We start from the raw sequence: 57,671 nt of genomic DNA, 5'->3' as shown, positions 1-57,671 counted from the left end.
GGGTTCGGGTGTCGGCGAACCGGTTTCGGCGCGCTGGGAGATCGCCGCGGACGCGGAGTTCACCTCGATCGCGGCGGCGGGCACGCAAACAACCGACTCGGCGTCGGACCACACTGTCAAGATCGACGTCTCGGGACTCGTTCCCGCCACCGACTACTTCTATCGCTTCAGCGCGCTCGGCCAGACCTCCGCGACCGGCCGCACCCGGACCGCGCCCGCCGCCGGCGACTCCCCCGGCAGTCTCCGCTTCGGCGTGGTGTCCTGCTCCAACTGGGAGTCCGGATACTTCGGCGCGTACCGGCATCTCGCGGCGCGCGACGACCTCGACGCGATCGTGCACCTGGGCGACTACCTGTACGAATACGCGCGCGGCAAGCACGCCGGGCTGATGCCCAAGATCGACCGGCAGCACGAGCCGGCGCACGAGATCGTCTCGCTCGCCGACTACCGAATTCGGCACGGGCAGTACAAGACCGACGCCGACCTGGCCGCCCTGCACGCCCGCGTCCCGTTCATCTGCACCTGGGACGATCACGAGTCCGCCAACGACGCGTGGTCCGGCGGCGCGGAGAATCATCAACCCGGCGAGGGCGATTGGCCTGCCCGCCGCGCGGCCGCGCTCCAGGCGTACCTGGAGTGGATGCCGGTGCGCGCCTACGGTCCCGGCGCCCGGCTCTACCGCCGCCTGCGCTTCGGCGACCTGGCCGAACTCTCCATGCTGGATCTGCGCACCTATCGCGATCAGCAGTTGCCCGCCGTGGCGGGCTGGCGGCAGGTCGACGACCCGGCCCGCTCCCTCACCGGCCGGGCGCAAATGGATTGGCTCACCGGCGGTCTCGTCTCGGCGCCGGTGCGCTGGAAGCTGGTCGGCAACCCGGTCATGATCGCCCCGCTGCTGTTGCCGCCCATGGACGCGGCCACCGCGGCGGCCCTGAACGGCGTGATCGGCGTCCCGCAGGACGGCATCCCGGTCAACGCGGATCAGTGGGACGGCTACGCGGCCGATCGCCGCGCGCTCTTCGACGCCATCGTGGACCGGAACTGCTCGGACGTGGTCTTCCTGACCGGCGACATCCACACCTCGTGGGCGTCCGATCTCCCGACGAACGTCACCGCGTATCCGGCGAGCCCGCGCGCGGGCACCGAATTCGTGGTCCCCTCGGTGACCACCGGCAGCGTCGGGGAGATCCTGCAGATGCCCGCGCGCACGGTGAGCGTGCCCCTGGAAACCGCCATCGCCCGCATCAATCCGCACATGCGCTACGTGGAACTGGATTCCCACGGCTACGGCGTGCTCTCGGTGACCGCCGAGCAGGCGCAGATGGACTGGTTCTATCTGCTGGACGTCCGTGATCCGAATACGGGCGTGCGCCACGGCGTTTCCTACGCGGTGCGCAGCGGCGGGGGCAACCTCGAGCAGCGCCCGGGACCCGTCGCGCACTGAGCCGCGACCGGGCGAGGCACGCGCCGCCGCGGTGGTGTGAACGGGCCGCCCCGGTTTCAGCGGCCCGTGCTCACTCCTCCCAGCGCTCCTCGAGCGTCGCCGAGACGTGTTCGGCGAAATCGCCCAGGGCGTCGTCGCCGGTGCAGCGGGCGTCCTCGGCGAGGGCGGCCCAGCGATTGATCAGCGCGGCCGAGCGCGGGATCGAGAGGCCGTGCTCGCGGGCGGCGGCGATGCGGGTGTGATCGGCGGGCAGGAACCAGTAGGTGGAGAGCCAGACCCAGATCAGGCGGGCTTCCAGGATCCGTTCGGCGAGCACGTCGTCGTCGGCGAGCGCGGGCCAGACCGCGACCACTTCCGAGCGCCAGGCTTCCACCATCTGCCGGGCGCGCTCGCGCGAGAGCTCGAAATCGCAGAGGCAGCCGGGGAAGGAAACCAGCGCGTAGGCGATGTCGAGGGTGGCATCGCGGAAGCCACCCCATTCGTAGTCCAGGAACCGCGCGCCCTCTTCGTTGAGGATCACGTTGTCCGGGCACAGGTCGGACGGGCTGAACGCGCGGTGGCGGCCGGCGGAGAAGAGCCGGTTGCCGCGCACGATGCGCTCGGCGATCTCGCCGGGCACCTCGATGCCGAGTTCGCGCTGGAGCATGTCGGGCACTTCGGTGACGGAGGTCTCGGCCTGCTGGGCGATGCCGTCCACCCGGTGCACCACGTCCACGCGGCGCAGCAGGGCGACGAAATCGGCTTCACGGCCGACGGTGGCGGCGTGCATGCGGCCCAGTGCCTGCGCGAAGGCCATGAGGGCATTGCGGCCGGCCGGTTCGATGTTGGTCTGCAGTACCTGCGTCAGCGAGGTGTTCTCACCCAGGTCGCTGAGGATGAGCAGGCGATCGGGCAGGCTGTAGCCCAGGAGGTAGGCCCCGGGTCTGTGCTCCTTGCCCAGTGCGGTCGTGAACTGATAGGACACGGCTTCGCGCAGGAACGCGGAGTCGATACTGGCGACGCCGGGGGCCATGCCGCCGGTGCGTCGCTGCGAGGCTGTGCCCCGCACCTGCTTCACAATGAGGGTGCGCGGAAGTGAAAACGCGTTCTCCGCCACACGGACGCGGAGAACCGTTGTTCTACCACTGCCGCTGAGCTCCATTGGATCACTCAGCTTTACCGCAGCACCCATTCGCTTTGTGAGCAACTGTTGTGCCGCGTACACGACTTCAGCGGCGCGTTCGGCCAATAGTGCGGTCATCGGAACCCAAAGTACTCGCTCCAGGTCACTTTCAGCGAGCGGTTACGCAACCTTTCGCGCGTCGTCCGGCGTGTCTCTGTGAAGGGTTTGCCCACGCGGCGCTGGTTGCTTGACACAACCTGGACCGTCTAGTTGTCTCATGTTCAACTCTTGTGCGCCACACCGTAAACCGGGAAATGTGAAAGGCTCGCGACCATGACCGGCACGCCGCCCTCCGCACCGAACCAACCCTACGGCGACAATCCCGCCCAGCAGGGCCGGGGGCAGTACGCAGCCGACCCGGGTCGCCATCAAAACCCCCAGCCCGCACCGTATTCCGCGCCGCAGGAACCGCCGGGCGGGCACGGCAGGCACGAGATGCCCGGACTCGCCGGCTACCCGCAGTTCGACGGCCCGGGCGCGGCGCAGTACGGCAGCGAGCCCGTGGAACCCCCGCCGAACCTGCACCCGCAGTCGGGCGCGCCGCAGGGCTACGGTCCCGGAGCGCCGCAGCAGTACCCGCCGGCCGGCGGCCCGCAACCGGGAAATCCGCCCCCGCCGGGCGGTTTCGCACCCCAGGGCGGTTTCGCGCCGCCGCCGGGTGGTCCCGGTGGCGCACCGCAGCAGCCCGCCACCTCGCAATTCCCGTCCGCGCCGCACGGCGCCGTGCCGGTCTACGATCGCGAGCGCCTGAACGTCGGCCACGCCATCGCCTACGGCTGGGACAGGTTCCGCCGGAATCCGGTGCCGTGGGCGGGCATGGTGCTGATCGGGATGATCGCCTGGCTCGTGGTCATCCTCATGGTGAATATTCTTGATGTGCAATCGCTTTCGGGCGTGCTACTACTATCCGCGGTCGCCGCCCTGGTGGTGTGGTTGCTGCAGGCCGCCATGGTGCGCGGCGGCCTCTACGAAACCGACGGAACCCCACCGGATTTCCCGGCCTTCTTCGGCTTCGTCAACGCCGGAAATGTGCTGATCACGGCATTGATCGTCTTCGTCGCGTGCCTCATCGCGTCGATGGCCTGGGTTTTCCCCGCCATCATCGTCGGCGTCGTGTGCATGTTCGCCCTGCACTTCGTCATCGACCAGGACCAGGACCCGCTCACCGCCATCAAGTCCAGCGCGCAGCTGGTGGTCGCCAACGCGTTGCAGGTGATCTTGCTGGCGATAGCCGTCATGATCATCACCTTTATCGGCGCCATGCTCTGCGGCCTCGGCCTGCTGGTGGCCGGCCCGGTCTGCGCCATTGCGATCACCTACGCCTATCGCGACCTCACCGGCGGGTTCATCGCACCGCTGTGAGCGAACCATGACCGACGACAGCGGCCCGGTATCGGTGGATACCGGGCCGCTGTTCTATCGGTCGAGAGGGCTTACTTCTCCTTGATCGGATTGCCCTCGGCGTCGAGCTTGACGTCCAGACCCGCATCCCGGCGCTGCACCGGGGTGATCGGCGTCGGGGCATCGGTCAGCGGATCCACGCCGCCGCCGGACTTCGGGAAGGCGATGACCTCGCGAATGGAATCCACACCCGCGAGCAGCGCGGTGATGCGATCCCAGCCGAAGGCGATGCCACCCATGGGCGGAGCGCCGAAGGAGAAGGCGTCGAGCAGGAAGCCGAACTTGTCCTGCGCCTCCTCGTCGTTGATGCCCATCACCTTGAAGACCCGCTCCTGCACGTCCTTGCGGTGAATACGAATCGAGCCGCCGCCGATCTCGTTGCCATTGCAGACGATGTCGTAGGCGTAGGCCAGCGCGGAACCCGGATCGGTATCGAAGGTGTCCAGGTGCTCGGGCTTGGGCGAGGTGAACGCGTGATGCACCGCGGTCCAGGCCGAATGGCCCAGGGCCACATCACCGCTGGCGGTGGCATCGGCCGCGGGCTCGAACATCGGGGCGTCCACGATCCAGACGAAGGCCCATTCGTTCTCGTCGATGAGACCGCACTTGCGCGCGATCTCACCGCGCGCGGCGCCGAGCAGGGCACGCTGCGGCTTGGCCTCACCGGCGGCGAAGAACACGCAGTCGCCGGGATTCGCGCCGACGTACTTGGCCAGGCCCTCACGCTCGGCATCGCTCAGGTTCTTGGCGACCGGACCGCCGAGGGTGCCGTCCTCCTGGATCAGGATGTAGGCCAGACCCTTGGCGCCGCGCTGCTTGGCCCATTCCTGCCAGGCATCGAGCTGACGCCGGGGCTGCGAGGCGCCACCGGGCATGACGACCGCGCCGACGTAGGGCGCCTGGAACACCCGGAAGGTGGTGTCCTTGAAGTACTCCGCCATCTCTGTGATCTCGACGCCGAAGCGCAGATCGGGCTTGTCCGAGCCGTAGCGGCGCATGGCCTCGTGGTAGGTCATGTGCGGAATCGGCGTGGTGATCTCGTGGCCGATGAGCTTCCACAGCGCGACCAGGATGTCCTCGGCCAGCAGGATGACGTCTTCCTGCTCGACGAAGCTCATCTCGATGTCGAGCTGGGTGAACTCGGGCTGGCGATCCGCGCGGAAGTCCTCATCGCGATAGCAGCGCGCGATCTGGTAGTAGCGCTCGATGCCCGCGACCATGAGCAGCTGCTTGAACAGCTGCGGCGACTGCGGCAGCGCGTAGAACTTGCCCGGCTGCAGACGCGCCGGCACCAGGAAATCGCGAGCGCCCTCGGGCGTGGACCGCGTCATGGTCGGGGTCTCGACCTCGACGAAGGCATGCTTGCCCAGCACCTCGCGAGCGGCGGCGCTGACCTGCGAGCGCAGGCGAATGGCCTTGGCCGGGCCCTCGCGGCGCAGATCCAGATACCGGTACTTGAGCCGCGCCTCTTCGCCGGGCTCGTCGTCCAGCTGGAACGGCAGCGGAGCGGACTCGTTGAGCACCTCGAGCTCGGTCACATTGACCTCGATGGCGCCGGTCGGCAGATTCGGGTTCTCACTGCCCGCCGGACGGTTCTCGACCACGCCGGTGACCTTCACGCAGAACTCGTTGCGCAGCTTGTGGGCCTGTTCGGCGGGCACGCCCTCACGGAAGACGGCCTGCGACACGCCCGAAGCATCACGCAGATCGATGAAGATCACGCCACCGTGGTCTCGACGCCGCGCCACCCATCCGGTGAGGGTGACGGACTGACCGGCGTGCTCGCTTCGCAGCGAACCAGCCAAGTGGGTGCGCAGCACGGGATTCCTTTCGACGGACTTCGAAACGCCCGCGGGGTGGCCGGGCGCGTTCCCATCGTAGTGAGACACGTATTCCGAGTGGAAACCGATATCCGCGCGGACCTGTCAAGCTGTACGCCAAGGCTCGATATCGGCCCGCGCGAGCCGCCCATGACCCCAGGTCGGCCGACCTGCGGGGCGAGGACATGCTTGCGAAGGAGAGCGGCGACCATGACGTTCAACGAAGGCATGCAGATCGACCCGGATCGAGTGCGCAGCGGTGGCGGGCCGGGCATGGGCGGCGGCATGGTGCTCGGCGGCGGCGCACTCGGCATCATCGCTCTCATCGCCACGCTGCTGCTGGGCGGCGATCCGGGCAGCGTACTCGGGCAATTCACCGGCGCGGGCGGCACCGAACAGGGCACCGGGGGCGCTCCCGAGCACTGCAAGACCGGTGCGGACGCGAACAAGTACGTCGACTGCCGCGTCATCCTGACGGTGCAGAGCCTGGACTCGGTGTGGGCCACCGAACTGCCCAAGCAGACCAACAAGCGCTACGTCGACCCGCAGGTCTCGCTGTTCTCCGGGGTGATCGACACCGGCTGCGGCCGGGCATCCTCCGCGGTCGGCCCGTTCTACTGCCCCGCGGATCAGACGGCGTACTTCGATACCAGCTTCTTCCAGGAGCTCACCGACAAATTCGGCGCGAGCGGCGGCCCCCTGGCCCAGGAGTATGTGGTCGCTCACGAATTCGGCCACCACATCCAGAACCTGCTCGGCGACATCAATCGAGCCCAGCGCGATCCCCGCGGTCCCGAATCCGGCGCGGTCCGCACCGAACTGCAGGCCGACTGCTACGCGGGCGTCTGGGCGTACTACGCGGACAAGCTCCCCGCCCCCGGCGGCACCGAGCCCTTCCTGAAGCCCTTGACCGAGAACGACATTCGCGATGGTCTGTCCGCGGCAGCCGCTGTCGGCGACGATCGCATCCAGAAGGCCGCCACCGGCCGGGTGAATCCCGAGGGCTGGACGCACGGTTCGTCGGAGCAACGCCAGAAGTGGTTCCTCACCGGCTACCGCACCGGCCAGGTGCAGGCGTGTGACACCTACAACGCCCGCGACCTGAACAATCCGCCCGCCCTGCGCTGACCCGCCGGCTCCCGTGCCCGCATCGAATTCGATGCGGGCACTGTCGTATCAACCTGGCAAGCTCGCCCCGTGGTTCTGGATACATCAGGCGAATACGCGCGCGGCGACGACCTCGCGGATCTGACCGAGTACGTGCGCGTTTTCGAAGCCGGGGGCTATCAAGTCGATCGAATCGTCGAATCGGTGTGCGCGGGCTGCGACGGACGCGAATTCGGGGTGGACGCGGACGACGATGAGGGTCTTGCCCGGCGTACCTGCCTGTCCTGCGGCGCCACCGCCTTTCTCGGTGACAGTGCTGACCACTGGGACGAGGATGGGGACTGGGCGGAGTGCACGTGCCCGTGTGGTGGTGAGCGCTTCGCGGTGGCCGTGGGCTTCTCCGTTCGCGAGGATGGCGATATCCGCTGGGTGAGCGTCGGACTGCGCTGCCTGGCCGATGGTGTGCTCGGCGTCTATGTCGACTGGAAGATCGACTACTCGCCTGCTCTGGATCTTCCTGCCTAGGTTGGCCGGGGCGTCGCTGGTTCAGTTTCTTGGCGGCGGTTGGGTGCCCTGCCGCGGGAAACAACCAGAACACGGAGTACCAGCGGGGTGGGTCGGGAGCCTCGGCTGCGGTTGAGCGACCTACCGCCGAAAGGGCGCCTGGACACCGGAGTACCGGCGGAGTGCGTCAGGTGCCTCGATCGCGGTTGGGGACCCTACCGCAGGAAAGAAGACAGGACAACGGAGTACCAGCAGGGGGACGTCGGGAGACTCGGCTGCGGTTGGGTGCCCTACCGGGGGAAGGACGCCTGGATAACGGAATACGAGCGGGGGCAGGTTGGGTGCCTCGGCGGCGGTTCCGGCCCTTCCGGGCCGATAGGCGGGATCGAAGCCTTCGGATGCGTGGCCGAGTTTCCAACCCCGGGCCGGGCACGGCAATCACCGCCTGAGACATCACCCTGTTGTGCTGAGGACGAGTCTTTGTCTGTAGGTCTCGAGAAGGTTCCCACGGCCAGTCGACCCGGCTGGAAGGGTGAATCCGCTCCCAACTGGGGAGCCGAAGGTCGGGTACGGCAGGCGAGGTAACCAGCATTGCCGCATCTGTTTTGCCTGCTCTCCCGAACCCCGCTGGAAGCTGGACCTTGGGTGTGGGGTTGGGCTACGTCGGCCACGGGCGTGAACACTGATGCGTGTGGACGCACCATCCGCACGGGTGAGAAGAGCGGGGCCATATGCGTGGGCGCGCGAGGAGCCCCTTCGGCATGGGAAAGCCGAAGAGGCAGAGTGGAAACGGCGGTGAGACTCGATACCAGGGGCCGGGTGGCTAACAGCGCCATCGCGCGGGGATACCCGGGAACTGGGGATGGTGGCGGAAGTTCACACGCGGCCTACGAGCTCGGTCGATGTGTGGTGGAGGAATCCACCCCGTTTTGCCCGGATTCTCCGAATCATCGCCCATCACAACGGTTTCCCAGCCGTTCGGGCCGGTGTTGATCTGGGCGTGGCAGGCATCGCAGGCGAAAGTCAGGTTCTCGATGTTCGTTTCGCCGCCATCGGCCCATTCGTGGATGTGGTGCACAGCGGAGCGGCTCGCTGGCGCGTCGCATCCCGGGCGCGTGCACCCGCGTTCGGTGGCGGTGAGCGCCAACCGCTGGGCAGGGTTGGCGAGACGCTGACCGCGAGAAAGGTGCAGGGGGCGGCCGTTGCGATCGAGCACCACCAGGTACGGAGTCGAATTCCTGGCGACCTGAAGGGCTTGGGTGATCGACATCGTGCCGCCTGTGGCGGTGGTGGCGACCCCTGCGCGGTTCTCGAGGTCGTCGATGCTCATGGTGATGATCGTCGAGACCGGAAGTCCGCGATGCGATCCCAGTCGCGTGGGTCCCATGTCCGGGCGGAAGAACACCAGCAGCGCATCGTGATTGCGCTGCTCAGCGGTACGGTGATCGCGCTTAGCGGCGGCACGCAGCTTCGCGCGCAGAGCTGCGCGGGCACGCTGGTCCGGGGTCAGCGAGGGGTCGTTTGCGTCATCATCACCGGTGTCGTCGCCGTCGTCGAGTTCGGTATCGAGACCGAGTTCAGCGGTGGTCCACGGGCTTTCGGGATCATCGGGATTGCACATGCCGGGGCGCCCGAATTTCTCGAACATCGGGATCATCACCGCCCCCAACTGCGGGGTCAGGTATCCCGAGATCGGGTACATGCCGTCGATGCCCTGATGCCCGATCTTGATGCTCCGGACTCGCTGGCGGTCCCGGTCCTCGGTCAACCGGCCATCGGGGTCGACGTGGGCCAGGATGTGCACGCCGAGCTTGGTCACACCCTTCGGGTCACCCTCGCGGGCGTAAGAGGTCAGATGCTCCTCGGCCTGGTCTTTGACTTCCGGACCGGCGGCGTCGGGGATCCGCGTCAGCGCATCGTGGATGGCCTTCACATGATCGGCGGAGATCTCCCCGGCCCGTTGCGCTGCGGCGACGAGCGGCAATTTCGGCGGCCGGGTACTCGAACCCGTCGACACCGTCGACAGCAGATCAGCGTTACGGACGCGGGCAGCGGCCTCGGCGTACGAGAGCCGCAGTGTTTGTTGCAGGAACAGAATCAAGCTCTTCACACCCGCTGCGGAGGACAAGCCTCGCGCTCCACACTCGAGAGCGAAGCGCTGCTTGACCGCTTCGAGTTTGCGGAAGCTGGTCTCGAGCCCCTGCATGACGCCGACGACCTCGCCATCGGCCATTGAGTACATCGGTAATTCGAGCAGGTTTTCCACCGCGGCGGCGAGTGCTTTGACACTCGTCGCGATGGTGGGTACCTCTCTCGAATCCATGCCTCTATTCTACGCCTTCATAGCGGATATGAATAGCTCAATTCTGTTGGGATACAACACTATTCAGACAATTCGACCCCTCAATTCAACGACACCGAAACCCATCCACCGCAGCCTCATAAACTGACCCAAATGATCGAGGTACGCGTACTGGAACCCGACGACTGGCAACTCTGGCGCCAGCTCCGGCTCGCCGCTCTCGCCGACGCGCCCTGGGCCTTCGGCTCGACCCTCGCCGAGTGGACAGGCCCCGGCGACACCGAGGCCCGCTGGCGCTCCCGCTTCGACAACGTCCCCTTCAACGCCGTCGTCTCCTGGCACGGCACCCCCGCCGGCATGGTCGGCGCGTACCCCTCGGACACCGAAACCGGGACGGTAGAACTCATTTCGATGTGGGTCGCGCCCTTCGCGCGCGGCAAGGGCGTATCGGACGCCGCGATAGACGCGGTAGTGAAATGGGCAGGGCCCCGGCCGGTGATCCTGTCGGTCAAGACAGACAACGCCGTCGCGATCCGCCTGTACGAGCGTCACGGATTCGCCGACGCGGGCCCCTCCCCCGACGACTCCGACGAACGCCTCATGCGCCGGTCCTAGCCGAACTCGTGCGCCGGTCCCTCGCGCACACCAGCCATTCCACGCATGAGCTCCCCCCGAAACCCGCAGAGACAGAAGATGCCCGGCTCACAAAGGAGCCGGGCATCAGAAACAGCACCAAATACTCCGAAACCCTATGTCACAGTCCAGGTCTCCCGACCGGTCAGCAACGTCTGCAGGGTCCCCTCCGCCACCGGCTTCTGTTCGCGAGCCGCACTCAGCTGCGCACGAACGCCGTCGTCGTAGGTGGGCCGGGTAGCGGCCCGGAACACCCCGGTCACCACCCGGGTCATGTCCTGATCGGACAGCCGGGACAGCGCGTACGCGTACTCGGGATTGTCGGTGTACGCGTCGTGCACCACGATCTCGGACTCCGGGACCGACGTCGCGGGCACCACCTTCAGCCCGAATCCGCTTCGCACGACGGCCAGTTCGTTGTCCGCGCCGAACCGAATCGGCTGACCGTGCCGCAGCCGGATGAGGTGGGACTCCGCGTTCTCCTTGCGCAGGATGTCGAACGACCCGTCGTTGAAGATCGGGCAGTCCTGCAGGATCTCCACGAACGCGGTGCCGCGATGTTCGGCGGCCGCGCGCAGAACCTCGGTGAGTCCGGCGCGGTCGGAGTCCAGAGCCCGTGCGGCGAACGTGGCTTCGGCCCCGAGCGCCACCGACAGCGTGTTGAACGGATGGTCGATCGAGCCCATCGGCGTGGACTTGGTGACCTTGCCGGTCTCCGACGTCGGCGAGTACTGGCCCTTGGTGAGCCCGTAGATCCGGTTGTTGAACAGCAGGATCGTCATGTTCACGTTGCGCCGCAGCGCGTGCACGAGGTGGTTGCCGCCGATCGAGAGAGCGTCGCCGTCACCGGTCACGACCCAGACCGACAGGTCCGGCCGGGTGACCGCGAGCCCGGTGGCGATGGCGGGCGCGCGCCCGTGAATCGAGTGAATCCCGTACGCCTCCAGGTAATACGGGAAGCGGCTCGAGCACCCGATGCCGGAGACGAACATCAGATTCTCGCGCTTGAGCCCCAGTTCGGCCAGGAACCCGCGCACGGTGGCGAGGATGACGTAGTCACCGCAGCCGGGGCACCAGCGCACCTCCTGATCGGTGGTGTAATCCTTGGGTTTCTGCGGACCGTCGGCGTGCGGCACCCCGGTCAATCCGGTTAGCCCCAGATCCGTTCCGACGAGCGGGTTTTCGAGGATGGTCATCAGTTACCCCCTGGAGTGCGGTAGGTGGCCCGCGCTCGTGCCGCGAAGGCCTTGCTCTGCTCCATCTCGGCGATGGAGCCGTCCAGTGCCGCGTCGATCACCCCGACCAGTTCCTGCGCGGAGAACGCCGTCCCGGCGACCTTGGTCCACGGCTGCACGTCCACCAGGTAGCGGGCGCGCAGCAGCATGGCGAGCTGACCGCCGTTCATCTCGGGCGCGACCACCGTGCGGTACCGGCCCAGCACGGCGCCGAGGTTGGCGGGGAAGGGATTCAGATGCCGCAGGTGCGCCTGGGCGACCGGTACGCCCCGCCGCCGCGCCCGCCGGCACGCCTCGCCGATGGGCCCGTAGGAGCTGCCCCAGCCGATGAGCAGCAGTTCCGCCCGGCCGCTGGGATCCTCGACCTCGAGGTCGGGCACGGTGATGCCGTCGATCTTGGCCTGGCGCAGCCGCACCATCAGTTCGTGATTGGCGGGCTCGTAGGAGATGTTGCCGCTGCCGTCGGCCTTCTCGAGACCGCCGATGCGATGCGCGCGCCCCTTCGTCCCGGGCACCGCCAGCGGCCGGGCCAGGGTCTCGGGATCGCGCGCGTACGGCAGGAAACCGTCGTCGTCCGCGCCCTCGGGCTCGAATCCCGGATCGATGGGCGCGAGATCGCCGACCTGCGGAATCGCCCAGGGCTCGGACCCGTTGGCGATGGACCCGTCCGAGAGCAGCAGCACCGGCGTGCGATAGGTGATGGCGATGCGCGCGGCCTCGACCGCGGCGTCGAAGCAGTCCGCGGGCGAGCGCGGGGCCAGCACCGCCACCGGCGACTCGCCGTTGCGCCCGTACAGCGCCTGCAGCAGATCGGCCTGCTCGGTCTTGGTGGGCAGACCCGTCGACGGACCGCCGCGCTGCACGTCGATGATGAGCAGCGGCATCTCGGTCATGACGGCGAGTCCGATGGCCTCGCTCTTGAGGGCGAGCCCGGGCCCGGAGGTGCTGGTGACGCCCAGCGCGCCGCCGATCGAAGCGCCCAGGGCCGCACCGATTCCTGCGATCTCGTCCTCGGCCTGGAAGGTGGTGACGCCGAAGTTCTTGTGCCTGCTCAACTCGTGCAGGATGTCCGAGGCCGGGGTGATCGGGTAGGTGCCCAGGAACACCGGCAGCCCGGACAGCTGACCGGCCGTCACCAACCCGTAGGCGAGCGCGGTGTTGCCGGTGATCTGCCGGTAGGTGCCGGCGGGCAGCGTCGCGCGGGCGACCTCGTAGGTCGTCGCGAACGCCTCGGTGGTTTCGCCATAATTCCACCCGGCCCGGAATGCGAGAATATTCGCTTCGGCCACTTCGGGTTTGGACCCGAATTTCTCCCGGAGGAACTGTTCCGTACCACCGAGTGGCCGGCCGTACATCCAGGAGAGCAATCCCAGCGCGAACATATTCTTCGCGCGCTGCCCATCCTTTTTACCCACACCGGTCGGTTCGGTTGCCGCCAGCGTCAGCGATGTCATGGGCACTTGATGCACCACGAAATCGGACAGTGTCCCGTCGGCGAGCGGATCCCCCGCGTAACCGACCTTCGAAAGATTACGTTTGGTGAATTCGTCCGTGTTCACGATGAGCGTGGCCCCGCGGGCCAGCTCCTCCAGATTCGCCTTGAGCGCCGCCGGATTCATCGCCACCAGCACATCGGGCTGATCACCGGCGGTGAGGATGTCGTAGTCCGCGATCTGGATCTGGAACGACGAGACACCCGGCAGCGTGCCCTGGGGCGCACGGATCTCGGCCGGGAAGTTCGGCTGTGTTGCAAGATCATTTCCGAAAGCGGCTGCCTCATGGGTGAATCGATCACCGGTGAGCTGCATACCATCACCGGAGTCGCCGGCGAAGCGAATTACAACCTTTTCCAATTTCTCAGCGGCAGCGCCGTTTCGGGCCGCTGTCACCGATTCGTCATGCTGGGAACCCATGCGCCTGCATCACTTCCTCGTCCGTGAGAGGTACCAACGCCAAACTACTCCGCTATATTCGCGACACACCCGCGAAAACAGCGGTGAAACGTCGAGATTTCGCGGCCGGCGTCAGGCGAACAGTGCCAGCTGCGGGTCGGGCGTATGCGATTCGGCGGCACGCACTTGCGGCTCGGCCTGCCGTTCGCGGTTCAAACCATGCTTGTCCAGCAACGGATCGATCCGGCCGCGCAACCACGCGGAGTACTCCGGTGTCACTGAAGTCCCGCGACCATACAGCTGCCGATAGCGCCGGATGAGCGCCGGGTGCTGTTCGGCGAGCCAGGTGAGGAACCAGCCGCGGGTGCTACCGCGCAGATGCATGGGAAAGGCGACCGCGCTCGCGGCCCCGGCCTCGGCGATGGCGGCGAAGAGATCGTCCAGCTGTGACCGGCCGTCGGTGAGGCACGGAATGATCGGCGCCACCATGACATTCACCGCGAACCCGGCGTCGGCGAGGGCGCGCACGAGCTCGAGCCGCGCGCGCGGCGAGGGTGTTCCCGGTTCGAGCGCGGTGCTCAGTTCGGGATCGAGCATCGCGATGGAGACGGCCAGATGCACCGGAACCTGGCGCGCCGCCTGGGTGAGCAGCGGCAGATCCCGGCGCAGCAGTGTGCCTTTGGTGAGAATGGAGAACCCGGTGCCGGATTCGGTGAGCGCGCCGATGATGCCCGGCATGAGCCGATAGCGCCCCTCGGCGCGCTGATACGGATCCGTATTGGTCCCCAGCGCAACGACTTCCCGCCGCCAGGAGCGCTTGTGCACCTCCCGGCGCAGGATGGCCGCGATGTTGGTCTTGACGACGATCTGGTTGTCGAAGTCCTCGCCCGCGTCCAGATCCAGGTACTCGTGGGTGGGGCGGGCGAAGCAGTAGCGGCAGGCGTGCGTACAACCCCGCATGGGGTTGACGGTCCAGTTGAACGGCAGACTGCCGCCCTCGGGCATCTTGTTCAGCGCGCTCTTGCAGAGCACTTCGTGAAAAGTGATGCCTTCGAACTCCGGGGTTTGTACGCTGCGTACGAACCCCGCGCGTTCGAGCCCGGGCAGCGCGCCGTCATCGGCCTCGAGGGTCTGGCTCTGCCACCGCACCACACAAGTCGAACATTTGTTCTACCTGGTGTCAAGCGATCTTCTGGGTGACCGTCTTGAAGTTCTGCCCATTGTAGAAGGCCACGAGGTCGCGAATCGTCTCGTCCGCCGGGCGTGGCCGGTAGCCGAGGTCGGTGCTCGCCTTGTCGTGTTCCACGACCGGCGCCGACAGCAGCGCGCCCATGGCCGCCTTGGAGATGCGGTCGCTGCCCACGGCCTTGGCGGCGGGCTCGAGCACCGGCATCAGCGCGTTGATGAACTTGGCCGGAATGGCGAAGGCGGGCTTGAGCTTCCCGTTGACCTCGGCGGCCAGGCGGGTGGCGTCGAACATGTTGGTGAAGTGACCACCGAGCAGGTAGTTCTCACCGGTCTTGCCGCGCTCGCCGGCCAGGATGAGGCCGTTGGCCACGTCGCGCACGTCGACCAGGTCGAAGCCGCCGCTGATCATGACGGGCACGCGGCCGCGCGCGGCGTCCCACAGCGTCTTGTTGATGCGCGAGTCGGTGTTGTCGACCGGTCCGTACACACCGGTCGGGTTGCAGACGACCGCGTCCAGACCCTGATCGATGACCTTGCGCAGCTCGACCTCGCCCTGGAACTTCGAGCGGTCGTACACCGGCAGGTCGGGATCGATGGACCGCGGCGAGCGCTCGTTGATGGTGCCGCCGCAGGTGTACTGGTTAAACGCGTGAATGGAGCTGGTGTGCACCATGCGGCGCGCGCCGACCTCGAGCGCGGCCTCGGCGACCACGCGCACGCCCTCGGTGTTGACCCGCCAGGCGAGGTCGTTCTTGTGCGCGAGGGTGATGAGCGCGACGAGATGGTAGACGACCTCCGCACCCTCCAGCGTCTGGCGCATGGAGGCGGGATCGAGGACGTCGCCGCTGACCCAGGTGACACCCGGGACGGCCGGTCCGGCGGGCTTGACACGGTCGATGGCGGTGACCTCGTGACCGCGATCGGTAAGCAGGCGAAGCAAATTGGTGCCAAGGAACCCGGCGGCGCCGGTGACTGCGACCTTCATGTGATGAAGAATATAGAACTTGTTCTAATTTGCAAGAACGGCCGGGACCCGATCCGGAGACGCTCGCGTACCCGACTCGGCATGCGCCCGCATACCAAGCAGGCGGCCCGGTCGCACGTGCGCGAGGTTAATCCGCCACGCCGAGCTGGACGATCGATGCGTTATATTCGCACCCGCATGTCCACGACGATTGGGGGGCACCAATGGCCGAGCTCTCGGTCGACACCGCGGCGGTTCGCACTTTCGCCGCGACGCAGGACGGCGTCGCCGCGAACATCGCCGCGGCCGGCGGCCTGGACACCGTAACCCACGTGGCCGCCATGACCCCGGTCTTCGGCGTGATCGGCGCCGACTTCCTGGCCAGTTTCGCCGTCGCCGAACTGCTGCACGACCGGGACATCAACTCCCTGTCGAGCCGGTTCGCCCACCTCGGTCAGGCCGCTTTCGGCTCGGCCGCCACCTACGACGGCACCGATGCCGCGTTCGCCGCCGGCCTCGGCTCGATCGAGGGCGCGATCGGCGAGCAGGCATGAGCCCGGTCGAGAACGGCGTGATCGGCGGGGTCGCTCCCATCGGCGAGCTCGGCGCTCCCGGCCCGTCGGGTCTTGCACACGGACCCGTGGGGGCGTCCGGCCCTGGGGTCCTCGACGCATCTGACGGCACGGCACTCGATGCGGACGGGGGCGGTTCGTTCGGGGCGGCCGGCGGCGAGCACCCGGGACTGCCGGACCTGCCGCTGGGTCAGCTGCCGGACGACGTCGCGCCCTTCACGCCGCCCGATTTCGTCTTGTCCCGCAAGGAGATCGAGCCCGCGGGGTCACTCTCCGGCGGCCTGCCGCACGGCCTCGGCGGGGCGACGGGCGCGGAAACTTCCGCCTCGTCCGTCCTGGCCGGCGCGCTGACCCCCGGCATCGACGCGGCGAACGGGGTGCTCTCGGGCGCGCAGCACACCCTCGCGGACGCGCAGGGCGCGCTCTCGGGCACGCAGGCCGCCCTGAACGGCATTCCCGCCGCCCTCGACGCGGCACAGGCCGCGCTGAGCGACGCGGCCGCGACTCTGCCGGTGTTGCCGCCGCTGCCCGCGGACCCGGTCGGTGATCTCATGAAGGGCCTGGCGCTGCCCGCCATCCCCGGGATCGACGCGCTGTTCAAGCCGTTCCTGGATCTGATCAACGCCTTCGGCACCGGCGTTCTGGGGCAACTGAATCCGGCCACCCTGCTCAGCCAGGGCTCGCAGCTCATCGAGACGGCGCTGCAGGTCGGCAAGGGCGCGGTCGAGACCGTCGAATCGGCCTGGCAGGGCAGGGCGTCCGGCGGCGCGCAGGACGCGAGTCAGCAGGCGCAGGCGCACGGCCGCGAGACCACCCAGCGCGGCTTCGATCTGTCGGCGGTGACCGAGCAGGCCGCCGCGGTGGTGCAGCGCGGCAACGTTCAGCTCACCGCCATCGCGCAGTCCTTCGCCGCTCAGGCGACGGCGCTGGCCCCCGTGATCCTGGCCCCGCCCGCGCAGACCGCGCTGATCGCCTCGGCCACCGAACATCTCGCCTCGGCAGTGACGGTCGTGAACGTGACCCGCGGCGAGCTCGCGGGGTACACCGCGCAGGTCAACGCCGTGGTCGGCCAATTGCTGGGGCAGAACGCCGGCCCCAACCCCGCCGAGGTGGCGAAGTCGTTGGCGCAGAACGTCGGTCAGCCGATTCTCGAACAGGCCAAGCAGCTGATCGAGGGCGGGTTGAACGCGGCGAACGCCGTTGCGGCCGCACCCGGTCCGGGCTCACCCACCGATGCGGACACCAAGGCGGCGGGTCTGGGCGGAGGCGCGGCGGGTGGCGGCGGTGGTGGCCTCGGCGGAGGCGGCGGTCTGGGCGGAGGCGGCGGAATACCCTCCGCACCGGGCGGTCCCGGCTCGTCCATCCCCGGCGGTCGCCTCGCCCCGGCCGCGCCCGGCCCCTTCGGCCCGGGCGGCCCCGGCATGACGGGCCCCTTGACCCCCGGCTTCATGGGCTCCCCCGCCGCGGCGGCCGCGGGCCGCGCCGCCGACCAGGATCACGCCCGCGCGGTCCAGCCGTACCAAAGCCCCACGGGCGACAGCGAACTCACCGCCGACCTCGGCCCCGCCACCCCCCGCGTCATCGGCGAGCCGGACAACCCTGCCGAAGAAGACCAGCCCACCCAAGCCTGATCCGTCTCGCACGAGTCGCCGTAGCGGGCACAGGCCGGCGCGACGCCGACCACGAACACGTGCGTCGGTGCAGACGTACCTGAGGACCCCAACTCCACCGGCAGACCGCTCACCGCCCGGTCGAGCGATCCGGCGACCGGACACCGTGCCGCTCACTCGAATTAGGGTGCGGCGTCGCCAGGCCGCGTCGATTCGGCTGCCGCGCCGCGAACTCCGCCGACGCGTCCAGGAAAAGGTGATGCCGCGGCCGTCGGAGTAGCTGCTCCGGGACCGCGGCATCGTGGAGGCGGAACGCGATTTGTACACCTCGCGGGCTCCGACACCGTATGGGGCCGGTGCGTGTGACCGGCGGATGGATCAGACCGCTGTGGGGCGTACCTGGGCGTCGATCCCGCCGTCGATGACGAACTGAGCGCCGTGGATGAAACCGGCCTGCGGGCCGAGCAGGTATGCGATCAGGGACGCTATCTCATCGGGAGTTCCGTTGCGGCCGATCGGCGGAACGAAGTTGCGGATGGCGTCGCCGTAGCGCGGGTCGTCCATGCCGGCGCGCAGCAGCGGGGTGTCCACGCCGCCGGGGGCCACGGTGTTCAGGCGCACGCCCGCCGCACCCCATTCGGGAGCGCGTTCGCGGACGGCCACGGTGACCGCGTTCTTCGACGAGGCGTAGGCGTACTGGCCCGCGAAATCGCCCGCCTCGGCGAAGGCTTCGGCCTCGGTGCCCTTGTTGATCGGGTTGTCCGCCCACGCGATATGGGTGGAGGCCACCGACGAAACCACCACCGCCGCAGGGGATTCGCCCTTCTGCAGGGCGGGGAAGAGTGCGTCCAGAAACGCGACGGTGGCCCGGTAGTTGATCTCGACCACGAAGTTGGGGTTGGGGACGTGCGGGCCGACGCCCGCGCAGAGCACGAGTCCGGTCAGCGCGCCGCCCGAGCGCTCGAGCACCGCGTCGACGGCGGCGGCACGGGCGGCCGGATCGGTCAGATCCGCGGTGATGTCGGCATTGCGCAGGTCGATGCCGATGACGTCGTGGCCCGCCGCGGTGAGCGCGGCGGCGGTGGCCGCCCCGATGCCCGACCCGGATCCGGTGATGGCGATGGTCATGTCTGCGATTAGAACAAGGTTCAGATTGCCGCCGCAACCCACACCCTCGGCGATCTCAGCCATCGGGACCACCGGCCCCGGTCACCAGCCGGATGCGCTACAAAGGATCAGGCAATTCAGGACGATCCGCGGCAATACCCCCGGATCTCGCCGACTTCTGGCCAGTGCGCTCGAACCCCCGCTAGCATCACCTCTACTAACTAGAATCTGTTCTAGTTTTCGTACTTGCTCACCGTCGAGAGGACGATCCCGATGCGCTTCACCTACGCGGAGGCGATGACCAACCCGGATTACTACATCCCCCTGGCGCGGGCCGCCGAGGAGGCCGGGTTCCACAGCATCACCGTCGCGGACAGCATCGCCTACCCGGCGGAGTCCGACTCCAAGTACCCCTACAACGCGGACGGCAACCGCGAGTTCCTCGAGGACAAGCCGTTCATCGAGACCTTCGTGCTCTCGGCGGCCATCGCCGCGGCCACCACGACGCTGCGCCTGACCCCGTTCGTCCTCAAGCTGCCGATCCGCCCGCCGGTGCTGGTGGCCAAGCAGGCGAGTTCGCTTGCGCGCCTGAGCAACAACCGCTTCGCCCTGGGCGTGGGCATCAGCCCGTGGCCGGAGGACTTCGACATCATGGGCGTGCCGTTCGAGAAGCGCGGCAAGCGCCTGGACGAGTGCATCGAGATCCTCAAGGGCCTGTCCACCGGCGAGTACTTCGAGTACCACGGCGAGTTCTACGACATCCAGAAGATCAAGATGACCCCCGCGCCGACCGAGCCGCTGCCGATCCTGGTCGGCGGGCACAGCGACGCGGCGCTGCGGCGCGCGGTGCGCCTGACCGACGGCTGGATGCACGCCGGCGGCAAGCCCGAGGATCTGGACCGCTACCTGGCGCGCATCAACGAATTGCGCAGCGAGCGTGACAATCCCGGTGAGTTCGAGATCCACGCCGCCTCGATGGACGCCTACTCGGTCGACGGGGTCAAGCGGATGGAGGACAAGGGCATCACCGACGCCATCGTCGGCTTCCGCAACTCCTACGCCAAGGAGCACGACACGGAGACCCTCGAGGAGAAGATCGTCAAGATCAAGTGGTACGGCGAGAAGATCATCGGCAAGCTGAACAGCTGAGTCCCGCCGCGCTCGAGCCGCTGTCGCGTGCGCTCCCGATGCCGGGGGCGCACGCGTCGCGCGTCGCGGCGCTCGATCAGTACGATCCGGCGAGCGCCGGCCACCGGCGAGCTCAGGAGTGCTTGGCGAAGCCCAGCTCGATGACCGCGTCGCGCTCGGCCGCCAGCTCCGCCACGCTCAGATCGATTCTGGCGCGCGAGAATTCGTCGATCTCGAGCCCCTGCACGATGCTGTACGCACCGTCGGCGCAGGTGACCGGGAACGAGCTGATCAGCCCGCGCGGCACGCCGTACGACCCGTCCGAGGGCACGGCCATCGACACCCATTCGCCCGGCGCGGTGCCCAGCACCCAGTCGTGCACGTGGTCGATGGCGGCGCTGGCCGCGCTCGCCGCCGAGGACGCCCCGCGCGCCTTGATGATGGCGGTGCCGCGCTGCTGGACGGTGGGGATGAAGTCGTTCTCCACCCAGTCGCGGTCGCCGATGAGTTCGAGGGCGGGCTTGCCGCCCACCGTGGCGTAGCTCAGGTCCGGGTACTGCGTGGCGGAGTGGTTGCCCCAGATGGCGATTCGCTCGATGTCGGCGGCCGCCGCGCCGGTGCGCGCGGCGACCTGCGCGATGGCCCGGTTGTGATCGAGCCGGGTGAGGGCAGTGAAGCGCTCGGCGGGCACGTCGGGGGCGTTGCTCATGGCGATGTAGGCGTTGGTGTTGGCCGGGTTGCCGACGACGAGCACCTTCACGTCGGCGGCGGCGTTGGCGTTGATGGCCGCGCCCTGATCGGTGAAGATCGGGCCGTTGGCGGCCAGCAGGTCCGCGCGTTCCATGCCCGCGGTGCGCGGGCGCGAGCCGACCAGGATGGCGATGTTGGCCCCGTCGAAGCCGACCCACGGATCGTCGGTGATGTCGATGCCCGCGAGGAGCGGGAACGCGCCGTCCTCGAGCTCCATGGCCACGCCCTCGAGGGAGGACACGGCGGCCGGTATCTCAAGCAGTCGCAGTCGCACCGGTGTCCGCTCACCCAGCAGCGCGCCGGAGGCGATGCGGAACAGCAGCCCGTAGGCGATCTGCCCGGCGGCGCCGGTGACGGTGACGGTAACGGGTTCCGGACGGCCTTGCTCGCTCACCACGAACTCCTCGCGTAGTCGAGATATCCGTTTTCACCCTATCCCCGCTCACACCCCGTTCCCCCACCCCGTGAGCCCGGAAGTGACCAACGAGACACCGGCCCCAGCAGCCCCATATCCACCGCTGAGCTGCTGATTCTCTGCGCAGTCAGCCCGTTCCAACCGTTTTCCCCGTCGGCCGTTAAGCGACTTCCGAGATCATTTCCCCGACCGCGCGGCAGGGGCCGCGGTCGAGGCGAGACCGGGGAGGGGGTTCCGATGGGCGTGTTGTGCGTGTTGTTCATGATGGGCTTCGTGGGGTTGCTGATCGTGGCGGTGGTGAGTTCGGCGCGCTCGGAGCGGGAACGCGTCGACCGCGTCCATCAGTGGGCTGCCGCGCACGGCTGGCGGGTGAACCGGCCTCCGCACGCGCCCTGGACTCCGCGCCTGCCGGGCCGTAACTCGCGCGGCGTCGGTGCGAGTGTCACCGGGTACCTCGGCGGCCGCTGGGTGACGGTCGCGGAGTACTCGTACCAGACCTCCGACGGCGGCGATTCCGGCGGCACGACGACCCACCGATTCGTGGTGACCGTGGTGCACCTCGAACGGCCGTTCCCCCCGCTGTCGGTGCGCCCCCAGGGCTCGTGGGCACTGCTGGGCCGGGCACTGTTCGGTGACAGGCCGACCGCGACCGGAAACCCGTTGTTCGACTACGCCTTCCGCGTCGACGCGGGCGACCCGGCGTATGCCAAGGCCATGGTCGGGCCGCATCTGATCGCCGCGCACGTGGCCGGCGCGGTCCCGCGGTGGAGCCTGGACGGGACCGACCTGCTCACCTACGTACCGAACGTCCGGTTGACCGATCCGCGCGCGATCCCCGGCTACGCGGCCCCGCTGCTGCGCGTCGCGGATCTCCTGGGCCACCGGGAATTCGGGTCGATGGGGAACTTCGACCGGCCGGCCTGAGCGGGAGTTCCGCCGAAATACACTGCGCGCCGGGCTGTCCCGGCGTATCAGCGCGCAGGGCTCACGAACGGCCCGCCCTACCCGGTCGACAGGCTCGGGGCACGCGAGTGACCGCGCTATCGGGTCAGCTCGGAGATGTCGGCGTCGGACAGCACAACCATCGAGACCGCGTCGCGGTCGCGGACCTGGCGCATCGCGCGGTACAGCGGGCGTTCCTCGGCGTTGGCGTCGCGGGCCTCGGCGCGCAGCTGCTGGACGAGCAGGTCGGAGACCGCGAGGGCGGCGGCGAGCGGGCAGGCGGCCAGGGCGTCGGCGAGCTTGCGCAGGCCGAGGATGTGGAGTTCGCGGCCGCTGCCGGAATCGGTGTAGATGGCCAGCGGCACCACGCGGGTGTCGCCGTTCGCGGTCACGCGCAGCAGCACCCGGCTGACCTTGCCCGGGTACACCACGATCTCGGTACCGGTCGCGGCGGCGAGGTCCACGCTGTGCTCGCCGCGCCAGGTGCGGGCTCGAATCACGGTGCCGGACAGCGATATCCGCTTGCGCTGGACCGCGGTGGCATACAGGGCCGTGGGTGCGCCGAGCACCAGCCCGATGGCGACGGCCACCGGCCAGCTGACCCAGAGCGCGGTCAGCAGTCCCATCCCGATGCCGACGCCGAGGGCGGCGAGGGTGAGCCGGCGCAGTGCGGGAGCGAGCAGCTCCGGCGCGATGAGATCGAGCCCGACCTCGGCGGCGGCGCCGGATTTCGATTTGTCAGTCACAGTTGCGCATTCGTCCAAGTGCATCAGGCGCGCCGCGGCTGCCACGCACCGCGGGGACGCTACCAGGACTCTCCCCCGGCGTGCCCCACTTCCGAATCCATTGTCCGGCAGCGCACCGGGCGGTGCGGAAGAACCTCCAGACGGCGCCCGCACGGCGGCTACCCGCGCACGACACCGCGCCCCGGACCGTGGTCCGGGGCGCGGTTGTCCACGAGCTTCGGCCTACTCCCCCGCGAGGGCGGCGGCGATCTGGGCGACGGCGTCGTCCAGGGCGATCTGGCGCTGTTCGCCGTTGCTCAGATCCTTGAGCCCTAGCTCGCCCTCGGCGACCTCGCGCTCGCCCAGGACCAGCGCGAAACGCGCCCCGGACTTGTCCGCAGCCTTCATCGCGCCCTTGACCCCGCGACCGCCGTAGGCGATATCGGTCCGGATGCCCGCGGCGCGGAGTTCACCGGCCAGCACCACCAGGCGCTGTTTGGCCACCTCGCCCAGCGGCACGCCGAACACGTCGATGCGGGTGCCGTCGGTGGCGGACTTGCCCTCGGCCTCGAGCGCGAGCACGGTGCGGTCCACGCCGATGCCGAAGCCGATGCCCGAGAGCGGCTGCCCGCCGAGTTCGGCCATGAGCCCGTCGTAGCGCCCGCCGCCGCCGATGCCGGACTGCGCGCCCAGCCCGTCGTGCACGAATTCGAAGGTGGTCTTGGTGTAGTAGTCCAGGCCGCGCACCATGCGCGGGTTGACCACGTACGGCACGCCGAGCGCGTCCAGGTGGCCGAGCACCTGGTCGAAGTGCGCCTTCGCGGACTCGGACAGGTGATCGATCATGAGCGGCGCGCCCGCGGTCATCTCCTTGACCTCGGGCCGCTTGTCGTCGAGCACGCGCAGCGGGTTGATCTCGGCCCGGCGGCGGGTCTCCTCGTCGAGTGGGAGCTTGAACAGGAACTCCTGCAACAGCTCCCGGTACTGCGGACGGCAGCTGTCGTCGCCGAGCGAGGTGAGTTCGAGCCGGAACCCGTCGAGTCCGAGCGAGCGGAAGCCGCGATCGGCGATGGCGATCACCTCGGCGTCCAGGGCCGGATCGTCGACGCCGATGGCCTCGAGGCCAACCTGCTGCAACTGCCGGTAGCGGCCCTTCTGCGGGCGTTCGTAGCGGAAGAACGGCCCGGCGTAGGCCAGTTTGACGGGCAGCTGGCCCCGGTCGAGGCCGTGCTGGATGACCGCGCGCATGACGCCCGCGGTGCCTTCGGGGCGCAGCGTGTAGCTCTCGCCCTTGCGGTCGGAGAAGGTCCACATCTCCTTGGAGACCACATCGGTGGACTCGCCGACACCCCGGGCGAAGAGCGCGGTCTCCTCGAAGATCGGCAGCTCAATGTGCCCGTATCCGGCCAGTCGCGCCGCATGAATGAGTGCGTCGCGCACGGCGACGAACTCCGCGGAGGTAGGCGGCAGATAGTCGGGGACCCCCTTCGGGGCACGGAAGCTGCTGGTCTCGGTCACGCCGTCCAGTTTTCCCCATGGTGCTTATCCAAGTCCAACCGGTTAGTGTGCACCGGTTATAAGGGAGCGTCTCAGGAAGTGATGGCACACTCTTATGCCGGAAGCAACCGATACGGAGGGACTAGCTAGTGCCGAGCAATGAACAGCGACGCGCTGCGGCGAAACGGAAGCTGGAGCGCCAGCTGGCGAACCGCGCCTCGCGGGCACGCAAGCAGAAGCAGATGACGATCGCCGCGTCGGCCCTGGGCGTCGTGGTCGTGATCGCAGCGGGTGTCGGTCTGTACCTCTGGAACCGTGGTGACGACAACACGAGCACCACCGCGACCTCCGAGACCCCGGACGCCTCCCTGTCCTCGGCCGCGCCGCTCCCGGTCGCCAAGGCCAAGCCCGCCACGGTCACCTGTGACTACCGCAATGCCCAGAGCCCGGCGTCCAAGCCGGTCGAGCGGCCGGGCACGGCGGACATCTCCACCACGACCAACGCCAAGGCGACCCTCGAGACCAATCAGGGCGCGATCGGCGTGACCCTGAACGCGGCCGAATCGCCCTGCACGGTCAACAGCTTCGTGAGCCTGGCCAAGCAGAACTTCTTCTCCGACACACAGTGTCACCGCATGACCACCGGCGAGGGCCTGCAGGTGCTGCAGTGCGGTGACCCGTCGGCCACCGGCATGGGCGGCCCGGGTTACCAGTACGACAACGAGTACCCGAGCGATCAGTACGACGCCGCCGATCCCGCGGCGCAGATGCCGGTCGGCTACAAGCGCGGCGTGCTGGCCATGGCCAACGCCGGGCCGGATCAGACGACCGGCGGCGGCACCAACGGCAGCCAGTTCTTCCTCGTGTACGGCGATTCGCAGTTGCCGCCGCAGTACACGATTTTCGGCACCATCGACGAGGGCGGTCTGGCCACGCTGGACAAGATCGCCAAGGCGGGTGTCGCCGGCGGCGCGCCGGATGGCAAGCCCGCCGAGGACGTCACGATCCAGTCGGTCCGAATCGACTGACCAGCACGGTTTTTCGGCCCCGGCGCTCGTAGAGCACCGGGGCCGTTCGTTTTTCGTGAAAAGCAACCGCATACCTCCTCCGAACCTTCGGTGTAAGGCTTCCCTAACCAAAGAAAATCCTGAGTTTTCGCTGAGATGCCGGAATTGTGCGATATATGCTGTATCGCGACGCGCGCGTACGGCGGTATCCGAGTTTTCGCTGGTAACCTCGTAGAACGGAGTACGAAGCGGCGTAGTAAGGCCCACCGGGCAACCCCCAACGGACCGAGCCCCCCACGCCTCCCAGCACTCCCGGTGTCGCGTTCGCAGGCGGGACATGGCTGACCGAATCACCGTTCGTATGGCGATGTTCGAGACGAAGCACCACAATCATCCATAGTGATCACTGCAGCATCGGGGAGCAGGCAATGGCCGAGGAACTCGACGACATCGGCGCCCAGACGGCGGCGATGATGAGGCAAATGTTGCAGCTCGCGACACTTGTCGCGCTGCGCACCCGGGAACGTGGCCAGAAAGAAGCGGAAGCGCGCGTCAAAGTCACCGAGTCCCGGCAGAAAGAGGCCCGTGAGCTCCAGCTCCGGGAAGCCGCGGATTCCAAGGCGAAGGATCCGCGCAACCTCGAACTGGCGCGCATGATCGAAAAGCCGCCGCTGGACAAGGGCGTATCCCTCGAGAAGGACAGGTTCACCGCGCAGGCCGAGGCCACGCGCATGGCCGCCACGCAGGCCGCCATGAACAAGAATCTGGTCCGCTACGACTCGGTGGAGCGCCGAACCGCTCTGGCCCAACACCTTTCCCGCATGGGTATCGCGCCGGAACTGGCCGCGGTACGCATGCTGCTCGAGGTAGGGCAGGCGCAGTCGGCAGCCGAAGCGGTCAAGGCCCGGGAACAGGAAGCCGCCGTCGCACAGCGCCGGGCGCGGGAGCTGGAAGCGCGCGGCCTCCAGCGCACACGCACCTAGGCACACTTACCCGCGGGAAATCAGAGCGACACAGCTGAACTCGGCTGTGTCGCTCGATCATCAGGGCGTGTCGCTCGATCATCAGGGCGTGCGGGTCACGCAAGCGTGTCGCATGGATACACCGGGCGAGTGGCCTGATCGAACAGGCGATCTGCGGTACCGCCGTGTCCCCGATCGCTCGGCTCGCAGCCGACGGTGTCCGGCCGACCGGCGGTCCGGCTGATTCACCGGCCCGCACGGTCACACGGATCCGAACCCGATATCTCGCTTCGACACGCCCGGGCTCGACTGGCGTTCACAACGATTCGATGTCGCGCGGTTCAGCCGATTCGTGAGTTCGCGGACCACCGGCGAACCGGGCAAACAACCCGAACGCCCCGTATCTCCGCCGAGCACGCCGTGGCGGATCCTCGAACCCGATCCGCCACAACGTCATCGACGTGTCCGCGACAGCCGGCTCAGAGCCGGAAGTCCCCCATCGTGGGATCGCTGAACAGCCCCTGCTGCGGCGACTTCAACGGCAGCGGCGTGAGCATGTCCTTGTGCCCGTTGCGCACGCTGCAGTACTTGAACGGCCCCTTGGGGTCGAACAGTTTGCCCATGTGCGGATCCGCGTGATCCAGGAACCACACGCTCAGACCGGTTTTGCCGTCCTGACGGTAGTGCTCCCAGGCGCGCCACATCGCGTCCAGGCGCGCGACCGCCTCGGCGTGCTTCCACCATTCGGGGCACCACACCGTGTCGCTGATATCGGTCACCTGACGGCGGTACACCAGGCTCAGGTAGTTCTCGACGAACTCCACCACGCTCTGGTAGACCATCGGTTGTTGCTGCTGTTCGGTCACAGCGGCCGGACCTCCTCGATTTTCCCGGCGTCCTTCGCCGGTTCCTGCTTGACCAGTGACGGCGTGCCGATCAGATCCGCGATCTCGGTTTTCTTGCGCGGGGACGGGTCGTGCTGGGTGATCGAATCCTTTACCGCGGCAGCGTATTCACCCTCCCACCACGGCACCGTGCGCACGAGCACCGCCGGCGTGCCGGAGGAGAACACGATCGCCCGCCCGCGCGGCAGCGTGGCCAGGCCGTGCACGTCGAAGGTCTTGGACGAGCCCAGCGACCGCGAATAGCTCTTGCCGCCACTGGATTCGGAGACCGAGGACGAGATGCTGTCGTACGCGCCGATGGCCTCGGAGCGCTCCTGCAGGAACTTGGTGTCGTCCACGCCGCTGCCGAGCACCTTGATGTTGGCCGCGGCCCACAGCGCTTCCATGCCGTCCAGACCCCAGCAGCGCGCGCCCTGCGCCCACGACTGCAGCACCGTCATGACCACGATGCCGCGCGAGCCGAAGTGGCTGTACTGCTTGGGCAGATCCTTCCAGCGCACCACGTTCGCGGCTTCGTCCAGCACCGCGAGCAGCGGGATCTCGAGGCGGCCGCCGTGCGAGCGCGAGGCCTCGCGCATGGCGATGTCGATGACCGCCTCGGTGAGCGCGCTGACCAGCGGAGCCGCCGAACCGCGGCCTTCGAGCGAGAGGCAGTAGAGCGTGCCGTTGTCGCGGATGAAGGCGAGTTCGTCGAACTGCGAACGACCCGATTCCGGGGTGATCCAACGGTGCACGTTGGAGAGCTTGAGGCAGCGGATCATCTTCTTGGCGGTACCGAAAACGCCACTGCGCGTGCGCTCGTCGACGTTGTACTGCTGGGCCAGGCCCGAGGCCATGAAGTGGAACCGGCCGGTGCGGCGCAGCAACTCGATGGGCTCGGTGTCCTGCGGGTTGGTGACCCATTCCCAGCACTGGGTGATGGGCCGGTCGTCGACCGCGGCGGCCAGGAACAGGCCCGCGAGCAGATCCTCGGCCTCCTGGTCGAAGAAGCTGTCGGTGGAGGTGGCCATGCCGCCGCCGGCGCCCTCGTCCGCGTCGGCGAAGTGCCCGGCCAGGCGGGCGGCGCGCATCTCGCAGCCGTCGCTGCGGGCGTCGATCCAGGCCAGCGGGTCCCAGAACCAATTGCGGGCCCGGTCATCGTGATTCATCGGATCGCCCGCGATGTCCTGCGGGTCGAAGATGAAGATCGGGCTGCCCTTGTTCTCGCGCACGTCGCGGGTGGCGTCGACGACGTCGCGCTTGTTCGAGGTGACCAGGGCCGGGCCGATGGCGGCCAGGATCGCCGGGATGACGCGCGAGGTGGTCTTGCCCTGGCGCGGACCCCAGATGTCGATGTGCAGGTCCTCGTAGGAGCCGTAGAGCATGCAGCCGTCGGCCACCGACATGCCGATCGGGACGCCGGGCATGTCGTTGTTGCCCAGTCGCATGCCGAGCTGGGTCGCCTTCTCGCGCACACCGGCGTCGGTGAGCGATTTGATGGCGCCGCCCGAACCCATGTGGTCGGCCTTGTCGTCGACCGCGAGCCGGCCGATCGCCTTGCGCGCCTTGACCCTTCGCTTGTTCAGCTGGTAGCCGATCGCGCTCAGCACGACCAGCAGCACGACGACCGTCGCCCAGCCGGGCCAGTACAGCTTGCCCTTGGCCAGGTCGACGGCTATGGCGATCGGATTGATCGGCAGGTCCTGTTTGGGCGAGGACAGGGCATTGCCCACCTGGATGGACACCCACAGTGTTCCCAGCACGGCGAACGCCGTGTAGATCATGAACAGCGTGGTGTCCGGACCCGGTGCGGCGGGATCCTTCACCGGTTGCTTCGCCATCTCCAGCCTCCTCAGATGACCTGTAAGTCGATGCGGCTCAACGGAATTCGTCCAGCGCCCAGCCGCCGGGGACGCGCACGACGGTGGCGACGACGGTACTGGGCGACAAGGGTTCGCGGCGGCCGTCGGGATAGACGACCGTCTGTTCGATGCCGATCTTGTATCGCTGACGGTCGGGATCCGCGCCGGGCGGAGCCTTCTCACCGGACGCGAACGCGAACGCTTCGACGTGAGCCCCGGATTTGCTCCAATCGGCCCACTGCAACGTCGCCTTCGGCGTCGCGGCACCGGCGGGTGGTGCATCCAGTGTACGGATCAGCGTGGGTCCCAGCCATTTCCGAGCGCGAGCCAGGGCGGGGGCGCCCTGCACCTCGGTGGCGGGATACCAGGTGTAGATCTCGCGCAGGGCCGCGACCGCCACGCCCTCACCGCTCGCGGGATCGGGGGCCGGGGCGCTGAGCAGCAACCGCGTGGTGGAGGTGGGCGGTTGCAGGGTAACGGGACCCGAGCCACCATCGGATCCGCTGCCGCACGCGGCGGTCAGCATCGCGATGACAGGCACCAGCATCACCACCAGTTTCGCGCCTTTGGCCGCCGGGACCACATCGCCGGGTCCGTGCCGGCGACGCAGCATCGGACCTGTGTTCCAGGCTAGTCCTCCGGGCCGAGCGCTGGGCGATACCAGCGGTTCTCCCGAATCGGCGTGTCCGAATCGCCGGGTTGCGGTCATGACCCCCGCTTGGCGTGATTGAGCGTTTCCACCAGGCTGCGGTTCATTTCCGCGGCCGCGGCCAGCTGCTGCTGCAGGAGCGCGACCTTGCGGCGCAGGGTGGTCGCGTCCATCTGCTCGAGCCCGGGGCTCTCGGCCGCGCGCACCCAGTTGCGGACCGAATTGGTGTGCACGCCTATTTGTTCGGCGACCACGCGGCACGCCTCCGATTCCGAGCGCATCTTCGCGCTCAGCGCCACCACCTGCTCGACGGCGGCCTGCCGCACCTCCGGCGAGACTCTTCGGTAGGACCGGTGCGGCATCATTCGGGGCTCCCGTCGTCGTCGTTGCCGCGCCGGGCGGTGGTTTCGCTGAATTCGCTGAAACGCTGGTTGGTGTCGTGGATTCCGCTCTCCTTCTCCGAGGGCGAGAACTCCATGTGGAACGGGATGCCGGGGCGGCGGTCCTCACCGATCTTGATGAGGAACTTGCCGGTGCCGGGGGCGGACGGGCGCTGCTGGCCGGGCTTGAGCGCCTCGCCGGTGAGGGCCTGCGGGGCGGACCAGCTCGTGACCATGTCCTCCTCGGCGGAGGTGAAGGGGACGATCGAGTCCAGCCGGCCGATCTCCTCCGCGGGTAGCGCGCCGAAGATCTTGGCGCGGGCGCGTTCCAGGAAGCCGAGCGCCTTGGAGATGGCCGCTTCCGAGCCCAGGGACTGCAGGTCCTTGATGGTGTGGCTGATCATGATCAGCGCGGTGGCGATGCTGCGCTGCAGACGGGTGAGCTCGTCGACGCGGTCGACCATGAAGTCGCCCAGGCCCAGGACCTGCCACAGCTCGTCCATCACGACCTGGAAGTAGCGTTGCGGGCCCAGGCCCGCGTCGGCCAGGACGTGCGCGGCTTCCACCGAGGCGAAACCGTCGGCCCAGCAGGCCAGCATGACCGCGGCCTTGAGCTTCTTGTCGCCGTTGGGGATGTGCGAGACGTCGATGCAGACCGCGGTCGAGGCGGTGTCGATGGGAGTTGTGGTGTGGCCGTTGAAGATCGCGCCGAACGGGCCCTGGGTCAGCGCGCGCAGCGAGCGGCGCAGGCCCTTGATGGCGTTCTGGTATTCGTCGGGGTTGTCGGCGCCCGCGTCGAGCATGAGTTCGTCGCCGCCGTTGACGATGACGGTGAGCAGATCCTCGATGATGGGCGGCTGGTCCGGGGTGAACTCGCTGCCCTCGCGGTACAGGATCCGCAGGGCGGTGGAGATGAGGGTTTCCTCGTAGTCGCGCACGCGCGCGCCGCGCACCAGTTCCACCAGGCCCGCGACCAGGGTGACCTGGCGGGCGCGCATCTCCTGCATGACCTGGGTCTGCAGTTCGGGCAGGTCGTCCAGGCGGGGCACGATCGAGCCCAGGACGCCGGCGGCGAGCGGATTGAGTTTGCCGTGGCCGTAACCCAGGTCGATGACCTGACCGCCGACCAGCTCCACGAGCTTGCGGTAGTCGGGCTTGACGTCGGCCAGGATCAGCGGGGTGATGCCCTGCGCGACGCCGCCCAGCACGATGCGGCGGACCAGCGAGGACTTGCCGAAACCGTTGAGGCCCAGCACGAACAGGCTCGGGGCGGTGATGAAGCTGCCGCGCATGAACCAGTTCATGGGGTCGAAGCAGACCGGGGCGCCGGTGTGCAGGTGCGAGCCCAGCGGGGTACCGATAAGGGGTGCGCCGGCGCCGACCGACCACGGCCACAGGCCCGCGACCTGGGCGGTGGTGGCGCGGTACTCGACCGGCCGCCCGACCACGTTCATCCGGCCGCCGCCCGCGCCGATGTAGCCGCGGTCGGTGAGTTGCGCTGTGGTGCGGTCGAATTCGTCGACGCTGCCGTACTCGATGCGTTCGACCCGTGCGGCGAAGTTCCGCCTGCGCAGGTCGTCGGTGTGCAGGCGGAAGGTCGCCCACACCGCCCGCAGCCCGTTCTGCTCGCGGACGATGACCTCGAGCTTGGCCCGGGCCGCGTCGTCGAGCAGCTTGGGTCCCTGCTGGCGCTTCTTGGCGGCCTTCTTGCGCGCCGCCGCGCCCTTGGGCACGCGGGCCTTGCCCTTTTCCCGGTCCTGACCGCCGCGGCGCGAACCGCCGTCGCCGTCGATCCGTTCGGGCCGGGCCGTCCGCTTGCGCGCGGTCCGCTCGCCCGCCTCGCCCTCGGGCCGCGGCCGTCGCGTCCGTCCCGAGGATCCCGCGCGCCCGCCGATGTGCACCCGGTCCGCGTCGGTGGGCCGCGTCCGCCCGTCCGCACCGCGCTCGCCGTCGCGTCCCGCCGAATCCGCGCCTCCCCGACCGGTTTCCCGCTCGGCGGCCCGACGCGCGTCGCGGTCCGCGCCACTGCGCCGTTCGCGCCCGTCGGCCTCGGTCGCCCGGCTCCGCGCCCGCGGATCACCGTCGCGCCGCGTACGTGCCTCGCCACCGCGCCCGCGCTCACCGGCACGCCGCGCGTCGCTCCCACGCTCGTCCGGGGCGGTCCCGCGCCGTGCCTCGCTTCCGCGCTCCGGGCCGCGCCCGCGCTCGCCCGCAACGGTTTCCGCGCCGTGCGCCCGCTGCCCGGCGGTCTGGGGCCGATGCGGTCCCGTGCCGATCTCCGGGCTGTGCGCCCGCTGCCCGGTCGTCGCCGGCCGATGCGGTCCGGTGCCGATCTCCGCGGCGTGCGGTCGCTGCCCGGCCCCGTGCGCCCGTTCGGTCGCCCCGGTCTCACCGTCACGCGGCCGCACTTCCTGCGCGACGCGCCCCGCGGAGCTCCGATCCCGCTCGCGCGCATCGCTGTCCGCGCCTAGCACGCCGTCGTCGCCACGTTCCCGGTCCATGCGGTCCCCCTCGAATCGTTCCAAACCGAGCGCAGCCGATCCCGCCGCCTGCCCCGGGCGCGCGTGGTCGCGCTCCGAACTTTCTGAGCCACCAACCTGTTCCGACCCCGCCACCGCCGGGTCCCCGTCCGCTCTCCCCCCGGCTCTTCGCCCACCCCCGTCACCCACGGGTTCCCCCTCGAGCGACAACGACGGAATGGTCCGCCGCCCGCCCCGCCGGGCGCCACTCGAGCCCGACGCGTCCGCTTCGCTCCCCGATACACCCTGATCACCCCGCGCGGGGCTCTCGGCCTCGCTACGCGAATCCCGCTGCCCCACACCAACGACCGCCCCGTCTCCCGCACCTGCGGAACCGGTGGCGGCTGCTGCGCCGCTTCCGGTCGCGGCCACCTCGGCGCCCGCCGCTACGTCGTCGGCGACCCCACCGTCACGCCGCGTCGAGGCCGCTGCCTCGGGCGCGTCCTCGCTGCCGACGGCCTCGCCTCCGCGGCTGCCACCTGCCCGCGAAACCCGCTCCCGGGCAACGCCTGAGCCATCACCGGTGTCGACCGTGCCCGCATCGGCCGCGCTCGCATTCCTGTGCGGCGCGGTGCCTGAGTCCGGAGATCCCGGCGGCGTGGATCGCCCGGCCGACAGCTCCCGATCCCCTGCGCTGGACAGGCTCTCCGCATCGCGCGGGCCTACGCCACCCTCGGCGGGCGCGTCCGCCTGTCGATCGAGCGAACCGCCCGAGCCCACAGCACCCGCGGGCCCGCCATGGTCGGTTTCTCGGTTCCCCTCCTGCGCAACGGGCTTGACGGCCGGTTCGCTGGACTTGTCCGCGACACCACCACCATCCACCGGGGTCGAGGCGTGCTCGTGTGCCGACGCTGCGCCTGCCTCGTTCTGACGACCGGGCTTCGGTGCAGTGGTAGATGCCGGGTCGGGCGAGACTGCGCGGTGCTCGGGGGTGATGCTCGAGCCGTCCGGGTTCGTTGCCGCAGCGTGCGCCAGGGCTTCCGCGCTGGTTCGCTCGCGGTCGAAGGAGTCGGAGGTTGCCGGATCCGTCTGGGGACTCGGGGCGGCCCGGCTCGAGGTGTCCAGGGCGCCGGGCTCGGGGCGCAGGGACGGGATCGGGCGGCGCGGGGGGACCGTGCCCGCGGCGGCTCGGTTCGCGCCGAAAGTCGTCGAATTGGGTTGTGGGGGCGCGGTCGGGCGGCGGCGGTCGGCGGGCTCGGAGCGGGACCACGGGGGTTCGCCCGCGCGGTTGCGGGCGGGTGGGGTGCGAGGGAAGGACGACTCCGGGCGGGGCGGGCTCGGGCGGGCGGGCACCGACTGAGCGGATCCCGAAGCGGCTGTGGAGCCGGGGGCCACGTCGGCGGCGGCGCCGGTCGCTGTGTCGGAACCGCCCGCGCCCGACGCATCACCAGCGGGAGTACCACTCGCGCCACGGGATTCACTCGCCGCATCGCGGGAGGCACCGGGGCCCGTGTCACCGGAACCACTCACGGTGCGGGAAGCGCTCGCGTTCGCACCGCTCACAGTGTCGGCAGCGCTGGCGTCCGCACCGGTCACGGCGCCGGCAGCGGTGGCGTCCGGACCGCTCGCCACTCCGGAAGCGGCAGCGCTCACCCCACCGGCGGCGGTGGAAGCGCCTGCGCCCGAAGCGGACTCGCCGTCGGTGCCGACCTCCCCGCTCGCTGCCGCCTCGGTTTCCGGGTCGCGGGTCGTGCGACCGGGATCGAAGCGGTAGGCGGGGCGGCGGGCGGGCGGGGGCGAATCCGGCTGGCGGGGTTCGGGAGTGGGGTCGGGGGTTTTCGTCGCGGCCTCGGCGGCCGCCGTCTCCTCCGGGGAGGGGTGGATGAAGGTCTCCGGGGGAACCGGATCGCGGCGGAGCATGCGGCGATCCGGGAGGGTGCCGCGGCGGGGGCGGTGTTCATCGCGGGCCACGCGGGCCGAGGGCCAGGACTGGTCGGGATCCGCGGGGGTGCGGTCGGGTTGATCCGCCGTCCCCTGATCGCGGCGAGAACCGCGACGCGCCGAAGCGGCGGCGTCGCGGTCCCGGACCGGTGGTTCGAAATCACGTGGCATGAACAGTTACCCCGCAAGCGCTTTCGGAATGGTCGCGTGCTCCGGCAGGATCACCCCGCAGCCGAGCGAGGCTGCGAAGGCCGCCGCCTGGTAGCGGTAGCAGCGCCGGATCTTCAACCGCGACTGGGTGGACAGGTCGCGGGTAATGGCCTCGATGCGCGGCAGATCCCCGCGCAGCGGTTCGGTGATGGTCACGAGCGCACCGAATCGCGTGACGCCGTGCCCGCGCGCCTGCTCCTCCCGTGCCTGCTGGGTGGCGCCGACCCGGATGGTCGCCGCCGCCGACACCACGCCGCGCTCGCTCTGCTGAGCCACGAGCGCGTTCTTGTAGTCGTCGTCCACGATCTGCGCCGCGTCACCGGCCGAATGCGGCCGGTACACGATCGTCACGCGCTTGCGCGGCACCTCGGGATTGGGCGCGAGCAGCCGCTGCAGCACCCGCTCGTCCACGGCGCCCTCGGGCGCGGTGTCCATCTCCCAGGTGACCGAACGTCCGCCGTCGTGGATGAAGTGATCCCACCGCTCCTCGTGCGAGACCGGCCCGGCGTCGGCCCAATCCAGCCCGTGCCCACCGGCTTCGCCCGCCGCCACCTCGAGATCGGCCTGCGAGGCCGGATCGTAGGAACGCCGGATGAAGGCGATGACGTCGTCGGCCGACATCGGCTGCGCGCGCACGCCCGCCTCGGCCAGCGCCGCGCAGATACCCGGCAGCCGGCGGCCGATCTCGACCGCCTCCTCCGCCGGATTCTTGCGCCGCTCAGCGGTTGTCGCCTTGAACGTGATGGACACGCGCGGCAGCAGCTGCACCCGCTCCTGCGGCAGTTCGGTCGCCAGCTCGTACATGACCTGCTGCGCCAGATCCGGCGCCTCGGGCCGGGTGATCGCGGAAACCTCGGTGAGCAAACGGTTTCCGGTCTCGGGCACGGTGTCGATGACCGGCACCACCGCCACGATGTCGGAGGTCTGTCCCAGTGAGGCCAGGAAGGTGCCCCACGCGGACACCCACCGGTCGATCACCGGCTGATCCACGGCCTCGTGCCCCTGCGGCCAGGCGCGCAGCACCACCGTGTACTGCCCGAACTGCGGCAGGTGAATCATGCCGAAGCTGTAGCCGCCGGCGTCGATGCCCTCGTACAGCCGCGAGGGCGCCATGATCCCGGGCAGCCGGGTGACGCCACCCGGAATCCGGGAGAACCGGCCGCCGCGATACACGTGCTCGCCCTTACTGCGGCCGCGCAACCAATGGAACATCATCAATCCCGTCTCGTATCCGGAGCGTCCTCCGGTTCGCCACACCAGTGGAACCATGACGACCAGACCGACGACCGCCACGAACAGCGCCGGTTTGGGTCCCGCGATGAGCGCGGTCAGCAGCGCCCCGATCACGACCGCGAAGCCGACGACGGTCTCACCCCAGCGCAGGCCGAAAAGTCCTGCGCTGCGGGGCTTCTGCCACAGTCCGTACGAGCGGCGCTCGTAGGTGTCGGTCATGGTCATCGTGGGATGGTGCTCCTGCCGAGGTCGGGTGAACGGTTGGTCCAGCGGTCACCGGCGAGATCGCCCGCGGCCGCATCCGCCCGGTTCAACCCGGCTGTCGCGGCTCGCACCTGCGAGACCCGGTTCGCTGCTGCTCGTGCCGCGCCTGACGGTACTGCCGCACCGCCGCCCGGACCGGAAGGACTCGCGGCCGCGCCACCGCCTCCGCCGCCACCGCGCGGCGGCAACGGCCGTCCCGCCACGCCGCCGGGACCGCCGGGCCCACCGGGGCCGCGGGGTCCGCCCCGCTGCGGTCCGACGAAGCCGGCCCGGCCGGGACCGGCGGCCACCTTCGCGCCCACGGCCCGGCTGCCGACCGCACCGATGGCGGCGACGCCGACCAGGGTGCCGGTGGTGGCGGTCAGACCGGAACCACCGCTGCCGACGATCGCCACGGCCGGGGTGGCCAGGCGCATGAGGGCGGGCAGCACGAACGCCGCGCTGCACAGCAGCACGATCGCGACCAGCATGCGCTGGGCCTGATCGGCGTCGGGCAGCCCCGCGGTGGAGGTCAGCTCATCGGTGTTGCCCGCGGTGGTGAACGCGATCATGTAGACGATCGCCGCCACCGGTTTGTAGAGCATGAACGCGATGATCCAGCTGATGAGCTTGGGATAGGACCCGCGCCCGGTCGCCGTGCCCGAGGCCGCCGCCGCCAGCGGCAGCACACCCGCCGCGACTATCAGCAACCCTTGGCGCACGATGGCGAGCACGATCTGCGCGAGCGCGCCGAGCAGGCCGACGATCGCGATGATCAGCACCAGACCGGGTGAGAACGCTTGCAGTTTCGACGTTTTCACCATGAGTTCGGCGATGTTGCGCGCCTGCCCGTCGGTGGAATCCTGAATCACCCACTCGGAGAACTTGTCCGAGGCCTGGGTGGCCGCCACGATCACCGCGCCGAGCATCCAGGAACTGAAGATGACCCGCGCGTACATGCGGAAGGATTCGGCCGCCTCACTGACCGCGGCCCCTCGTCTGGCTTCCGCCAGTTTGGCGCCGGATAGGATCACCGACACCATCAAGAGCAATATCTGCGCTTGATACGTGTAGTCGTTTATCTTGCTGAACAGTGTTCCGGCGTCGCTGACCCGTTCGTTGGGCAGCTTCATCCAGAACGTCAGCGCGAGTATCAGCGCCTCGCCCAGACCGCTCATGAGCGAGTCGACCACCTTGCCGAAGGTGGAGTCCCACGCCTTGTCCCGGACGGTGTCCGCGGCGTCGACGGGATGGGTGGCGACGTTGCCGGCCTTGCACGCGGCCGAGGCCGCGTCACCGAGGGTGAGACCGGGAATACCGAGACCGTCGAGCGAATCGTGTAACTGGTTGCACGCCTCGTCGAAACCGTAGTTCTGTCCGTACGCCACCGTCGGTGTAGCGATCATGACGGTGAACACGACCGCGAGGATCGTCAGGATGCGCCTCAGCATGTGGTCCGCCCCTTCGTGGGTCGAGTTGCCACTTCATTCACCATTCGTTCATCACCACCGCGTCCATCCCGCGAGGGAATCGACGTATTCAGTCTGCGAGGACTTCGAAGCCGACGGTTTGAGGCGCCAGTCACCGGCGTCCCACACCATGATCAGGCGTACCGCCGCCCACAATTGCCGGTTGTCGACGACGGGACCGCGCGCGGCCAGGCGCACGATGGCCATGTCGTCGGCGTAGTTCTCCACCTGGAAGCCGTCCGAGGCCACCAGGTAGCGGGTCACCCGCTCCGGCTGCTGTTTCGGTAACCGCTGATCGGCCAGGGCCTGGTCGTAGGCGGCCACCTGCTGTGCCGACACCCGCACCTGCCGCACGTAGAGCTCGCGGTCGGCGGGACGGGCGTTGAGCCGGTAGGTGATCTGCGCCGCGGCCAGCACGGCGCCCTGCGGCGTGTGCGAATAGCCGACGGCCAAACCGTTTTCGAGCCGGGCCGGACCGTCGGAGGTGGAGAACGGCACCGAAGCGCCGAAAACCCGCTGCCAGCCGTGCGGTTCGGTGATACCGTGCGGCAGTCCGGTCAGCCAGTCCCTATCCGCGGGCTTGCGCTGCTTGCCCGGTTCCTGGGAGAGTGGCTGCCCCGCCGAATTGTTGGGTATGTCGACCCGGCGGCCGAACAGATCCACTTCGGGCGCGGCGAATCCCGTCGCACCCGCATCACCCGCGATGGGTGTCGTTCCCTCGGCCTTCGTACTCGACGGGGTGTCGTCGCGGCCGATGTAGACCACGACGCCGACGATGACGATCAACGTCACCACGGCCGCCGAGACGATGACGCCGAACGAGATCCGGTCGCGCTCGGGCGACTCCTTCTCGCTCATTGCGGCGCCTCCAAAGTCTGTATGTCACTGGACAATTGAGCTAACTAAGAACTTTAGGTCGGCAAGAGGGCGAGCGCGATCCCACTGGCCGAACTCGCCATGATCGCACCCATCAGGCTCACCACGACCCCGTGCGTCGCGTCGTTCGCCGCGAGATCGTCGCGGAACGCGTACCACAGCTTGCCCGCGGACAGGATCATCCAGGCCAGGCATAACAGCAGTACGCACCACAGCAGCCAGTCGATCAACTGCATCATCGGCCGCAACACGTCGGCGGGCATCTGCTTGTAGGCCAGCAGGGCCACTGTGGCGGACATTAGGTGATCACTGCGTTCATGATCGTTCCAGCACTGGTGGCGATGATGCCGCCGATCATCGCGCCCGCCACCATCTTCGGCGACTCCAAACCGCCTCCTGTCCACTTCTCCCAGGCGAAGCGACCACCCGCGTAGGTGATCCCCAAGACTCCCGACAACAGAACGAACCAGGTGAAGTACCGAACCAGCTTCAACAACTTGTCCGACGCGGGCGGCGCCTCGGGGGTCGGATTACCGACCTGGGCGAGGATGGAACCGTAGGCGTCGTGCACTGCGAGGAGCATGCTCATTGTCTGTCCTTCTCCAAAAGCGAACTGCTAGTTACAATCTCGCCGATGATCGGCCCTCCTGCACGGCCGGCCCCGGCAACTCCTTCGGACAATCGCTCCCGCACCCCGGTGGGCGGGGATAAAAACGTTGGTGCGCAAAGCTTTCCACTCGGCACAATGATCACTCCCCGGCATCCGGCGGATCGGACCGGGGGGCGGCAGGGGCATCGAGGGCGTCCTGCACGGCCGCCACGATTCCCGCGCCGAGCTCACGGACGTCGGGCATGACCTCTTCCAGCGCATCGGTTTTGCGCCGGCGCTGCTGCTGCGGCACCGCGTCACCGGGCGACCAGATCGGCAGCTGATCGGGCTCGACGAGCGTCCACTCCTCGTGCCACTGCACCTGCCACACCTCGCCCGCGAGCGAGCCGACCACGTCGCGATAGCGCCTGATCTCGGCCGGGATTCGGCCCGGCCGCGCCGCGACGGTCACCAGGCCGAGCACCTCGCACGAACCGGCCAGGCCCGCGTGGTGCTGGCGCAGCAGGTCGTGCGCGCGGGTCAGTCCGGAGATGGTCTCGCGGGCGACGAGCACGACGAAGGGCGATTCCCGGTCGAAGCCGCCCGGCCAGCGCCGGTACGAATCCGCCGCCGGCGCAAGCACATGCGCGAGGGTGCTCGCCCCCGCGCCGCCGTGGACGCCGAGCAGCCACACCAGTGGCGCTCGACCTGCTCCGGGTACGGGACGGTCCCAGATGGGTGCGCGGCGGGTCTCCGGCGGCGGCACCACTCCGGCCGCCATAGCGGTCTCGGAGGAAGATCGACGTTCCTTCATGGCTGCGGTCATGATGCCACTCCAGCAAGCAGGCGGCGATACGCACGGCGTGTCTCGGCGGCCAGGTTGCTGTGCCGCACCAACTCCCCGCGCGCGAGGTGCGGGTCATAGGGTATCTCACGGATATCGCGTACCCAGCCGTCCAGATGCTCCCGCAAATGGTCAGCGATTCGAGAGTCGACGCCCGGCAACTGGTGGGACACAACGATCGTGGTATCGCCCACAATTCCACCGCCCTGACCCTCGCCCTGGCCGCTGAACTGGTCGTCGAGCCACTCCAGGGTGACGCGCAGCCGGTTGGCGGCGTCCACGCGAGCCGGAATGGCAAGGACCAGAGCGATATCGCCGTCCTCGAGCAGCGGGCGCAGGTGCCGTCCGGCGATCGGATTGCCGCCGTCGTATACGGGGGTGTATCCGGAGTCGCCGATGGCGCGCGCGACCGTGAGGTAGGTGGCGCGCCTGCGCAGCGGTTCGGGATCGCGCCACAGCAACCCGATTCCGGACGTGGCGCGGGACAGGCACTCCTTGAGCGGCGCCGGTTCGTCGTCACCGCGGCCGTAGAGCCACGACTGCAGGCTGATGGGGCTGAGATGCTCGTCCGCGCCCCGCAGCGCCAGATCGCTGCCGGCGTGGGTCGCGTCCACCGCGACGACCTGTGCGCCCGCCGCGCCGACCTCGCCGGCGATGCCGAGCGCGGTGGTCGTCGTGCCCGCGCCGCCGCAGCCGCCGACCACCAGGATCGAGCGTTGCGCGGGGCCCGGTTCGCCGGAATCGCCACGGCGCTTGCGCAATCGAACCACCGGAGCCTTGGAACGCGCGGGATCGCTCGACGACTCCCCCTCGTCGGGGACCTCGTCGAGCCAACGGCTCCAGTCCTGATCCATCTGTCTCAGCTCTCCTCTTATCCGGCCGGGATGCCCGCGGGGATATGGTCGCCGATGACCAAGGTGTCCGTCATCTCGTTGTACGCCGCCATGCGGGCGCTCGGACCGGAACGGTCATCCTCTTCGAGTGTGCCGACGGATTGCGAAGTGTCACGGGAAGATTTGAGCGTATGTAGAGCTAACCCTCCGGCTACGGCTAGCAACAGAATGGCAACGACCAGGATCGCGACCGCGATGATCCGCCTGCGGACGAAGTGCGGCGCGGTGGGGGGCGGAGCGTCCGCGACGGCGTCCAGCAGCGCGGACGCGGTGTCGGCGGGCTCACGCTCCTCGTATTCACCGCTTTCGGAGGGGAACTCCACCACGGTGGATTCGCGGTAGCGCAGTTTCGGTGTGTACGAAGCGGTTTCACGATCGGTCATCCAGTCCGACCAGGCGCCCGCGAAATGACTGCGGCGCAGGATCGACTCGGGCACCGGCGGGATCACCAGTTCGGCCTCGGCGTCACTGATGTAGTGCGGGAACCGCGCGGGGCCGTCCTCGTCGCCGAATACGGTGTCGCCCTGAGCATCGGTGAGCACCGCGCCGTCGGCGCCGGGCTCGAGACTGGGGTACCAGCGCGAAACTTTTTTGTACGACTTCAACATTGCGCGCGTACCCGCTGCGTCGGGCGCGTCGTGCTGCATCGTCGGACCCTCTCGGCGATCGGTCGTGACGGACGTCGGGCGTCGTCGGTGTCGAGCTACGGCCCGTTTGTGCCACGGTCGATCTCTGTACTGCGGCAGTACGGTCCCAATCGGAAATTCTCTCGTATGTACAGAATTCCAACGACTCGACGCGCCGAGGACGCTCCTTGTAATCCGCGCGCGTACGCGATAGCAGGCTCCCCGGCTCCGTGTGCACACCACGCCGGGGACCCGCCCGGCACCCGCGTCACACGAGAATCTACATTCACAAGACAAGCAATTTGGAGGTTTTGTGAAGACAGCAGACATCGCCGCGGTCGTGACCGGCGGCGCCTCGGGACTCGGCCTTGCCACTGTGCGCGAACTGCACTCGGCGGGCGCGAAGGTCGTTATCCTCGACCTTCCTTCGTCCGAGGGCAAGGCTGTGGCCGACGAACTCGGTGAGCGCGTGGTGTTCTCGCCCGGCGACGTGACGAGCGAGGAGGACGTGACCGCCGCGCTCGACGCCGCCGAGCAGCTGGGCACCCTGCGCATCGCCGTGAACTGCGCCGGAATCGGCAATGCGATCAAGACGGTCGGCAAGCAGGGCGCGTTCCCGCTCGACTCGTTCAAGAAGATCATCAACGTGAATCTGATCGGCACGTTCAACGTGATCCGCCTGGCGGCCGAGCGCATCGCGGCCACCGAAGAGGCCGACGGCGAGCGCGGCGTCATCGTCAACACCGCTTCCGTCGCGGCGTTCGACGGTCAGATCGGTCAAGCGGCCTATTCGGCCTCCAAGGGCGGCATCGTCGGGCTGACCCTCCCGGTCGCGCGCGACCTGGCCCCGCTCAAGATTCGCGTGGTGACCATCGCCCCGGGCCTGTTCCACACGCCCCTTTTCGCCACCCTGCCCGATTCCGCCATCGCGGCGCTGGGCGCGCAGGTGCCGCACCCGGCTCGCCTCGGCGATCCGTCCGAGTACGGCTCCCTGGTGCGCCACATCGTGGAGAACCCGATGCTGAACGGCGAGACCATCCGCCTGGACGGCGCGATCCGCATGGCCCCGCGCTAGTCACGCGGGTCACCCCCTGAAACGCGAAACCGGCCGGGAGCCACAAGCTCTCGGCGGTTTTCGCGGTTCGGGCTCAGCCGAAGTGGCACACGTAGTGCACGGGCTCGGCGACCTCGATCCGGAACGAGCTGTTGCCCGGCACCGAGAAGGACTCGCCACCCTTGTAGACCACGGCCTCGGTCTCCCCCGCGAGGGTCACCTTGGCCTCACCCTCGATGAGTTCCATGATCTCCGGCGCCCCGGTGTTGAACGTCAGCGTGGCCGGCAGGATGACCCCGACCGACTTGCTGGTGCCGTCGGCCAACTCGATGTTGTGGCTGACGCACTTGCCGTCGAAGTAGACGTTCGCCTTCTTCGTGACACTGACATTCTCGAACGCGGTCATGAACTCTCCTGGTCGTGAACTCGGACAACGGTCGGTCAGCCTACCGGGGACACGCCGAACAACTCGGCACCGGTGTACGGACCGCCGGTCAGCTCGTTCAGCGCGGTCACGATGCGGCGCTCCTCCCAGCGGAAGTGGGACTCCATGATCGCCGCCAGGCCGGCCAGCTCGCCCCGCACCGCATCGGCGTTGCCGGGAGTGAGGGTGTCCAGGAGCTCCTTCAACCGGGTCAGGATGCCGGTGATCAGGCGGTGGTCGTCGCGCAGGCCGGCCAGGACCGGCTCCAGCTCGGGGAACTGACGGGCCAGGGCCGGGAAGGCCGTGGCGTCCTCGCCCGTGTGATGGTCGGTCAGGGCCGTACAGAACGCCAGGCAGTGGGTCCGTAGATCCGCGGGGCGGTCCGCGCCCGCGGCGTAGGAGTCGAGTTCGCCGGTCAGTCGCCGCAGATCGGCCCGCAGCCGGTCGTGTACACGCACCAGCTCGCGGCCGAAGGCGACCGCCCGGTCGCCGCGAGTCTCCGCTCGGGAGGCGTCCACCACGGGCTGTGAATCATCAAGGGACATAACATGATCCTTCGGTCGAGGGCAGCCTAGCCAGCGCGGCCGGTAGCTGGAGGATTTTCTGCCACGGGGTGGGTCCGCCCGGCACACGCTCCCGGGCGGCACCTCAGCGCTGTGACGCGGCGGCCCGCGCCGGGCTCACCCCGGAGACTTCCGCCCGCCCACCGGGCGGCGCCGCGGCCGCGACCGCGACGCCCGATCCCTGGTTCATCCCTCCTGCACCTTCCGGGACGTCACGTCCGCGCGGAGGCGGGCGTTCTCGTGTTCCAGTTCGGTGATGCGGTCGCGCAGGGACTGGACGGCCTCCAGGACCTCCTCGCGGGGGTAGAGCTCGGGGATGTGCTGGCGGCAGTTCCAGTCGAACGCCTCGACCTCGATCAGGACGGCCCGTTCCACCGGGACCGTCGTCCCGGGGAGGGTCAGGGACGCCATCAGGGCCGGATCGTCTTCGGCCTCAACCACTCTGGCGTGGCCGAAGATCTTCATGCGGGCCTTGGCGGCGTAGTCCATCAGGAACAGGGCCACGCGGTCGTCGTGGTCCAGGTTGCCGCGGCTGATGTACTGCTTGTTGCCGCGGAAGTCGGCGAAGGCGAGGGTGTGGGGGTCCAGGACCTTCAGGAACCCGCGCGGGCCGCCCCGGTGCTGGATGTAGGGCCAGCCGGTCTCGCTCACCGTGGACATGTAGAAGCTGTCGCGCTCCCCGATGAACCAGGCCTCGTCCTGCCCGATCGCGTCCGCGACCTCGGGCACCGCCGCCATCCGTTCATAGCCGCGCAGGCTGCCGTGTTTGCGCTGATGCTCCCGGACCGCGGGGGTGAACGCCACCTGCGCGTAGTGCCCGGTCATGATCGAGACACCGATGCGGCGATATAACCAGTCATATCAACTTCAACAGTTACATAGACTGGCGGATTCCCGACCCGGTCGAGAAATCTCGAGCGGTCCGCCGACGTCACCGCGACCACGGCACAGAACGACAGCGCGGCACCCGCTCCGGAGAGGGGATGCCGCGCTGGGACTTTCGGGTTGTCAGGCCGCGGACGTCACGCGATAGACGTCGTAGACGCCCTCCACGTTGCGCACCACGTTCAGCAGATGCCCCAGGTGCTTGGGATCGCCCATCTCGAACGTGAACTTCGAAATCGCCACGCGGTCACCGGAAGTGGTGACCGCCGCGGACAGGATGTTCACCTTCTCGTCGGCGAGCACCTTGGTCACGTCCGACAGCAACCGGGTGCGATCGAGCGCCTCGATCTGGATCGCGACCAGGAACACCGAGGACGGCGACGGCGCCCATTTGACCTCGATGATCCGCTCCGGCTCGGACCGCAGCGAATCGGCGTTGGTGCAGTCGGTGCGGTGCACGCTGACCGCCCCGCCGCGGGTCACGAAGCCCATGATCTCGTCGCCCGGCACCGGCGTGCAGCACTTGGCGAGCTTGGAGACGGTTCCGGGCGCACCCGGGATCTCCACACCCGCGTCCCCGGTCAGCCGCTGACGCGCGGGCACCGTCGACGGCGTGGACCGTTCGGCGAGCTCGTTCTCCACGTCGCTGACCCCGCCCAGCTGGGCCATGAGCCGCTGCACGACGTGATGCGCCGACACCTGGTTCTCACCGACCGCGGCATACAGCGCCGAGATGTCGGTGTAGTGCAGCTCGTGCGCGAGCGAGGACATCGCGTCCGCGCTCATGAGGCGCTGCAGCGGCAGCCCCGAGCGCCGGACCTCCTTGGAGATCTGGTCCTTACCGGCCTCGAGGGCCTCCTCACGGCGTTCCTTGGCGAACCACTGCCGGATCTTGGCCTTGGCCCGCGGCGACACCACGAAGTTCGACCAGTCCCGCGAGGGCCCGGCGTTCTGCGCCTTGGAGGTGAAGATCTCGACGACCTCACCGTTCTCCAGCTGCCGCTCGAGGGCGACGAGCCGCCCGTTGACGCGCGCGCCGATGCAGCGGTGCCCGACCTCGGTGTGCACGGCGTACGCAAAGTCCACCGGGGTCGACTTCTGCGGCAGCGTGATCACATCGCCCTTGGGCGTGAACACGAAGATCTCCGGCGACTTCAGGTCGAAGCGCAGCGACTCCAGGAACTCGGCCGGGTCCGCGGCCTCCCGCTGCCAGTCCAGCAGCTGGCGCATCCACGCCATGTCATCGACCTCGGTCGAATCATTGGAGTGCTTGCCCTTCGTCTCCTTGTACCGCCAGTGCGCGGCGATGCCGAACTCCGCGGTCCGGTGCATGTCCTGGGTACGGATCTGCACCTCGAGGGGTTTGCCGTCCGGCCCGACGACGGTGGTGTGCAGCGACTGGTACACCCCGTACCGCGGCTGGGCGATGTAGTCCTTGAACCGCCCGGCCATGGGCTGCCACAGCGAATGCACAACGCCCACAGCGGCATAGCAGTCACGCACCTCGTCGCACAGGATGCGGATGCCGACCAGGTCGTGGATGTCGTCGAAGTCCTTACCCTTGACGATCATCTTCTGGTAGATCGACCAGTAGTGCTTGGGCCTGCCCTCGACGATGGCGCTGATGCGGCTGGCGGCGAGGGTGTTGACGATCTCGTCCCGAACCTTGGCCAGGTACGTGTCACGTGAGGGTGCGCGGTCCGCGACCAGGCGCACGATCTCGTCGTATTTCTTGGGGTGCAGGATGGCGAACGCGAGGTCCTCGAGCTCCCATTTGACCGTCGCCATACCCAGGCGATGCGCCAGCGGAGCGATGACCTCGAGCGTCTCGCGCGCCTTCTTGGCCTGCTTCTCCGGCGGCAGGAAGCGCATGGTGCGCATGTTGTGCAGCCGGTCGGCGACCTTGATCACCAGCACGCGCGGGTCGCGCGCCATGGCGATGATCATCTTGCGGATGGTCTCGGCCTCGGCGGCGGCGCCCAGGTTGACCTTGTCCAGCTTGGTGACGCCGTCCACCAGGTGGGCGATCTCGGTGCCGAACTCGTTGGTCAGGTCCTCGAGCGCGTAGCCGGTGTCCTCGACGGTGTCGTGCAGCAGCGCGGCGACCAGCGTGGTGGTGTCCATTCCCAGCTCGGCGAGGATGTTCGCCACCGCGAGCGGATGGGTGATGTACGGGTCGCCCGACTTACGGAACTGGTGCTGGTGCTTCTCGTCCGCGACGTCGAAAGCTCTTTGCAGCAGAGCGAGATTCGCCTTCGGGTACAGCTCGCGGTGCACGGTGGCGAGCGGCTCGAGCACCGGTTTCACCGCGGCGATGCCACGCTGGCCCGTCATGCGGCGCGCCAGGCGCGCACGCACCCGGCGCGAGGCGGAGGTGGGCACGGCGGCGGAAGCGGGACGCGCGGCGCCGGACGCCGGGGTGGCCGGCTCGCCGTTCTCCGATTGCCCGGCGTTCGCCTTCTCCAGATTCTGTGTCATGCCACCACCTCTCCCGGCCTCGATCGGCTCAACCTACCGGACCGTCCAACCACGTAGACCACCCACTTTAGTCCTGGAAACGTTCCGAGACCGGAACGGCGAATCACGCCCTCCCGGACCCGTCCGGAGCGTTGAACCTTACTCGCATCCGCACCGTGTTCGGCGCGGCATTGCGTCCGGATTGCTCCGATCTCCATTTCGGGTCGATCCCCCGCTCGCGGCGGCCTTTCTCCCGGGCCCCGCCGGACCCGCCGGCGGGCCGCGCGGAATCCGCGCGACCCGCGTTCAGGGGCACTATCCGACCGTGGATTCGGTCAATCCGGACGCCTCGAGCTCGACCCGGCGTGTGACGCCGATCTCACCCAGGAACCGCTCGTCGTGACTCACCACGACGAGCGCGCCCTGGAATCCGGCGAGCGCCTCGGTGAGGTGCCGCAGGCTCGGCAGATCCAGATTGTTGGTCGGCTCGTCGAGCAGCAGCAGCTTCGGAGCCGGATCGGCCAGCAGCAGCATGGCCAGCGCGGCCCGCAGTCGCTCCCCGCCCGAGAGCGCGGCGGCGAGGACGTCGGCGTCGCCGCCGCGAAACAGGAAGCGAGCCAGCTGGGCTCGAATCTGTTCCGCCGAGGCGTGCGGCGCTGCCGCGGCCACGTTCTCGAAGACCGTGAGCGTCTCGTCGAACACGTCCAGCCGCTGCGGCAGCATCCGCCAGGGCACCGTGGGCGATTCCGCGCAGATCCGATGCAGCAGTGTGGTTTTGCCCGCACCGTTGCGTCCGGTGAGCGCGATCCGCTCGGGTCCGGTGATCGTCAGCGTCACGACGGGGCCGTTCGCCAGCGCCACATCTCGCAGTTCGATCACATCCTGCCCCGGGTACAGCCGGGTGCCGGGCAGCTCGACACGGATCTCGCGGTCGTCGCGCAACCGCTCCTCCGCCTCGGTCAGCACGTCCTTGGCGTCGGCGAGCTTGCCGATGTGCTCGGTGCGCAGTTTGCCCGCCGAGACCTGCGCCTCGCGTTTGCGGTTGTGTGCGACGATCTTCGGCACCCGCTTCTCCCGCTCGGCCTTGGCTCCGGTTCGCAGCCGCCGGTCGAGCTTGATCCGCGTGTCCACCAGCTCGCGCGCCTGCTTGCGCACATCGCCCTTGGCATCGCGGATGGCCGCTCGCGCGGCCTCCTGCTCGGCCTCGACGATCCGCTCGTAGTCGCCGAAATTGCCGCCGAACAAACGGATTTCGCCCTGTCGCAGCTCGGCCACGGTCGTGACCCGGTCGAGCAGCTCGCGGTCGTGACTGACGGTGAGCACGGTGCCCTGGAACTGCCCCACGACCTCGTACAGGCGTTCGCGCGCCACCCGATCGAGGTTGTTGGTGGGTTCGTCCAGCAGCAGCACATCGGGCTCCCGCAACAGTTCGGCTACCAGGCCCAGCAACACGGTCTCTCCGCCGGACAGGGTGTCCAGCCGGCGATCGAGCTGACCGATATCGCTTGCGACATAGTGCAATCCGAGTCGGCCGAGCAGGGCGATGGCATGTTCCTCGATATCCCAGGCCGTCCCGACCGCCTCGAAGTCGGCGTCGGTTCCGTTCCCGGACTCGATGCGATGCAACGCCTTTCGCGTCGGCGCGATACCGAGCACCTCGTCCACCCGCTGCCCGGCCGACAGGCCGAGATCCTGGCGCAGATAGCCCAGCCGCCCCGGCACGGTGATCGACCCGCGAGCGGGCAGCAGTGCACCGGTGATCAACCGGAAAAGCGTGGATTTACCGGCGCCGTTGCTCCCGACCACGCCGACGTGACCGGGCCCGAGCAGCGCGTTGAGACCGTCGAAAACGGGGGTCCCATCCGGCCAGACGAAGCTCAGATCGGAAATGGAAATGACAGGTAGTGACATACGGACTCCTGGAAGGTAAGCGCGAGTGAAGGCGGCGCTCGAGAGCGCGGGCCATGGGCTGCGTTACCTCAGAAGATCAACGTAAGGTCTCCGATCGGGAGGGAATGGAACGTTTACAAAGGTAACCAGTCCCGATGCCGGTGTGCAAGTGGCAAATTCCGTGAGCCGGATCTCAGGATCGGATCCGGCTCCCGTCCTCACTGCCCGATGCGACGCGCTTTCATGCCGTTGAGCAGCGGGACCTCGGCCACCTTCCCGCCGGGTTCGGCGTGCAGCATCTTGCCGCTGCCGAGGTAGATCCCGACGCTCGAGGGTCCGCGTGTCCCCCAGTTCCCGAACACCAGATCACCGGGCTGGGCCTCGAGCAACGCCACCTCGACCCCGATCTCCCACTGCTGCTCGGCCGTGTTCGGCAGCTGGATCGTGCCCCCGCTGGCGGCGAACACCGCGGCCGCGGTGAGACCGGGTTCGTCGAAGCCGCCCTCGGTCGGGCCCTGGGTACCGCCCCCGCCGAAAACGTAAGGGGTGCCGATCCATTCGTGCCCCGCCGAGGCGATCTGCGGGCCGAGGTCCGCGGCGGCGTCGGGGACGAAGCGCCCGGTGCTGCCCATGCTGCGGAACCCGGCCTCCGCGGCCAGGATGCGCGCCACGTACGGGCGGGTCTCGCTGAAGTGCCCGGGTACCTGGTTGGGCATGCCGCCCGAGGCCAGCACCGCGCCCTCGCCGGCGTTGTAGGCGGCCACGGTCAGCGCCGTGAGATCGCCGGTCACCTTGCCCTGCTCGAGCCAGCCCTGCACCTTGCCCGCGATCGTGCACATGTACCGGCCCTGGCCGATGATGGCGTCGCCGTCGTCCCAGGGACTGGCTTGACCGTTGCCGTCGGCGTCGATCACGTAGGGCTGTCCGTCGGGGGCCAGGGAGGTCGCGGTGCTCGGCAGGAACTGGGCCAGTCCGATCGCACCCGCGGGCGAGGTGAGCCCGCGCCGGAAGCCGGATTCGGCCTGCCCCTGCGCGGCCAGCAGCGAGGAGCTGATCTGCGGGCACAGCGAGCCCGCGCGCCGATACCAGATCTCCAGTTCGGCGGGCACCTTGCCGCCGGCGAGATTGCCTCCGGCCGTGCCGAATCCGTTCTCGCAGTTGGGCGAACTCGCACTCGCGTCCGGCAGCGCCGAACCCGACAGCCACGGCATGGGGTCGACCTGGCTGCCGCCGGTGAGCCGCCCGCCGGGCACCACCTCGAAATGCAGGTGCGGGCCCGAGGATTGGCCGTCGGAGCCGACCGCGCCGATGTGCTGGCCCATGGTGACGATGTCGCCGGTGCGCACGAACAGGCCCGAGGCGTACATGTGCCCGTAGACCGTGGAGTACCGCCGCCCGCTCTCGTCGAGGGAGTCGATGACGATCCAGTTCCCGAAACCCGACGCCGGGCCGGAGGCGACCACGAGGCCGTCGGCGGCGGCGTAGATCGGGGTCCCGTTGGCGGCGGCCATGTCGACGCCGAGGTGATCCCCGCCGCGCGAGCCGTAGGTGTCGGACACGGTGAAAGTGCCTGCCGCCAAGGGGTATTGACGGCGGCCCGCGCCGGAGAGCCGTCCGGCCTCGTTGACGGTGCCCGGCATGGCGGCCAGCGAGACCTCCGGGGTCTGCACCGCGGTGGAGGTCGCGGCGGCCGCCTTGATGGTCACCTGCACGCGGTCCAGGTGGTTGCGCACCGCGTCGCCGCGATCGGGCATGGCCGTCCACTGCGTGCCCGAGGCGGCCGTCGGGGTCCAGCTGCGCTGCTTCCAGATGACGTAGTCCACGCGGAACGTGGCGGCGTTCTCCTGCAGGAACGCCACGATGGAATCGCCCTTGGCCTGGTCGGTTCCGACGATGAACTCCACCGCGCGGCCCGCGCGATGATCGGGGTAGGCGTCGTCCGCGATCACCCCGCGCATCTCGAGACTGCCGAAACGCGCCACCGTGCACCGCAACACGCGCAGCGCGCCGTCCTGCAAACCCGCTTCGGCGGGGGAACCCGTACTCGGGCAATCGGGTTCGGTGCGCGCGGTGGTGGCCGCCGGAATGAGCGGGGAACCCGGGGCGCAGTTCTCCTCGGTCGACGGCAGGATGATCACCAATACGAGCGTGACCATCGACAACGCTATGCCGACCACACTTCCGACGACGAACTTGGCGTTCACGCCCCAGCGCTCCCCGACGACGTGGTCATCACCGGGACATCATGTCATGGCGGACACGCCTTTTCACGGACCCGCGACACGGTTTCAACCCGCACACAACGGGCATCCCTCGGTAATGCCGTACGTCGCCCGCAATGAGGCCACCGCCGCGCGCATCATCGCAACGGTCGGTGCACTGTTCGCCCTCGTCGAGGGCCTGTATATCTTGCTGCTGGTGTTGGACGCCGATCAGACCAATCGGTTCTTCCAATTCATCAAGTCCTTGGCCGAGCCCCTGGCCCTGTTCTTCCCGGGCCTGTTCACCACCGGAAACCCCGACCTGGACGTCGTCCTGAATTACGGTCTCGCAGCGATCTTCTGGCTGGTCGTCAGTGGATTCGTCGCCCGGGTGATCGCCCGGTGACGCCGAAAGCGGCGGGCAGCGACGTCACCGTCGCCATCCGCCGCTTCCGAAACGTGTTGTCAGCGCGCCCGCTCGCGTCGCGCGCTCAGCGCTGCACGATCGAGGTGAGCGGGTAGTCGCCCTGCTTGGCGCGTCCACCCAGGAATTCCAGCTCGAGCACGACGGCCGCCGCGACCACCTCGGCCCCCGCCGCGCGGAACAGCTCCGCGGCCGCGGCCAGGGTGCCGCCGGTGGCGAGCACGTCGTCGAGCAGCAGGATCTTGCGGCCCTGCAGTTCGATGCCGTCCGCCGGGATTTCCAGTGCGGCCGAACCGTATTCGAGGGTGTAGGACCGGGTGTGCACCGGCGGCGGCAGCTTGCCCGCCTTGCGCACCGCCACCACGCCGGTGCCGAGCACCGCGGCGACGCCCGCGCCGAGCAGGAACCCGCGCGCGTCCACCCCGGCCACCAGATCGGCGTCCGGCGCGCAGGCCGCGAAGCAGTCCAGCACCGAGCGGAAGCCCTCGGCATCGGCGAACACCGGGGTCAGATCGGCGAACCGGACCCCCGGGGTCGGAAAGTCGTCGTGCCAGCGGGTCAGCCGCTCCACCGCCGCGTTCGCCCGTCCGGTGCGCTCGGTCGCGACCTCCGCCGTATCGACCATCTCGTGCTTGCTCAACACCCGCTCCTCACACGCTCATCTCCCGAGGCCCTCACCGCTCGAGCACCCAGCGATCCATATTCCAGCCCGCTCCCGCCCGGGTCGGGCTCACGATTCCGTTCTTCATGCCGTCGCCGAACGCGATGGTTCGCGGTTCGGCGAACAGCGGAATCGAAGGCATCTCACTCCAGAGCAGGTTCTCCTGCTCCGTCATGAGGTTCAGCACGGTCGTCGAGTTGTCCTCCGCCGCAAGCTGATCCGCGATGGCATCGTAACGGCCATTGCCGAACCGCCCGAAATTCAGCCCCTGACCGGTGCGCAGCGAGGCCGTCGCGTCGGTCGTCACGCTCGCCCCCGAGGGACCGGGGAAGGACGCGGTGCCGCCGAGGACGGCGTCCACCTTGCCCTCGGCGAGCTGGACCGCCGCGAAGTCGGCCGCGCCGGCGTCGACCACCGAAATGCCCGCCGGACGGCAGGATTCGGCGATCTTGGCGATGGTGGCGGCCCGCCGCTCGTCCGGCTGGACGTAGCCGATGCGGACGGTCGGGTTCTGCACCCCGGCGTTCTCGAGCGCCTTCTTGGCCCCGGCGACGTCGACGTTCTTGTACTTGTCGGCGGCGCCGGTCACCGCGCCGTAGTAGAGCGTGTCCTGCTGCACGGTCCGCGAGTTCAGCGGTCCCGCACCGAGTCCGGTCGCCGGGGTGTCGAAACCCGGGTGCCCGAGCTGATCGAACAGCTCCTGCCGGGGCGTGCACAGTGCCAGCGCCCGCCGGGCGTTGACGTTGCTGAGCACCCCGCCGGTGCTCAGCACCAGCTGCTCCACACCGCGACCGGGCACATTCTCCGCGGCCAGCCCGTCCAGGCTCGCGTCGCCGAACGCGCCGGCGCCGATATCGAGCACGCCGATCGACTTGGCCTCGAGCTTGCCCTTCAGGTCGGTGTTCTTGTCCCACACCACGATGCGGGGCGTCCGCGCGGCGTTGCCCCACCAGCGCTCGTTCTGGACCAGCACCAGACCGTCCTTCTCACTGAAGGATTCGATCCGGTACGGACCCGACGACGGCAGCACGGTGAGATCCACCTTGCCCGGCGTCAGCGTCCAGCCGTTGTTCCAGAAGTCCGCGATGCGCTCGACCGCGCCCTGGTCGTTGCCCTGGATCGGGGCGACCACGTTGGGCACCCCGACGGCCTTGGCCACGACGTGCGCGGGCATCAGCTCACCGGCGTTGAACAGCGTCTTCCACGGCGTGTAGTGCCGTCCCGGCCGGAACACCACGGTGGCGTCCTTGGATCCGGGCTGGCAGTCCACCCGCTCGATCTCGTCGTAGCCGGCGGTGCTCGCCGCGTCGAACGCCGGAATCTGCCCGCCCGCACCGGGTTTGGTGAAGCGCCCGCTGCGCGCCGCCCACGCCATGACGAGATCGTCACAGGAGGTCGGCGCGCCGTCGGAGTACACCCCGTCCGGATTGAGCCGGTACTGAATGGTCTGCGTCTCGCCCGGCACCTCTTTGGCGGTACCGGTGTCGGTATCGGCTACCGGCTGCCCGTCGGGGCCGGTGTAGAAGAACCCGGTGATCACGCGTCCGAACACCGCGGCCGCACCACCGTTGGCGCCCGCCGTGCTGCCGCCGTTGTAGCTGGCCAGCACGGTGTCGACGCCGTACCCGATGGAGGGAACCTGGTTCTTGCCACCACACGCCGTCAGCGCACCGACGGCGAGCACACCCGCGACGGCCACGGCGGCGCCACGTCGAATCCTGTTCTGTCGCACCGTCCGCAACCCCCTGCGCCTATGGCCTTCTCTTGTGTCGTTTTCCGCTCGGTCGAGTTCCCGGGCGCGGGGCCTCGCCCCGGGGACGCGGCGCGGAGCCTTCCCGCCCGCCGGCGCGACTCGCCGCGCCCGCCCGCTGCGTCGCGGCCGCGTGCACGTCCGCCGCATTGCCGCCGGCACGCCTGGCTGCCACCTTCTTGGTGTGCGCGGCCACCGGGCCCCAGCGTTCCTTGATGCTGACCAGCAGCGGCACCGCGAAGAAGATCGAGGAGTACGCGCCGACGATCATGCCGACGAGCTGCACCAGGGCCAGATCCTTCAGGGTGCCGACGCCCAGCAGCCACACCGCGACGACCAGCATGCCGATGATCGGCAGGATGCCGATGATCGTGGTGTTGATCGAGCGCATGAGCGTCTGGTTGGCGGCCAGGTTCGCCTTCTCCGCGTACGTGTGTTTGGTCAGGTGCAAGACGCCGCGGGTGTTCTCCTCGACCTTGTCGAACACCACGACGTTGTCGTAGAGCACGAAGCCGAGGATGGTGAGCAGGCCGATGACCGCGGCCGGCGTCACCTCGAAACCGACGAGCGAGTAGATGCCCGCGGTGACGATGAGGTTGAAGAACAGCGAGCCGATCGCCGCGAACGACATGTCGCGTTCGAAGCGGAAGGCGATGTAGAGCATGGTCAGCAGGACGAACACCAGCAGCGCCCACAGCGCCTTCTCGGTGACCTGGCCGCCCCAGGTCTCGCTGATCTCGGCGATGCTGATCGCGTTGATATCGGGCTGGCCACTGGAGTTCTTCGGCTGGAACGCCTGGAACAACGCGGCCTGCAACTGCTCGGTCTGCGCCAGGTCCAGCGTCTCGGACCGGATCTGCATCGCCGAGGTCGCTCCCGAGCCCACCTTCTGCACCGTCACCGGTTCGTGGCCGAGCGTGTCGGTGTACACCTGCTCGACGCGTTCGGTGGTCACCGATTCGGCGGCGGGCATCTGGATGCGCGAGCCACCCGCGAAGTCGATGCCGAGCGTGAAGCCCTTGATGCCGATGCTCGCCAGGGCGATCACCAGGAACACCGCGGCCAGACCGTAGAAGAACTTGCGCCGGCCGACGATCTCGAAGCCGCCGGTACCGGTGTAGAGCCGTTCGAGGAATCCGTGCTGCGGGGACGCCGCCTCGTAATCGAGTTCGGAGTCGACGTCCAGAACGGGACTGGTCTTGCGCATGGTCACGCCTCCTTCACCAGGACGCCGGCGGCCGCCTTGCGTTCCCGGGCAATCTGAGCGACGGCGCCGAGGCCGTTCACCGAGGGTTTGGCCCAGAACGGCGACTTCGAGGCCATCATCATGAGCGGCGCGGTGACCAGGTACAGCACGATGACATCGAGCACGGTGGTGATGCCGAGGGTGAACGCGAAGCCCTTCACCTGTCCGGCGGCGAGCCAGTACAGCACCGCCGAAGCGATGAGGCTGACCGTCTTACCCGAGAGGTTGGTGCGCTGCGCGCGCGCCCAGCCCTTGGGCACCGCGGACCGGAAACTTCGGCCCTCGCGCATCTCGTCCTTTATTCGTTCGAAGAACACGACGAACGAGTCGGCCGTCATACCGATACCGATGATCAGACCGGCGATACCGGCCAGGTCGAGCGTGAAGCCGACGGACCTGCCCAGCAGCACGATGATCAAATACACCGCCACGCCCGCCGCGAGCAGCGAGAAACCGGCCAGGAAGCCGAGCATGCGGTAGTAGAGCAGGCAGTACAGCAGCACCGCGACGAGGCCGATGGCGCCCGCGATCAGACCCGCGCGCAGCGAGGACAGACCCAGTGTCGCCGAGACGGTTTCGGCCTCGGAGGTCGAGAACGACAGCGGCAGCGAGCCGTACTTGAGGGTGTTGCCGAGTTCGGTCGCGGTGGTCTTGTTGATGCCGGTGCCCGAGATGGAGGTGCTACCGGTGTACTGGCCCGCGGCCTGCACCTGCGGGGCGCTCACGACCTCGGTGTCGAGCACGAAGGCCAGCTGCTTCTGGTAGAACTCCGTGGTCAGCTTGCCCCAGGTGTCCGCGCCGCCGGACTTGAACTCCACGTCCACGGTCCACTTGGACTCCTGCGCGTTGAACTGGCCGCGCGCGTCTTTGATCTCCTGGCCGTCGAGCCGGCTCTTGTCCAGGAGGTAGACCTCGGTCCCGTCGGCGCTGCAGGCGACCAGCGGCAAGTTGGGATCGTCGTTGCCCTGCAGCGGATCCGGCTTGGTGCAGTCCATGGTGAGCATGGCGGTCTGCTGAATCGTCGGATCGGTGCTCTGGCGCAGCGCCTTGGCCTCTGCGATTTCCTTCTGCGCCTGCTGCGGCGACGCCGGTGCGGGCGCGGGAGCCGGTGCGTCGGTGGTCGGCGCGGGCGCGTCGGTGGTCGGCGCCTGGGCGGGGAACACCCGGTTCTGTTGTGCGGGAGCCTCACCCGTGGTGGGGGCGGTCTCCGGCGTGGTCGGCGCGTCGGCCGTGGTGGGCGCACCCGGGGCGGCCGATTCCGGCGCCGGGGCGGGCTGGGGTTGTTGCGGCTGCTGCGGATTGACCGGCTGGCCGTTCTTCACCTGCGGCGGAATCGGCTGGCCGATCACCGGGCGGACGTAGAGCTTGGCGGTGGTGGCCAGCGTGCGAGCCTGCGCGCCGTCCTCGCCCGGGACCGTGATGACCAGGTTGTCACCCTCGATGACGACCTCGGATCCCGAGACGCCCAGGCCGTTGACGCGCTGCTCGATGATGTCCTGCGCCTTCTGCAGGCTCTCCTTGCTCGGCTTGCCGCCGTCGGGGGTACGCGGCGTCAGCGTGACGCGGGTACCGCCCTGCAGGTCGATGCCGAGCTTGGGGGTCGCGGACTTGTCACCGGTGAAGAACACCAGGCCAAACATCACGGCCACCAGTGCGGCGTACACGCCGAGCAGGCGCATGGGATGCGCCGTTCCCTGGGAAGGTGGCACAGCAGTTATCTCCTAGGCGGATGGTGGTGGAACGAGCGGGCACACCGCAGCGCCGCCGGTCGCCGGGATGCGGCGGCCGACGGCGCGGGGTCGTGTCAGTCCTTGGTCAGCTTCGGGTTCTCGTCGGCCGTCTCGGGCCGGTCGCCGAGCACGGAACCGGGTTCCCCGGTGGTCTCGACGGCGGCGGCCTCGACGGCGTCGGCCTCGGCCGGGGTGGCGGCAACAGCCGAATCCGTCTCGGCCGAGTCGCCGTCGGTGGTCTCCTCGGCGCGGACCTCGCGGATCGCGGCGCGCGACCAGGTGGTCACGACGTCTTCGGCGATCTCGAGATCGACGGTGGTGTCATCGACGTCGACCACGGTGCCGTACAGCCCGGAGGTGGTGATCACCCCGTCGCCGACCTTCAGGTTGTCCTGCATCTCGGTGACCTTGGCCATTTCCCGCTTCTGTCGGCGAACGCCGAGGAACATCGGGATGAGCAGAGCAACCAGAAGCAGTGGCAGCAGAAGGTCCATCGTCGAAGTCAGCCCCTAGTCAGGTGGTCGAATGGGTCGTTGCCCACACAGTCTGCCAGCTATCCGCCGAGTAGGGCGCGCCGACCTGCTCTATCTGTTCGTCGCGCGCCCCGGTGCGCGGCGATTCCCGTGCCGGGCGGTCGGGATCGTCCGGCACGCCGCCGCCGGGCCGGACGCGGGCGCGCCGCCGGACCGCGCGGACGCCGGACCGCGGACCGTGCCGCGGGACCATTCGCCTGCGTGTGCCCCGGATATGCCGGACACGGCCGCGGGCGGGGTGGGGGGGGCCGCGGCCGCGGGGGGGGGGTGGGGAGGGGCCCGGGGCCGGGGGCCCGGGGCCGGGGGGGGGGGGGGGGGTGGGTGGCGT

The 57,671-nt window shown here is 68.8% G+C and carries 47 protein-coding genes and 2 pseudogenes (1 of these 49 running past the window's edge); 13 read left to right on the top strand and 36 right to left on the bottom strand.

Going from position 1 to position 57,671, the window contains the following annotated elements; all coding sequences use genetic code 11:
- Positions 1–1,444: the 3' portion of an alkaline phosphatase D family protein gene (locus ACWIGI_RS14745; protein WP_454202905.1), read on the top strand. The gene continues 212 nt to the left of window position 1, outside the view; the window shows 1,444 of its 1,656 coding nt (coding positions 213–1,656); its start codon lies off the left edge, out of view; it ends in the stop codon at positions 1,442–1,444.
- Positions 1,445–1,514: 70 nt separating this feature from the next.
- On the opposite strand, the gene ACWIGI_RS14740 is transcribed toward ACWIGI_RS14745, so the two are convergent.
- Entirely contained in the window at positions 1,515–2,684 is a 1,170-nt protein-coding gene (locus ACWIGI_RS14740) for a phosphotransferase family protein (protein WP_454202904.1), read from the bottom strand.
- Between the two features lie 195 nt (positions 2,685–2,879).
- Between ACWIGI_RS14740 and ACWIGI_RS14735 the strand changes: the two genes are divergently transcribed.
- Positions 2,880–3,968, top strand: a complete 1,089-nt coding sequence (locus tag ACWIGI_RS14735; RefSeq protein WP_454202903.1) for a hypothetical protein — start codon at positions 2,880–2,882, stop codon at positions 3,966–3,968.
- Positions 3,969–4,039: 71 nt separating this feature from the next.
- Here the strand turns inward: ACWIGI_RS14735 and aspS are convergent, their stop codons facing one another.
- A complete protein-coding gene (gene aspS / locus ACWIGI_RS14730; RefSeq protein WP_454202902.1) occupies positions 4,040–5,827 on the bottom strand; it encodes an aspartate--tRNA ligase in 1,788 nt (595 codons plus the stop codon).
- A 210-nt stretch (positions 5,828–6,037) separates the two neighbouring features.
- On the opposite strand from aspS, the gene ypfJ reads away from it, so the two are divergent.
- Positions 6,038–6,955, top strand: coding sequence for a KPN_02809 family neutral zinc metallopeptidase (gene ypfJ, locus ACWIGI_RS14725; protein ID WP_454202901.1), 918 nt, complete (start codon positions 6,038–6,040; stop codon positions 6,953–6,955).
- Positions 6,956–7,024: 69 nt separating this feature from the next.
- Positions 7,025–7,459, top strand: coding sequence for a hypothetical protein (locus tag ACWIGI_RS14720; protein ID WP_454202900.1), 435 nt, complete (start codon positions 7,025–7,027; stop codon positions 7,457–7,459).
- 802 nt (positions 7,460–8,261) lie between these two features.
- On the opposite strand, the gene ACWIGI_RS14715 is transcribed toward ACWIGI_RS14720, so the two are convergent.
- The gene (locus ACWIGI_RS14715; protein WP_454202899.1) at positions 8,262–9,761 is read right to left on the bottom strand and encodes a DUF222 domain-containing protein; all 1,500 of its coding nucleotides are present in this window, start codon (positions 9,759–9,761) and stop codon (positions 8,262–8,264) included.
- Positions 9,762–9,893: 132 nt separating this feature from the next.
- On the opposite strand from ACWIGI_RS14715, the gene ACWIGI_RS14710 reads away from it, so the two are divergent.
- Positions 9,894–10,355, top strand: coding sequence for a GNAT family N-acetyltransferase (locus ACWIGI_RS14710; RefSeq protein ID WP_454202898.1), 462 nt, complete (start codon positions 9,894–9,896; stop codon positions 10,353–10,355).
- A 134-nt stretch (positions 10,356–10,489) separates the two neighbouring features.
- Here ACWIGI_RS14710 and ACWIGI_RS14705 read toward each other — a convergent pair whose 3' ends face one another.
- From ACWIGI_RS14705 to ACWIGI_RS14690, 4 genes are all read right to left on the bottom strand, one after another.
- Positions 10,490–11,569 (bottom strand): 2-oxoacid:ferredoxin oxidoreductase subunit beta, encoded by a 1,080-nt coding sequence (locus ACWIGI_RS14705; RefSeq protein ID WP_454202897.1) that lies wholly within the window; start codon positions 11,567–11,569, stop codon positions 10,490–10,492.
- Entirely contained in the window at positions 11,569–13,521 is a 1,953-nt protein-coding gene (locus tag ACWIGI_RS14700) for a 2-oxoacid:acceptor oxidoreductase subunit alpha (RefSeq protein ID WP_454202896.1), read from the bottom strand. The genes ACWIGI_RS14705 and ACWIGI_RS14700 overlap by 1 nt, the downstream gene beginning before the upstream one ends.
- Before the next feature lie 111 nt (positions 13,522–13,632).
- Positions 13,633–14,649, bottom strand: coding sequence for an Rv2578c family radical SAM protein (locus ACWIGI_RS14695; RefSeq protein ID WP_454202895.1), 1,017 nt, complete (start codon positions 14,647–14,649; stop codon positions 13,633–13,635).
- 31 nt (positions 14,650–14,680) lie between these two features.
- Positions 14,681–15,673, bottom strand: a complete 993-nt coding sequence (locus ACWIGI_RS14690) for an NAD-dependent epimerase/dehydratase family protein (RefSeq protein ID WP_454202894.1) — start codon at positions 15,671–15,673, stop codon at positions 14,681–14,683.
- 203 nt (positions 15,674–15,876) lie between these two features.
- On the opposite strand from ACWIGI_RS14690, the gene ACWIGI_RS14685 reads away from it, so the two are divergent.
- On the top strand, positions 15,877–16,206 hold the full coding sequence (locus ACWIGI_RS14685; RefSeq protein ID WP_454202893.1) for a type VII secretion target: 330 nt from the start codon (positions 15,877–15,879) through the stop codon (positions 16,204–16,206).
- Complete coding sequence (locus tag ACWIGI_RS14680) at positions 16,203–17,855, top strand: hypothetical protein (RefSeq protein WP_454202892.1); 1,653 nt, start codon at positions 16,203–16,205, stop codon at positions 17,853–17,855. The genes ACWIGI_RS14685 and ACWIGI_RS14680 overlap by 4 nt, the downstream gene beginning before the upstream one ends.
- Before the next feature lie 357 nt (positions 17,856–18,212).
- Here ACWIGI_RS14680 and ACWIGI_RS14675 read toward each other — a convergent pair whose 3' ends face one another.
- Complete coding sequence (locus ACWIGI_RS14675; protein WP_454202891.1) at positions 18,213–18,962, bottom strand: SDR family oxidoreductase; 750 nt, start codon at positions 18,960–18,962, stop codon at positions 18,213–18,215.
- A gap of 252 nt (positions 18,963–19,214) precedes the next feature.
- Here ACWIGI_RS14675 and ACWIGI_RS14670 point away from each other — a divergent pair, with 252 nt between their 5' ends.
- On the top strand, positions 19,215–20,090 hold the full coding sequence (locus ACWIGI_RS14670) for a TIGR03619 family F420-dependent LLM class oxidoreductase (protein WP_454203135.1): 876 nt from the start codon (positions 19,215–19,217) through the stop codon (positions 20,088–20,090).
- 112 nt (positions 20,091–20,202) lie between these two features.
- Here the strand turns inward: ACWIGI_RS14670 and ACWIGI_RS14665 are convergent, their stop codons facing one another.
- Positions 20,203–21,213, bottom strand: a complete 1,011-nt coding sequence (locus tag ACWIGI_RS14665; RefSeq protein WP_454202890.1) for a malate dehydrogenase — start codon at positions 21,211–21,213, stop codon at positions 20,203–20,205.
- Between the two features lie 258 nt (positions 21,214–21,471).
- Between ACWIGI_RS14665 and ACWIGI_RS14660 the strand changes: the two genes are divergently transcribed.
- A complete protein-coding gene (locus ACWIGI_RS14660; RefSeq protein ID WP_454202889.1) occupies positions 21,472–22,158 on the top strand; it encodes a hypothetical protein in 687 nt (228 codons plus the stop codon).
- Positions 22,159–22,274: 116 nt separating this feature from the next.
- Here the strand turns inward: ACWIGI_RS14660 and ACWIGI_RS14655 are convergent, their stop codons facing one another.
- Together ACWIGI_RS14655 and hisS are read right to left on the bottom strand one after the other, a co-directional pair.
- Positions 22,275–22,922, bottom strand: coding sequence for a hypothetical protein (locus ACWIGI_RS14655; RefSeq protein ID WP_454202888.1), 648 nt, complete (start codon positions 22,920–22,922; stop codon positions 22,275–22,277).
- A 222-nt stretch (positions 22,923–23,144) separates the two neighbouring features.
- Entirely contained in the window at positions 23,145–24,419 is a 1,275-nt protein-coding gene (gene hisS / locus ACWIGI_RS14650; protein WP_454202887.1) for a histidine--tRNA ligase, read from the bottom strand.
- A gap of 128 nt (positions 24,420–24,547) precedes the next feature.
- On the opposite strand from hisS, the gene ACWIGI_RS14645 reads away from it, so the two are divergent.
- Both ACWIGI_RS14645 and ACWIGI_RS14640 read left to right on the top strand, forming a co-directional pair.
- Entirely contained in the window at positions 24,548–25,426 is an 879-nt protein-coding gene (locus tag ACWIGI_RS14645; RefSeq protein ID WP_454202886.1) for a peptidylprolyl isomerase, read from the top strand.
- Between the two features lie 407 nt (positions 25,427–25,833).
- The gene (locus ACWIGI_RS14640; protein ID WP_454202885.1) at positions 25,834–26,388 is read left to right on the top strand and encodes a hypothetical protein; all 555 of its coding nucleotides are present in this window, start codon (positions 25,834–25,836) and stop codon (positions 26,386–26,388) included.
- Positions 26,389–26,846: 458 nt separating this feature from the next.
- Here the strand turns inward: ACWIGI_RS14640 and ACWIGI_RS14635 are convergent, their stop codons facing one another.
- The 13 genes from ACWIGI_RS14635 to ACWIGI_RS14575 form a co-directional block, all read right to left on the bottom strand.
- Positions 26,847–27,233, bottom strand: a complete 387-nt coding sequence (locus ACWIGI_RS14635; RefSeq protein ID WP_454202884.1) for a DUF4913 domain-containing protein — start codon at positions 27,231–27,233, stop codon at positions 26,847–26,849.
- A complete protein-coding gene (locus tag ACWIGI_RS14630) occupies positions 27,230–29,092 on the bottom strand; it encodes a type IV secretory system conjugative DNA transfer family protein (RefSeq protein ID WP_454202883.1) in 1,863 nt (620 codons plus the stop codon). The genes ACWIGI_RS14635 and ACWIGI_RS14630 overlap by 4 nt, the downstream gene beginning before the upstream one ends.
- A 37-nt stretch (positions 29,093–29,129) precedes the next feature.
- A complete protein-coding gene (locus tag ACWIGI_RS14625; RefSeq protein WP_454202882.1) occupies positions 29,130–29,726 on the bottom strand; it encodes a hypothetical protein in 597 nt (198 codons plus the stop codon).
- Positions 29,727–29,818: 92 nt separating this feature from the next.
- A complete protein-coding gene (locus ACWIGI_RS14620; protein ID WP_454203134.1) occupies positions 29,819–30,124 on the bottom strand; it encodes a transposase in 306 nt (101 codons plus the stop codon).
- The gene (locus ACWIGI_RS14615) at positions 30,124–32,643 is read right to left on the bottom strand and encodes a hypothetical protein (RefSeq protein WP_454202881.1); all 2,520 of its coding nucleotides are present in this window, start codon (positions 32,641–32,643) and stop codon (positions 30,124–30,126) included. Before ACWIGI_RS14615 ends, ACWIGI_RS14620 begins: the two co-directional genes overlap by 1 nt.
- A 2,076-nt stretch (positions 32,644–34,719) precedes the next feature.
- Positions 34,720–36,210, bottom strand: coding sequence for an SCO6880 family protein (locus ACWIGI_RS14610; protein WP_454202880.1), 1,491 nt, complete (start codon positions 36,208–36,210; stop codon positions 34,720–34,722).
- Positions 36,207–37,679, bottom strand: a complete 1,473-nt coding sequence (locus ACWIGI_RS14605; RefSeq protein ID WP_454202879.1) for a hypothetical protein — start codon at positions 37,677–37,679, stop codon at positions 36,207–36,209. The genes ACWIGI_RS14610 and ACWIGI_RS14605 overlap by 4 nt, the downstream gene beginning before the upstream one ends.
- 51 nt (positions 37,680–37,730) lie before the next feature.
- On the bottom strand, positions 37,731–38,555 hold the full coding sequence (locus ACWIGI_RS14600; RefSeq protein ID WP_454202878.1) for a hypothetical protein: 825 nt from the start codon (positions 38,553–38,555) through the stop codon (positions 37,731–37,733).
- 53 nt (positions 38,556–38,608) lie between these two features.
- Entirely contained in the window at positions 38,609–38,860 is a 252-nt protein-coding gene (locus ACWIGI_RS14595; protein WP_454202877.1) for a hypothetical protein, read from the bottom strand.
- 11 nt (positions 38,861–38,871) lie between these two features.
- Positions 38,872–39,162: a hypothetical protein gene (locus ACWIGI_RS14590; protein ID WP_354986899.1), complete on the bottom strand. Its 291-nt coding sequence runs from the start codon at positions 39,160–39,162 to the stop codon at positions 38,872–38,874.
- Between the two features lie 160 nt (positions 39,163–39,322).
- Positions 39,323–39,988 carry a hypothetical protein gene (locus tag ACWIGI_RS14585; RefSeq protein WP_454202876.1) on the bottom strand — a complete coding sequence of 222 codons (666 nt, stop codon included), beginning with the start codon at positions 39,986–39,988 and terminating at the stop codon, positions 39,323–39,325.
- Positions 39,985–40,860 (bottom strand): MinD/ParA family ATP-binding protein, encoded by an 876-nt coding sequence (locus ACWIGI_RS14580; protein ID WP_454202875.1) that lies wholly within the window; start codon positions 40,858–40,860, stop codon positions 39,985–39,987. The genes ACWIGI_RS14585 and ACWIGI_RS14580 overlap by 4 nt, the downstream gene beginning before the upstream one ends.
- Before the next feature lie 17 nt (positions 40,861–40,877).
- Positions 40,878–41,507: a hypothetical protein gene (locus ACWIGI_RS14575; RefSeq protein WP_454202874.1), complete on the bottom strand. Its 630-nt coding sequence runs from the start codon at positions 41,505–41,507 to the stop codon at positions 40,878–40,880.
- Between the two features lie 331 nt (positions 41,508–41,838).
- Here ACWIGI_RS14575 and ACWIGI_RS14570 point away from each other — a divergent pair, with 331 nt between their 5' ends.
- Complete coding sequence (locus ACWIGI_RS14570; RefSeq protein ID WP_454202873.1) at positions 41,839–42,600, top strand: 3-hydroxyacyl-CoA dehydrogenase; 762 nt, start codon at positions 41,839–41,841, stop codon at positions 42,598–42,600.
- A gap of 73 nt (positions 42,601–42,673) precedes the next feature.
- Here the strand turns inward: ACWIGI_RS14570 and ppnP are convergent, their stop codons facing one another.
- The 7 genes and pseudogenes from ppnP to ACWIGI_RS14535 form a co-directional block, all read right to left on the bottom strand.
- The gene (ppnP, locus tag ACWIGI_RS14565; protein ID WP_454202872.1) at positions 42,674–42,985 is read right to left on the bottom strand and encodes a pyrimidine/purine nucleoside phosphorylase; all 312 of its coding nucleotides are present in this window, start codon (positions 42,983–42,985) and stop codon (positions 42,674–42,676) included.
- A 35-nt stretch (positions 42,986–43,020) separates the two neighbouring features.
- Complete coding sequence (locus tag ACWIGI_RS14560) at positions 43,021–43,548, bottom strand: hemerythrin domain-containing protein (protein ID WP_454202871.1); 528 nt, start codon at positions 43,546–43,548, stop codon at positions 43,021–43,023.
- Between the two features lie 204 nt (positions 43,549–43,752).
- Complete coding sequence (locus ACWIGI_RS14555; RefSeq protein ID WP_454202870.1) at positions 43,753–44,391, bottom strand: pyridoxamine 5'-phosphate oxidase family protein; 639 nt, start codon at positions 44,389–44,391, stop codon at positions 43,753–43,755.
- A gap of 183 nt (positions 44,392–44,574) precedes the next feature.
- The gene (locus tag ACWIGI_RS14550; protein WP_454202869.1) at positions 44,575–46,929 is read right to left on the bottom strand and encodes a RelA/SpoT family protein; all 2,355 of its coding nucleotides are present in this window, start codon (positions 46,927–46,929) and stop codon (positions 44,575–44,577) included.
- Positions 46,930–47,223: 294 nt separating this feature from the next.
- Complete coding sequence (locus ACWIGI_RS14545) at positions 47,224–48,819, bottom strand: ABC-F family ATP-binding cassette domain-containing protein (protein WP_454202868.1); 1,596 nt, start codon at positions 48,817–48,819, stop codon at positions 47,224–47,226.
- A 197-nt stretch (positions 48,820–49,016) separates the two neighbouring features.
- Positions 49,017–49,289, bottom strand: a pseudogene (locus ACWIGI_RS14540) (C40 family peptidase); the annotation flags it as partial.
- A gap of 297 nt (positions 49,290–49,586) precedes the next feature.
- Positions 49,587–50,309 (bottom strand): annotated as a pseudogene (locus tag ACWIGI_RS14535) (peptidoglycan DD-metalloendopeptidase family protein); the annotation flags it as partial.
- Positions 50,310–51,117: 808 nt separating this feature from the next.
- Here ACWIGI_RS14535 and ACWIGI_RS14530 point away from each other — a divergent pair.
- Entirely contained in the window at positions 51,118–51,405 is a 288-nt protein-coding gene (locus ACWIGI_RS14530) for a hypothetical protein (protein ID WP_454202867.1), read from the top strand.
- Between the two features lie 85 nt (positions 51,406–51,490).
- Here the strand turns inward: ACWIGI_RS14530 and ACWIGI_RS14525 are convergent, their stop codons facing one another.
- The 5 genes from ACWIGI_RS14525 to yajC all read right to left on the bottom strand — a co-directional run bounded on the left by ACWIGI_RS14525 (position 51,491) and on the right by yajC (position 57,304).
- A complete protein-coding gene (locus ACWIGI_RS14525; RefSeq protein ID WP_454203133.1) occupies positions 51,491–52,048 on the bottom strand; it encodes an adenine phosphoribosyltransferase in 558 nt (185 codons plus the stop codon).
- 49 nt (positions 52,049–52,097) lie between these two features.
- Positions 52,098–53,816 (bottom strand): ABC transporter substrate-binding protein, encoded by a 1,719-nt coding sequence (locus ACWIGI_RS14520; protein WP_454202866.1) that lies wholly within the window; start codon positions 53,814–53,816, stop codon positions 52,098–52,100.
- Between the two features lie 19 nt (positions 53,817–53,835).
- The gene (secF, locus tag ACWIGI_RS14515; RefSeq protein ID WP_454202865.1) at positions 53,836–55,041 is read right to left on the bottom strand and encodes a protein translocase subunit SecF; all 1,206 of its coding nucleotides are present in this window, start codon (positions 55,039–55,041) and stop codon (positions 53,836–53,838) included.
- A gap of 2 nt (positions 55,042–55,043) precedes the next feature.
- Complete coding sequence (gene secD / locus ACWIGI_RS14510) at positions 55,044–56,789, bottom strand: protein translocase subunit SecD (RefSeq protein WP_454202864.1); 1,746 nt, start codon at positions 56,787–56,789, stop codon at positions 55,044–55,046.
- Between the two features lie 95 nt (positions 56,790–56,884).
- Complete coding sequence (gene yajC / locus ACWIGI_RS14505) at positions 56,885–57,304, bottom strand: preprotein translocase subunit YajC (protein WP_454202863.1); 420 nt, start codon at positions 57,302–57,304, stop codon at positions 56,885–56,887.
- Between the last annotated feature and the right edge of the window lie 367 nt (positions 57,305–57,671).

The organism is Nocardia sp. NPDC055321 (genome assembly GCF_053645575.1).
This window is presented reverse-complemented; position numbering and strand designations above follow the sequence as displayed.

Coding starts and splice junctions, on each gene's coding strand:
- ACWIGI_RS14735 (WP_454202903.1), top strand. CDS start 2,880: ATGACCGGCACGCCGCCCTCCGCACCGAACCAACCCTACGGCGACAAT.
- ACWIGI_RS14550 (WP_454202869.1), bottom strand. CDS start 46,929: ATGACACAGAATCTGGAGAAGGCGAACGCCGGGCAATCGGAGAACGGC.
- ACWIGI_RS14545 (WP_454202868.1), bottom strand. CDS start 48,819: ATGTCACTACCTGTCATTTCCATTTCCGATCTGAGCTTCGTCTGGCCG.
- ACWIGI_RS14660 (WP_454202889.1), top strand. CDS start 21,472: ATGGGCGTGTTGTGCGTGTTGTTCATGATGGGCTTCGTGGGGTTGCTG.
- ACWIGI_RS14610 (WP_454202880.1), bottom strand. CDS start 36,210: ATGACCATGACCGACACCTACGAGCGCCGCTCGTACGGACTGTGGCAG.
- ACWIGI_RS14690 (WP_454202894.1), bottom strand. CDS start 15,673: ATGAAGGTCGCAGTCACCGGCGCCGCCGGGTTCCTTGGCACCAATTTG.
- ACWIGI_RS14710 (WP_454202898.1), top strand. CDS start 9,894: ATGATCGAGGTACGCGTACTGGAACCCGACGACTGGCAACTCTGGCGC.
- ACWIGI_RS14530 (WP_454202867.1), top strand. CDS start 51,118: ATGCCGTACGTCGCCCGCAATGAGGCCACCGCCGCGCGCATCATCGCA.
- ACWIGI_RS14580 (WP_454202875.1), bottom strand. CDS start 40,860: ATGGATCAGGACTGGAGCCGTTGGCTCGACGAGGTCCCCGACGAGGGG.
- ACWIGI_RS14590 (WP_354986899.1), bottom strand. CDS start 39,162: ATGAGCATGCTCCTCGCAGTGCACGACGCCTACGGTTCCATCCTCGCC.
- ACWIGI_RS14675 (WP_454202891.1), bottom strand. CDS start 18,962: ATGACCATCGCCATCACCGGATCCGGGTCGGGCATCGGGGCGGCCACC.
- ACWIGI_RS14560 (WP_454202871.1), bottom strand. CDS start 43,548: ATGTCCCTTGATGATTCACAGCCCGTGGTGGACGCCTCCCGAGCGGAG.
- ACWIGI_RS14680 (WP_454202892.1), top strand. CDS start 16,203: ATGAGCCCGGTCGAGAACGGCGTGATCGGCGGGGTCGCTCCCATCGGC.
- secF (WP_454202865.1), bottom strand. CDS start 55,041: ATGCGCAAGACCAGTCCCGTTCTGGACGTCGACTCCGAACTCGATTAC.
- ACWIGI_RS14640 (WP_454202885.1), top strand. CDS start 25,834: ATGGCCGAGGAACTCGACGACATCGGCGCCCAGACGGCGGCGATGATG.
- ACWIGI_RS14670 (WP_454203135.1), top strand. CDS start 19,215: ATGCGCTTCACCTACGCGGAGGCGATGACCAACCCGGATTACTACATC.
- yajC (WP_454202863.1), bottom strand. CDS start 57,304: ATGGACCTTCTGCTGCCACTGCTTCTGGTTGCTCTGCTCATCCCGATG.
- ACWIGI_RS14705 (WP_454202897.1), bottom strand. CDS start 11,569: ATGACCATCCTCGAAAACCCGCTCGTCGGAACGGATCTGGGGCTAACC.
- ACWIGI_RS14605 (WP_454202879.1), bottom strand. CDS start 37,679: ATGCTGAGGCGCATCCTGACGATCCTCGCGGTCGTGTTCACCGTCATG.
- ppnP (WP_454202872.1), bottom strand. CDS start 42,985: ATGACCGCGTTCGAGAATGTCAGTGTCACGAAGAAGGCGAACGTCTAC.
- ACWIGI_RS14715 (WP_454202899.1), bottom strand. CDS start 9,761: ATGGATTCGAGAGAGGTACCCACCATCGCGACGAGTGTCAAAGCACTC.
- ACWIGI_RS14620 (WP_454203134.1), bottom strand. CDS start 30,124: ATGCCGCACCGGTCCTACCGAAGAGTCTCGCCGGAGGTGCGGCAGGCC.
- ACWIGI_RS14525 (WP_454203133.1), bottom strand. CDS start 52,048: ATGGTCGATACGGCGGAGGTCGCGACCGAGCGCACCGGACGGGCGAAC.
- ACWIGI_RS14615 (WP_454202881.1), bottom strand. CDS start 32,643: ATGGACCGGGAACGTGGCGACGACGGCGTGCTAGGCGCGGACAGCGAT.
- ACWIGI_RS14585 (WP_454202876.1), bottom strand. CDS start 39,988: ATGACCGCAGCCATGAAGGAACGTCGATCTTCCTCCGAGACCGCTATG.
- ACWIGI_RS14600 (WP_454202878.1), bottom strand. CDS start 38,555: ATGAGCGAGAAGGAGTCGCCCGAGCGCGACCGGATCTCGTTCGGCGTC.
- ACWIGI_RS14625 (WP_454202882.1), bottom strand. CDS start 29,726: ATGCTGCGTCGCCGGCACGGACCCGGCGATGTGGTCCCGGCGGCCAAA.
- ACWIGI_RS14740 (WP_454202904.1), bottom strand. CDS start 2,684: ATGACCGCACTATTGGCCGAACGCGCCGCTGAAGTCGTGTACGCGGCA.
- ACWIGI_RS14685 (WP_454202893.1), top strand. CDS start 15,877: ATGGCCGAGCTCTCGGTCGACACCGCGGCGGTTCGCACTTTCGCCGCG.
- ACWIGI_RS14555 (WP_454202870.1), bottom strand. CDS start 44,391: ATGACCGGGCACTACGCGCAGGTGGCGTTCACCCCCGCGGTCCGGGAG.
- ACWIGI_RS14630 (WP_454202883.1), bottom strand. CDS start 29,092: ATGGCGAAGCAACCGGTGAAGGATCCCGCCGCACCGGGTCCGGACACC.
- ypfJ (WP_454202901.1), top strand. CDS start 6,038: ATGACGTTCAACGAAGGCATGCAGATCGACCCGGATCGAGTGCGCAGC.
- ACWIGI_RS14700 (WP_454202896.1), bottom strand. CDS start 13,521: ATGGGTTCCCAGCATGACGAATCGGTGACAGCGGCCCGAAACGGCGCT.
- ACWIGI_RS14575 (WP_454202874.1), bottom strand. CDS start 41,507: ATGTTGAAGTCGTACAAAAAAGTTTCGCGCTGGTACCCCAGTCTCGAG.